This is a genomic window from Sporosarcina sp. SG10008 (genome assembly GCF_044569405.1).
Taxonomy (GTDB): Bacteria; Bacillota; Bacilli; order Bacillales_A; family Planococcaceae; genus Sporosarcina; species Sporosarcina psychrophila.
This window is the reverse complement of sequence record NZ_CP172607.1, coordinates 4,488,700-4,545,572: the sequence shown is the minus strand read 5'-3', so window position 1 is coordinate 4,545,572 and position 56,873 is coordinate 4,488,700. Positions and strand designations below refer to the sequence as shown.

The following is a 56,873-nucleotide window of genomic DNA, read 5'->3' as shown; positions in this document are numbered from 1 at the left end:
ATGAATTCACGGATTTCTTTTAACGATTTACCTTCTTGCTTCATCATTACAGATTGCACGGCGATATCCAGACAAACTTGGCAACGTGTGCCATGGTCATCCCAGACAACAGAACCGTCTTCACGAACTTCGTCGATGAAACAATTCAAGTTACTGTCATGACCTGCGCTTTCACCACACCCACAATAACAAGGCATCCACTCAATAATATCCGTTGCAGTTCCCGCCATTTGATAGACAAGACGCATATCCTCCGACTTGTCATCTAGGAAAGACGGTAAAATATCGGCAGAAGCTGTTACTTCTTGCAAGTCACCGTTTGGTACATGCAGCTGTTCCCCATGTGCCATATCATGTTCTTTCTCGCTTGGCTGTGCTTTTTCTCCGCATGCTGAAAGGACAAGAATTGCCGCAAGCAAGATGAATATCCATTTCTTTTTCATATACTGCCCACCCCTTATTCGCGTAGTTGTCCTTTCATCATAACCCAAAACAACACGTTTATAAGTTACAGTTTGATGGACAATAAAGTTAATCTTCAATCAGAGGTGTCTTACTGCCCGTTAATGAGGGATCAAACACGACGGTGATTAGCCTCTTGCTTAATCCAATGCCTGATACCCTTCCCGGCATACGGCTCATCCGCAAATCTCGGAATCACATGTAAATGCGCGTGCGAAATCGATTGCCCGCCTGTTTTTCCCGTATTCCAACCAACCGAATAACCATCGTGCCCGTACCGCTCTTCCAAATAAGCTTTCGCTTTCATTAGCAGTTCCTGTGTATCAATCCATTCCTGCGCGGTTAATGAAAATACATCGACTGCATGCCGTTTCGGAACGATGAGCCCGCTCCCTTCCAACACAGTTTGCTCGGAAGGCTTTTGAATATAAGCGCATGTCGCATTTTCAAAGATAATTTGTTGCTCAGGATCCGCTAGCAAATTGCAATATGGACACTCTTTTTCGTACATACTGAAGTCGACTCCTTATTTCCCAATCATTTTTGAAGGAACGACATACTCGTCAAATTGTTCTTCTGTCAGCAAGCCAGATTTAAGTGCCGCCTCTTTTAGCGTTGTTCCTTCCGCATGTGCTGTTTTCGCGATTTTCGCTGCATTTTCGTAACCGATATAAGGATTAAGTGCCGTCACAAGCATAAGTGAGTTTTGAACTTTACGATCAATTTCTTCACGATTCGGTTCAATTCCAACTGCACAGTTGTCGTTGAAACTGATCATCGCATCGCTCAACAACGTCACAGATTGAAGGAAGTTGAATATGATAACCGGTTTGAAGACGTTCAGTTCGAAGTTCCCCTGGCTCGCTGCGAAACCGATTGTTGCGTCATTCCCCATCACTTGTGCGACAACCATCGTCAATGCTTCACTTTGAGTCGGGTTCACTTTTCCAGGCATGATGGAACTGCCTGGTTCGTTCTCAGGAATTGTAATTTCACCAATACCTGAACGTGGTCCACTAGCCAACCAGCGCACATCATTGGCGATTTTCATTAGGTCTGCTGCAAGTGCTTTGATAGCGCCATGAACGTAAACAATTTCATCATAGCTCGTAAGTGAATGGAATTTATTTACCGCAGACGTAAATTCGATTCCTACTGCTGTGCTGATTTCAGTAGCAACACGGTCCCCGAATCCTGCAGGTGCGTTAAGTCCTGTACCAACAGCAGTTCCACCGATTGCAAGTTCTTTCATCGACTCGACGCTGTCCGTAATCATTTTTTCTGTTTTCTCGAGCATCCGGTGCCAACCGCTAATTTCCTGACCAAGCGTTAAAGGTGTCGCGTCTTGTAAATGCGTACGACCGATTTTAATGATATCCATGAACTCTTCGGATTTCTTGTTAAGTGTTTCTTTCAATACACCAATTGCCGGTACGAGTTGTTGTTGTACTGCCACGACGCCTGCAACATGCAACGCTGTAGGGAATGTGTCGTTTGAACTTTGTGATTTATTGACATCATCGTTCGGATGAAGGCGTTCTTCCTCGCCCCACTCTTCAAGAAGTTGATTTCCACGGTGTGCAAGCACTTCGTTCATATTCATGTTTGACTGCGTACCGCTTCCTGTTTGCCAAACGACAAGTGGGAAATGATCATCCAGTTTGCCAGAGACTACTTCATCCGCCGCTGCAGAGATAGCCTTCATTTTTGCTTCTGAGATAGCACCGTGTGCATGGCTCGCGATTGCTGCAGATTTTTTCAAATGGGCAAATGCACGAATAACACCAATTGGCATTTTTTCTCCGCCAATTTTAAAATTTTGTTTACTGCGTTGCGTTTGCGCTCCCCATAGCTTGTCCGCAGGTACTTTAATTTCACCAAATGTGTCGTGTTCAATACGATAATCCATCATTCATCCCTCTTTCAATTGTAAGTATTTCCATTATCGCTGATTGGCACCTTTTTTTCATCCGCCCAGTCTCGGATAAATGCTTTTTGCCTAGGGTTTAGGTTCGTCGGCAATTCATCTTTTCCGAAAAAACGATGTGCTTTGCTTTCTGTACCGCCCTGTTTTAGTTCACCCAAATAGTTTTCTGTTTGAAAAATAACTTGCACGCTATATACTTGATCACCATTCGGATACGTCACAAAACAGGCCTCTCCGGAATAAAGACCAAATAGCTTAAGCCCCTCCACATGCAGTCCCGTTTCTTCATATGTCTCCCTTTTCGCCGTTTCTTCAAACGTTTCCCCAAGCTCCATCACACCACCAGGAATACACCAATTGTCCTCATCTGTGCGGTGTTGAAGCAAGATTTTATCTTCATTTGTAATGATGACGCCGCAACCCACCGTTAGTAGTGATTCCTTACCAATCATTTTCCTCATCGTTTGAATGTAATCCATAGCATTCCCCCCTTTTTTTATATAGAAAAGACCCGGTTTCCCGAGTCTTTTTCCATTCTTCATTTCCAATTGAATTGGTTTTTCTTTAATATCTCTATAAATGCATCGACTACTTTAGGGTTAAATTGTGTCCCTCTTCCGCCCTCTAGTTCTTTCACAGCTTCTTGTATAGAAAGGGCCTTCTTATACACTCGATCGGTTGTCATTGCATCAAATGCATCAACGACCGATACGATGGCGGATTCTAGCGCAATTTCATCACCTTTGAGACCATACGGATAGCCTTTTCCGTCGTGTCTTTCATGATGTTGTTCGACAATGAATGCAGTATCTGCTAGCCATTCGACAGCATGCTCACGCATAATCTTTGCACCTTCTGTCGTATGAGTCTTCATAATTTCCCACTCTTCAGCTGTCAGTTTCCCAGGCTTATTAAGAATTTCTAGCGGGACAACGCGCTTGCCGACATCATGAAAATAGGCGCCCCATCTCAAAGTGCTAAGGCTTTCTGTTGGGAGTTCCAACTGTTTCCACACTTCGATTGAATAATCCTTAATTCGGTTGCAGTGCATATAAGTATAGCCATCGACCGATGCAATCGCATCCGCCTCTTCTTGGAGGATTTGTGTTTCGAAAAATCTGTACTCAAAACTTTCAGCTTCCATTTTAATTAAAATATCTGCTTCCGTTTTCCCATAAAACGAAATAATATGTTCATAATTCGATGCTTCAATTGTCTCACCGATTTCCAATAGACGGCGCTTTCCTTCGTATTCCATTTCTACGACCCCGTTAAGAAGCTTATAGGACTCTATGAAGGCGTCTTCGGCATCGTATTGGACCCAAAATGAGCCATTCTTGTGCAATGAATAAAGCGCATTTGACAATCCGTTCCATCTTCCGAGCAATACGACATCCGCATAACCGAGATGAAGTACCGGATATCCTTCGCTAGTTTGATTGCTATACGACTGGTTTAAAATAGTGTACATAAGCGTACTCCTAGGGTTAAGGCATATGATCATCAAGGCATGTCTGAATATTACCATTATAACAAGGCACGCAAACGTTTCATACACCTTTACTCGATTGATGCAAAAATATGTCGATTAGAGTTCCTGCCTCAACGCATTGATGACATCAATTTTCGTCGCTTTACGCGCTGGTCGCCACCCTGAAATCATTGCGACGCCTATGCTGATCGTAGAAGCGATAACCACAAGTTGCCATGGAATAACGGAGAACGTAACAGTCATATCTCCAAAATCTTCTTCACCGAGCGCCGCCGTAACAATTATTGGCAGCACATAATTCGACACAATGCTCACCCCATAGGAAATAACAACTGCAAGAACCGTCCCAACTATACCAATCCACGCACTTTCCATCAGGAATAGTCGTTGGATTAATTTCGGATCTGCCCCGATTGCTTTCATAACTCCGATTTCACGCGTCCGCTCTGTCACAGCCATTGTCATCGTGTTAAATATTCCGATAGATGCAATTAAGATCGCAATTGTCCCAACGAATACAAGTCCAGCTTTCAACGCTAGGAAAAAGACATCTAATTGATCAAGTTCTTCGGATATGGAATACACACTATATCCATCGTCTTTTAATGCAGTAGAGATTGCTTTCACATTTTCTAATTTATCCGCATAGACGTTTACATTGCCATAAAATAATTGCTGTGCGTCTGTATTATCATCCACTGGCTTGTCTACATGTGCATAATAGATTTTTTCTAAATCTGGAATAATAGATGCGTCAGCGTATATTTTTTGATCCTGCTCCCAATCTTTCGCAGGTTTCTTTCCGATTCCCACTATCGTGAGCATCATTTTATCCTCAATCATTTCACCTTCATCGTCACCGATTTGATAGTTGAACTGTTCTCCAATCAATTTTCCGTCATATGTAGTAAATTCACCATCTTCATTTTCATCTTGTTGATTCATTAAGGAATCTACAAAATTGCTTCCCACGACGACTTCGTTCACTTTTTCAGGTAAACGTCCTTCCTGAAGCTCGAAATTCGCTTTCTTTTCTTCTGTAAAATCCGTCACAACAAGCTGACTATTCCCAATGAAGTCACCAATTGAAGACTGCTGTTCTGCCCCTAGATTTTGGCGGAATACAACTGCTTTTACATGATCCCGTTTCTTCAGCTCTACAACTTTCTCTTCATCCATCTCACTTGAGAACACTTCAATTTGTGTCACAAGTCGGTTCGATAAGACCTCTCCCCGAATCGTTTCGTGAAGGCCGAATCCAACGGACGCGAGCACAATTAAAAAAGCTGTTCCCATCGTGGCCGCAAGCACGGTCATAAAAACACGCATTTTATTTTTCTTGATATGTTGCCCTACGAAACTAATCTGGTCCTTAAATTGCATGCTGTGCACCGCCTTCCGTTAATACGCCGTCATGCATTCTGTATACACGATTCGCTGTTTGTGCCACTTCATCGTCGTGTGTAATGATGACGAATGTGATGCCCCGTGTTTTATTGAGCGACTGGATAAGCAAAAGAACGTCCTGTTCTGTTTCCGAGTCGAGACTACCCGTCGGTTCATCGGCAAAAATAATTGGCGGATCCGTTATAAGCGCACGCGCAATACTGACACGCTGTTGCTGACCTCCCGATAATTCATTTGGATAATGGTCTTGCACATCCGTGAGTCCAACGCTTTGCATCAGGTCTTTTACTTTCTTCTGTCGCTCGCTTTTGTTGATGCCCTTTAATGTCAGTGGCAGTTCAACATTTTCAAATGCTGTCAATCCAGGCATGAGTTGAAAGTTTTGAAAGACGAAACCGAAATGATCTAATCGAAACTTCGCACTTTCCACCTCGTTGAATGCAGAGGTCTGAATGCCTTGCACACTGATTTCTCCACTTTCAGGCGTTAGGAATCCTGCCATAATATGAAGAAGCGTTGATTTACCCGAACCACTTTTGCCAACAATCGATACAATTTCACCCTCCGCAACATCAAACGTTAACCCCTTCAACACCGGAACCCGCTTTTCTTTACCTTTCTTGCCGATTTTGAATGAATGATTTAAATTTTGCACACTAATCATCTGTTCCCCTCCAACTTTCTTTATTTCCTTCATTATATAGGGAGAATCTTAAGGGTTTGTAAGGATAGATATGAAGAATTTCTTAAGATGTTGGAGGTGGATGCTGGGTATATGATTGGTCTGGCAGGGGTTATGATCGGTTGGAGGCTTTTATGATCGGTCGTGCGAGGGTTATGATCGGTTAAGGAGTTTTATGATTGGTCGTGCGAGGGTTATGATCGGTTAGGGAGTTTTATGATCGGTCGTGCGAGGCTTATGATCGGTTGGAGGCTTTTATGATCGGTCGTGCGAGGCTTATGATCGGTTGGCGGCTTTTATGATTGGTCGTGCGAGGCTTATGATCGGTTGGCGGCTTTTATGATTGGTCGTGCGAGGCTTATGATCGGTTAGGGAGTTTTATGATTGGTCTGGCAGGGGTTATGATTGGTTGGAGGCTTTTATGATCGGGCGTGCGAGGATTATGATCGGTTGGCAGCTTTTATGATTGGTCGTGCGAGGGTTATGATCGGTTGGCAGCTTTTATGATTGGTCGTGCGAGGGTTATGATCGGTTGGCAGCTTTTATGATTGGTCGTGCGAGCTTTATGATTGTTTCCTTACTCTACGCTCGCTGAGGGGGCCAACAACATAAAAAAAGCCCCGACGCACTACTGCGTCGGGACTCTCCTCTAGTTAGATATTATTCAGCTTCGTCAGCTGCAACTTCTTTTCTTGCAATCACTTGTTGAGTGGGTTGCTTCGTATTTGTTGCTTTTATCTCATTTGTCAGCTGGTCAATACTTGGGCGGATATTGCCTTTGCCCGTGTAGTTTTCAAGCATTTCCTTAACGTCGATGCCTGATGATGCTTTCAAGGATTCTTGCAATGTTGCCATTAAGTTAGTCGCATACGACGTTACTTTATTGGCTCCGCCGCCTTCACCACTACCTGTATCGACAACAGTAATTTTATCGATATTCGCAAGAGGGCTTGCAATTTGTTTCGCATATTCAGGAATCATTTTAACAATCATATCAAGCATGGCAGCTTGGCCGTACTGTTCGAATGCTTCCGCAATTTTACGTTTCGCTTCTGCTTCTGCAAGACCTTTTAGACGAATAATGTCAGCTTCAGATTCCCCTTGCGCGCGCATGGAATCGGCTTTCGCCTGCCCGTCGAGACGAACTTTTTCTGCATCCGCAAACGCACGTGCTTCAATGCGGTACTTTTCAGCATCGGCTTCCGTAATTTGTTTCGATTTTTGAGCTTCTGCATTTTGTTCGATTGCATAGCGATCCGCGTCAGCTTTTTTCTTAACTTCAGAATCATATTGCTTCTCACGACGCAGAATCTCTTTCTCTTCAAGTTCAATCTGTTTTTGACGTTCAATGATTTGAATTTGCATTTCCTGTTCCATAACTTCCTGTTTCGAGACGGCCGTTTGAAGTTCGTAAGCTTGGTCGGCACGTGCTTTTGCAACATCCTGATCACGACGGTAATCCGCAACCTTCAATTGATTCTCTTTTTCAGCTTCCGCAATTTCAGTCGCACGTTCAATTTCTGCTTTTTGTGCTTCTTTAGATGCTTCCGCATTTTTAATACGCGTTTCTTTTTCTGCTTCAACTGTTGCGATATCCGCATCACGCTTCACTTGTGCGATACGTGGTTTCCCGAGTGAATCGAGATAGCCATTTTTATCGCGCACATCTTTAATTGTAAATGAAACGATGATGAGTCCCATTTTGGAAAGATCCTGTGAAGCAACACGTTGCACTTCCTGAGAAAACATATCGCGATTTTTGTAAATTTCTTCCACTGTCATTGAACCAAGAATCGAGCGCAAATGACCTTCCAATACTTCTTTTGCTTCATTTTCACGATCAGCTTTTGATTTCCCCAAAAATTGTTCAGCAGCTGTTGCAATCTCTATGATTGAGCCACCAATTTTAATAATTGCTGTTCCATCTGCCATAACAGGAACGCCTTGCTCCGTGTACACTTCCGGCGTTGTAACCTCAAGCTTACTTGACAAAAGGCTAAGCGGTGCCGCTTGTTGGAACACTGGCAACAGGAACGTCCCGCCGCCGCGGATGATTTTAATACGATTTCCCGAATCATCCTTATGTACATTTTTAGAACCAAGATAACTTCCTGTCACGATTAGTGCTTCATCTGGCCCGACTGTGCGGTACTTTGTGATGAAGACGAGAACCAGCGCCAGTAAAACAAACGCGACGACTCCAATTGCAATCCAAATTTCCATCTGTTTTTCCCCCTTTTTTATTTGAAGCGGAATGGTTCATACTCTTTAACGATGAATGTTCCATCTCTCACTTCAATAATCAATACTTCTTTTCCGTACTCAATTGCGGTGTTTTCGTACCCTACCGCCCTCTTAGAAATCATGCCATTCACCGATTCGATAACAATTTCACCGAATCCATCAACAGGGACAGGTACAATCACTTTTCCAACCCTGCCCATCAGCGACTCATCCGTATACGCGAGGGACACTTCAGCCGATTTCAGTGGAAGAAGGACAAATAAGTACAATAGAAGATCGAGTACAAAAGCAGTAACAAGTGCAATTACCAAAATGATTCCGCTGCCCCATGTTGTAACAAGTTCTAATATATAACCGCCAGCCGCTACAAATGTTATGAATGCAAGTATCACCGCCGGATCCAAGAAAGGACTAGCATCGCCGATCCCTTCCGCCATATCACTAAATAAGATATAAAGTAACGTTGCAAGGCCTGCAACAATTAGCCCAACCATATAGACTTGCACAATTGGCATCCCAAACAGTTCCATTTCAACACCCCACTTTCACCTTTTTTGTCTCACCTATATATACGTCCCATCATCCCGAAAGTTTCAATTTACTGAAAATTTTTCACAAATTTATTCCATATCAATTAAACCGTTTTTCCTGGCAACGTGAATTGCCTCTGTCCGACTTTTTACTTGCAACTTTTGAAAGATGTCCGAGAAGTAGTTTCTTACTGTTCCCTCCGACAAAAATAACTGCTTGCTGATTTCTTTATTCGCCAAACCTTTTGATGCCAGCATAAGAAGCTCTTGCTCCCGCTCGGATAACTGATCTTTTTCTGTAAATAGTGAAAAGGCCAGTTCTGGATCGACAACTCGCTGACCCGCGGCTACTATGCGAATTGCTTCGGCAAGTGCACTACTCGGTCCGTCTTTCAATAAGAAACCTTTTACGCCTGCATTCACTGAACGCTGTAGATAACCAGTTCGGCCAAACGTTGTCAACATGATGATCGCCACACCGGGGTATTTCTCCACTAATCTTTCTGAAGCTTCCAAGCCGTTCATAATCGGCATTTCAATATCTAAAATACAGACATCAGGCAGTAATCGCTCGACTGCCTCAATCGCTTCCAAGCCATTTGCTGCCTCACCGATGATTTCTAAGTCCTCTTCTATAGAAAGAAGTGCTATTAAAGCCCCCCTCACCATCGCCTGATCTTCTGCAATTACGACGCGTATCACGAGACGACACCCACCTTTTCAATACTTTTCGGTAGCGGAATGAATAACTGAACGACTGTCCCTTCTTTACCGCTTTTCCATCCAATCGTTCCATTAATAAGCCCAATCCGGTTTTGCAGGCCTGTCATACCATGATTTGGAACCGCTTCATCGATACCTTTTCCGTTATCAGCGACTTCAATTAATACACCTTCCACTGAACGTGCAATGTTAATTTGACACCATGATGCAGCGCTATGTTTAACGACATTGGTCACAAGTTCCCGAATTGCCATCACAGCAATCTTTTCATACCCACGATTAATGGAATGGATTTCTCCGTTTACTTCAGAATTGATTCCTGCACTGTGTAAATGTTGCCGACTGGCAGTCAATTCATCGACAAGCGTGCCTGTATCAAGGTCTTCCACAAGCTCCCGCATCTGTGTTAATGTTTCGCGCGAGATTGTAATCACTTCCCGTAACTCCCCCGCGGCTCTTTCTGTGTCTGAAACGAGTAGCTTCTCGGCAAGCTCAGTTTTCAATGTAATCATCGACAGCTTTTGTCCAAGCGTATCATGCAAATCACGCCCGATTCGCTGGCGTTCTTGCTGCTTCACCAATTCATCAATCCGACTATGTGCTTTCTCCAATTCTCGCTGGGATTCATTCCATTTTCGTCTTGATGAAATCATATAAGCATTAAAGATGGCGAGCAGAATAGGTACAAGCGACATGGATGTTTGCACTATATTTAAGTCCTTAGCCACGCCATAGACAATCCCAACCACTATATAGACGCCAACAGCCGCGATGCGCTTGCGTCCGGACAATAACGAAATCATATTTGAAGAGAAGGCACTCAGCCAGAAAAAAACCGGTCCGAACATATACACCCAAAAACCAATAATAATCGCTTGCACAATGACGAACACTAGATAGCTGTTACGCCAATAGGACTGGCGATAGACGAATAAAAAGGGAGCAAGTAGAAGGATTGAAAACATACGCTCCATGCCCTCTAAAAAGAACGCCCCTATGAGCGGAAACAACATATAGATTAAAATAGTATACGGTTCCCTACCTAAACCTTCGGGAAATACTGCAAATCTCCTGCTCATTAATTCGCCGCCCTTCTATTTATATATCCTCCAACCCAGTAAACCCCTATAAATAGCATCGAATAAAAGATAAGTCCACCCATTTGACCAATCAAGGGATAACCTCCACCCAGTAAACGGAAGGCACCCGCTATCGCGATTGCTCCTGGAGACCCGCTTGCAATAGGTTGCACCCAGCCCGGAAACTGTTCAATCGGAACCCACGTCCCTGCAGAAAACATCACAAATATCCACGTAAAGTTTGCAATACCAGAAACAGTACCCTGTTTCCCAAATGAACTGATGGCCACACCCAACGTCATGAACACCGCGGACACACCGATAAACCATACCGCAATCATACACCATTGCCCTACACTGCCTGGGAGCCCGTGAATCGTCTGAACAAAAACGATTAAGATCACAACCGTGATACTATTCAATAAGAGCTGTGACATCAGTTTCGCACCTGAAACGACTAATTCGGAAACCGGCAATGCCTTCATAGATGTACGCCAAGGTCTGCTGTTGTCGTATGCAAGTCCAATAGCAAATGTCGTGACAGCTCCCGACAACAAACTGAAGACAAGCATTGCGATAAGTAGATATGCATAGTGCTCTGGTTCATTCGAAAGCGAAAAGATTAGGTAGTAGACGATGGGAAGAACGATGGCATAAATGACAAAATAGCGGTTTCTTAGCATGCGCAACACTTCAATTTTTGTCAACAATAAAAAGGGCTTAGTCATTGCACAACCCCTTCCTTCAACAACACAATTCGATGTGCAAGAACTTCTCTTTCTTCCCTGGAATGTGTAATCAGTAAAACGGCAAGCCCTTCATCAACAGCAAGCTTTAGTTGTTGATAGAAATGTTTTTTCATTTCCTCGTCCATTCCCGCAGTTGGTTCATCCGCAATCAGCACGAGTGGTCTACCTGCCATCGACAATGCAAATGACAGCCGCTTACGCTCACCGCCTGATAATTCATGTGTCTTTTTAAGGAGCATATCTTGCAATAATCCTAGACGGACAAGCTCGTCGAATGAGTAAGGACTTCTATAGAAGGATTGAAATAAACAAAGCATCTCCTTGACCTTCACATTATCCATGAATTCGGCGTGTTGGAACATGAAGCCTATTTCCGATTTCATTTTCCTTCCTAGTGGTTTCCCTGCCAGTAGAATTCTCCCGCTTAAAGGATGGACGATTCCTGCTATAACGGATACAATTGTTGATTTCCCCGCTCCATTTGCTCCACATAGCGCAACTACTTCCCCAGATGCAATTTCCAAGTTAATATCTCTTAACACGTTTTTCCGTTTAAACTCCACACAAAGATTAATAATTCCCAACATACTCTCACCTCTTACGTTAACTTTACTGATAAAGAGGGTATTCTGTGGAGTACATTGAGTCATTTTTCCTTCATGACAATTGTCACTTTTTCTATACAGATTTGATTTTTGTGAATCCTTTGTAGGGTCTTTGTAAAGATTGTGTAAAGTTTGTGCAGATATCGTCGAAATTTGTAGGTATCTCAAATTGTTTTTGATATGATGGGATTGTTAAAAAATTATTTCCCATACTGGGACGGAGGTACAACAATGTTCAGCTCACGTAAACCTGACCCTTTTTTCATAGCATTATTAACCATTGCTGAAAATGTGCAAGAAGCGGTTCATTATGCCAACGACTTTAAAGTGGTGACAGTTGCCGACTTGAAAGAAGTAAGCATTAAACTTAAAAATTACGAGACGGAAGGTGACACACTCATCCACGATCTCATTACTAAGCTTAACAAGTCGTTCATGACACCAATTGAGCGGGAAGATATCATGAATTTGGCCATTAAGATGGATGATGTTCTTGATGGTATTGAACATTTTGCAGCACATCTTGAAATGTTCTCTCTTACTGAAATTGATGAGTATGTACAGAAATTCATGGAAAACATTGTGAAAAGTACCGACGAAATCGTTAAAGCGATGAAATTGCTTGCGAGGAAAAAACTTGAAGCGATGCACGATCATGCAGTACTTATTAAAGATTACGAACGAGTTTGTGATGAAGTTTTCCGTACATCGGTCAAACAACTCTTCATTAATGAAAAGGATCCAATTCGCATTATCCAATTCAAAGACATATATGAACAGCTTGAAGATGTCGCCGATTATTGCCAAGATGTTGCCAACACAATCGAATCAATTATTATGCGTAACGCATAAGGGGGAGCCAAATGGATACAATACTTCTCCTTACCATACTAGTCGTTGTTTTCGCACTCGCTTTTGATTTCATCAACGGATTTCATGACACGGCGAATGCCATCGCAACATCCGTTTCGACTCGTGCACTGAAACCGAGAACTGCTATTATGATGGCAGCTGTCATGAACTTCGTCGGCGCTCTCGCATTTACAGGAGTCGCAAAAACGATTTCAAAAGACATTGTCGATCCATTCGTTCTCGAGAACGGTTCGCTTGTCATCTTAGCGGCACTTATATCAGCAATTGCGTGGAATCTGATTACCTGGTATTTCGGAATCCCATCCAGTTCATCCCATGCTTTAATCGGTTCAATCGCTGGCGCGGCTATTTCAGCAGCAGGTTTCGGCATTTTAAATTACAGCGGTTTCCTAAAAATATTACAAGCGCTTCTTATTTCTCCGTTCATTGCACTTGCAGGCGGCTTCCTTGTAATGTCGATATTCAAAGTGACCTTGAAGAACAAGAATTTATTTAAGGCAAATAAACGAATTCGTTATATGCAAATCGGAACAGCAGCGCTTCAATCGTTTACACACGGTACAAATGATGCGCAAAAAGCCATGGGTATAATTACAATGGCATTGATTGCAGCAGAATTGCAGACGTCGGACGATATTCAGCTTTGGGTCCGGATTGCTGCCGCGACAGCGATGGGGATCGGAACATCAATCGGTGGCTATAAAATCATTAAGACTGTCGGCGGCAAGATTATGAAAATCCGTCCAGTGAACGGCATAGCAGCTGATTTGTCATCTGCTATGATTATTTTTGGAGCGACACTTATCCATTTACCGGTTAGTACAACACACGTCATTTCTTCCGCAATCATGGGTGTAGGTTCAGCTCAACGTGTAAAAGGTGTCAATTGGGGAGTCGCTAGAACGATTGTCACGACATGGATTATTACTTTACCAATTTCAGCAACAATCGCTGCGATTGTCTATCAGATCCTTAACTTGTTTTTTTAATTCAAACATTTCTCTTGCAATGTGCTAATATCCCTGTTATGATAAAGAAGAATTATTTTTGTTCGGCATGATGGTCTCGAATAAATCTTGACCGCTTCAAGACTTGAGCAAGGATAGTAATACAATGTATGCACAAAGCATACGAGGAGGAAACACACATGGAACAAGGTAAAGTGAAATGGTTTAACGCAGAAAAAGGATTTGGCTTCATCGAACGCGAAGACGGAGACGATGTATTCGTACACTTCTCAGCTATTCAAGGAGAAGGCTTCAAGTCTCTTGAAGAAGGCCAAGATGTAACGTTTGAAATCGAGCAAGGCCAACGCGGTCTTCAAGCTACAAACGTAAACAAAAACTAATTTGAATTAACCATTCAAAAGCCATTTCCTTCGGGGAATGGCTTTTTTCTTTGTCCAAAATTAATTGTGGTGACTACTAAGTACTTATAATAAACTGAGCATTGGAGCCTTACTAGGGGTATCAGAAACCTAAGACTGGAGGGTAGCATCCCCTAGCGAATTCAATGTAATTCTTATTTCAACCTATATACGATGAACTTCCCTCCAGGATGCAACCTATTATTACCTACATAGACTCGTTTAGTAACCGCTTGCGGATTTTCACTCATGCTAGATTCCCTAACCTGTGCCGCCTCCTTCGATAAAAGACATTCCCATCATTTTCCGTTATTATAGAAGAATAGAGTCAATCTATACACAGGAAGGAATGATTGTATGCGTACACTTGCGCGTTTTGTAACAAGCGCACATAAATATATTATCTTTGCATGGATTGCAATCTTCGTCATATTGACGCTATTCGCGATTAAGTTGCCCGGACTTTTAGAAGGTGACGGCTTCCAAACAGATGGCGAACATGCCGCAGTCATGGATATTGTATCTGATGAATTCGATATGCCGGCAGAAACCATGTTCCTCGTTTTCGATAATGTGTCAGATGAAAAAATAGTATCTACACTCACTAACGTAGATAAACTTAAGGTCACTTCAGAAATCGTGTCACCGTTTGACAACGATACACAGTATAAAAACACTGCTTCCTACGCACTTCTTCATTTTGATAACGCGGAGAAAGATATGTCTGTTATCGTCACGGATATCCGAGAGGCTGTCGGTAATGAAAAAGGAATCACACTTACAGGTGCTTCCGCTATTTCAAAGGACATTAACACTGCTAGCCAACGTGACTTAATGACAGCAGAGGCAATCGGGTTACCGATTGCAATTATTATACTTCTTTTCGCTTTCGGAACTGTCGTCGCTTCATTCGTACCATTAATTATTGGTATTGTAACTGTCGTATCCTCTTTCGGTGTATTGGCCATTCTTGGCGGAAAAATGGACCTGTCCATTTTTGTCTTGAATATCATCCCAATGCTGGGACTTGCGCTTAGTATAGACTTTGCTTTGTTGTTCATCAGCCGTTATCGTGAAGAACGCAAAAAGAGCGACATGCATGAAGCTATCTCCACTACGATTCGAACAGCAGGAAGATCCGTCATCTTTTCCGCTTTCTGTGTGTTCATCGGACTTGGCGCAATGATGCTTATACAGGTCGACATTTTCCAAAACATTGCAATCGGCGGTATGATTGTCGTAGCAATGGCTGTCCTTGCATCTATAACCTTGCTACCGTCCGTACTTATTGCGCTTGGCGACCGGATTGACAAATGGCAGCTATTGAAAGAAAAATCGGCTGAAGCGAACGGTTGGCGCAAATTTGCCAACGCAGTTATTAAGCGTCCCGTTATGATAACAATTGTTGCGTTTATCCTACTCGGTATCGCAATAATTCCAGTGAAAAATATGGATTTAACAATTCCAGCAATTGATTCATTGCCAAAGTCGTATGATACGCGCCAAGCTTTTGAATTGATTGATAAAGAGTTTGGTCTGGCTGATCAAGCCGCTGTCTATGTCATTGCAGAACGTGCGGACGGCTGGGTGGATGAAAAAGGTCTCCAGTCCATGAAAGAACTCGAAAAAGAACTTTCAAACGATCCGCTTGTGGATAAAGTAACGACAATTTTTACTGCAAGTGACATCGATTCCGTCGAACAATGGGAGCAAGCGATGTTGGCGCCTGAAATCGCCGCCGGACTCTCCCCTCTTATTGAAACATTTGTGAAAGACGACAAGCTGATGATTCCTGTGACACTTAGAGCTAATGGCAGTTCAGATGCCGCACAAGATTGGGCGCGCGACTGGTCCGACAAGCAAACGGAGTGGAACTTATCCATCGGCGGACAACCAAAGTTCAATCAGGAAATCTTCGATGAAATACTGGATAAGATTTTGTACGTTCTGTTGGTTATCCTCGTCTCGACGTTTTTCATCCTAATGATTGCTTTTAAATCTATTTTAATACCGATTAAAGCAATTTTGATGAACATCGTCGGATTGGCTGCCACATTCGGTATTCTCGTCTATATTTTCCAGTATGGTCATTTCGGATTGGAAGCAGGCACAATTGCGCTTATCATCCCTGTCATCGTCTTTAGTCTTGTCTTTGGACTAAGTATGGACTACGAAGTGTTCCTCATCTCAAGGATGCAGGAAGAGTATGCGAAAACATTGGATAATGACCACTCAACTGTTGAAGGTCTTGCAACAACAAGTAAGATCATCACGTCTGCGGCACTGATCATGATTGTTCTGACAGGGGCATTCGCCTTTACGGACGTTATGCCAGTGAAGCAGATCGGTGTCGGCATCGCGATAGCAGTCGCCATTGACGCAACGATTATTCGCCTATTGCTCGTTCCAAGCCTAATGAAACTGTTTGGCAAATGGAACTGGTGGTTACCGTTTAGAAAAGGGCCCTATAAGCCAGGAAATTGGCATTAAGAAAAGCGGAAGGCGCCTAAAAGGAACGCAGCTTAAGTACGCCACTTCCTGTGGCAACAGCTGCATGACCTACATCCTGTAGGCCCGCGACAGGCATAAGACGGATCGGCGAAGCGGTGCACTTTACCGCATAGCCGGTTCGACTTATGACCCGAGCATCTGACCGCTAGAGCTAGACATTAAAGAAAAGCGGAAGGCGCCTAAAAGGAACGCAGCTTAAGTACGCCACTTCCTGTGGCAACAGCTGCATGACCTACATCCTGTAGGCCCGCGACAGGCATAAGACGGATTGGCGAAGCGGTGCACTTTACCGCATAGCCGATTCGACTTATGACCCGAGCATCTGACCGCTGGAGCTAGACATCGACCACGGTGGAAAAAACGTATATATTTTAGCTTTAGAAAAAGCACACCAGGGATTAATCCCTGGTGTGCTTTTTCAATTAGCGATAATCAACTTCTTCTATCAATTCAACAACCGTCACAATCGATGCCATCCCATTTTCCATATTATTGACTGTTGCCTTCATCGTGAAATAAACAGCAATAATACTTAATAACGTAATTAGCACAAGGCCGATGACAAGGTTTTTACCTTTCACTGCGCATCATCCTCGTCTTCAACTCTGACGAATTCCTCTTCAATCAAATAGACGTCCGCTTCGTTATAATCACCGAAACTTTCTTCAAGATTCAAGCCGTGATACAAATTCCAGAAGCCTTGCTCTTCCATAAGGATTAGCTCTTCACCTTCATTGTTCACAAACTTTTGTACAATAGCCTGCGGTTCAGGTGCTCCTTCAGATAAAGCCTTGATAGAATCTGCAATAATTTTCCGTAGTTCCTCTTCTGAAGCTTCACGGATATTGACGAGACCACGTTCATCCGTATCATAACCAGGAATTCCCGCTACATAGATAAAACCGTTACCGTTCGGGTGAAGATGCTGAACGACGACTGTTTTTTCATATAAGCTTTCTTCATAATGATAGTTGACCCGTTTCATTGACACATCTTTACGTGTAAGTTCGGGAATTGTTTCGATAATCTGTTGTTTCTCTTCAAATGTCAACATATATGTTCACTCTTTTCCACTCTGATTTCGTTTAAGTATACCATTATTCTTCTTTCACGGATAATCCAAGCACACGTGCGAAGCCAATTGCCTGATCTTTTGACACAATACAGCCTGCAATTTTCGGGAGCGTGACTTCAATCCGGTCATATGTACTATCAGACAAGTCAACACCATTCAAGTCCGTTTCAGTGAAGTTAATATTATCCAGCTTACACAACTTAAATTGCACGTTATTAAATGAGCTTTCATAAATATCGCCATCTGTTAAATTACACTCAGCGAATTCAACTTCCTTCATGCTAGAGAAGCTGAAGTTAATATAGCGCCCATCACATTCCTTGATTAACGTATGCCCCACTTTCGCATTCGCAAAGTCCGCACCCGTCAGTTTCGAATTAACGATTTCACACCTGTGGAACATGGCACTTTGAAAATTAACATTGGATAAATCGCACGTATCAAACACTACATCAACAAATTCTGCTCCCGCTAAATCACTTCCCGCAAACGATACATCTTTAAAGATCACGTCATCGAAAGTCAGTCGTTCACCTTCTGCACCTGTCATATGACCTCCGTCAATGCGGACTTTTTCAATGTATCCTTCATTATCGAGAATCGCTTCCACTTGCATAGCCTTATGAGTAACAGACAACTTCGGTTTCTGTCGCTTACTAACCTTTTTTTTAGTCATAAATGAATCCCCCTTTAGCGCGTCTTCCATTCCATAATAATAATAAATAGTATAACTACCGCAATCGCGAGAATATAAAACCAGCTTGGAACACTGCTAATTCCACCAAACATCTTCCTCGCCCCTTTCTTTACTCAACCCTCTTCACACCTGAAATGACGGTGAAGTCGATTGTAATGTTCTGTATATCCATTCCTAGCGCTTCTTCAATCTTTTCCTCACTCGCGCCCCACGTGAGCGGAGTCATGCGGATAAGCGGTGCAAGAAGCCCCGACGATAACGGGAATACATACGTAATCCGTTCCGTTGTGACAGCGTCATAGTGTTGCGCAAAGCGCGCAACGGGATCCGTATCGCCTGTGCGCTCTTCATCATCATAAAAAACAGCTCGTAACTCCTTTAGATAACCGCTTTCCGGTACTGCTTTCACAAACAATCCATCTGGTTTTAGAAGACGCGTAAACTCTGCGTAATTTGCCGGCGATAAAATATTTAAAATAACATCGAATTGGCTTTCTTGGAACGGGCAGTTCGCCAGGTCCGCGACACTCCAAATTGAACCTGGATACTCTTTCGCCGCCGCAGTAATCCCCTCTTTTGCAAGATCAATGCCTATTCCAGTTGTTTTACCAGGCAGCTGTGAAAGAATTGCCGACAAGTGCGTGCCTTCCCCGCAACCCGCGTCCAGAATGAAGGCCTGTTCCCGCCCTTCTATATGCTCATGAACTTTATGTGTAATAAATTCCAGAACCTGATTGAAAAACCCACTGCTCATTACCGTTTTTCTTGCTTCAAATAGCGATTTATCATACTTCGTCACATGTGCCTGCGGTGCTAAATTGACATAGCCATTTTTTGACAAATCGAATGAGTGATTGTCTACACAAACGAGCCGCGACTTGTCCTCCATGACCATTCCAGATGCGCAGATTGGACATCTAAATAAATGCGAGTTGCTTTCCATCACTTGTGCATTGAATATTTTTTTTGATATAGTCATACGTTGAAAACCCCGTTCATCAGTTATTCTATTAGTATACAGCTTTTCGACGAGTACTGGAAATGGAGCGAACCCAGTTTATTACCGTCACCATAAATACCTTCATACTGTATTCAACTAGTCCCATGGGGTTACAATAGCAGGTAGGAGGCGATTCCATGAAACGATTATTCCTTTTCATCCTTTTCATTGCTGCACTTTATTTCACAAAACCGTACTGGGAAGAACCAGTCTCACAATATGTCGACATCTCTTTTCTAGAACCTGTCGATGAAAAAATCGATACTCTTTTGACAAAGGAATCCCTCGACACAACAATCCGTTCCATCAGCAACACCATAGATAAAGCACTATCTTACCTAACTTCAAAGACAACTGAAACCGAAGAATCTATCCCTGTTGCAGAAAAACCAGTGTTGGATAAACCCTTGAAAACACAGGTCTCAATCCACAATATCGAACTTGGTAGCCCACAAGAAAAAGTGACAGCTGAACTTGGGGAACCAAAAAATCAATCCATGAACGAATACGGTACCGAATGGTTCACTTATCATGATGGCTATCAAAACTTCGTCATGGTTTCGTTCGATGATAAACAGATAGTGAACGCCATTTATACAAATGACGACCTCATTTCATCAACTGCTGGCATCAAATACGGTTCTTTAAAATCAACGGTGCGCGAAACATTCGGCGAACCGATTAAAGAAATTCGAAAAGGTTTGAACATTTACATGCTACAGGAAAGTGAAGGTTTTGACGTCTTCAAATCAGGCGATACCTACACTTATGTTTTTTATGATTTACATCAAAATGACAAAGTTACAGCCATCCAGCTAATTAACGATTCATTGGAAAAGAAAAAAACCGGCATCTATGCCGGCGGTGATGCAAACTTACGAAACGGGTTCGAACAACAACTTTTCGACTTAACGAATGCAGCGCGCGTCCGTCACGGGCTTTCCATCCTAAAATGGGAGTCAAACGTAGCTGTTACAGCGCGCAAACACAGTGCGGATATGGCAGATAATGATTATTTTAGCCACGAAAACAAGCAAGGGAAATCCCCATTCGATCGAATGAAAGATGACGGCGTCAGTTTCCGGGGTGCAGGTGAAAATCTTGCATATGGCCAATCAAGCAGTATTTTCGCGCATGAAGGCCTTATGAATTCCGAGGGACATCGTGAAAATATTTTGCTAGATACTTACAGCCACCTGGGTACGGGCGTTTCGTTCAATGATAAATTGCAGCCTTATTATACAGAGAACTTTTTGCTAAAATAAGCTCCATTTAGGATTAATGGGTCATATTCAAGGAATTGGATAGACTATTAAGCATAATGGAGGGGATTTATCAATGAAAGCTGTTACATTCCAAGGTGCAAAAGATATTAAAGTAAAAAAAGTGGATGACCCAAAAATTGAAAAGCATGATGACATTGTCGTCAAGGTAACTTCTACTGCCATTTGCGGATCAGATTTGCACATCTATTTGGGCGCTATACCGACGCATAAGGACTATGTCATCGGCCATGAACCGATGGGTATTGTCGAAGAAGTCGGGCCCAATGTGACGAAAGTAAAAAAAGGGGATCGCGTCGTAATCCCGTTCAATTTGGCATGCGGGCATTGTTTTTATTGTGACCATGAAATGGAAAGTCAATGCGACAATTCGAATCCGAATCCCCATGTGGACACGGGCGGTTATCTTGGATTCACCGAACGCTACGGCAATTACCCAGGCGGACAAGCCGAGTATTTACGTGTTCCTTATGGCAACTTTACACCGTTTGTCATCCCTGAAACATGTGAGCTCCCTGATGAAGCCCTTCTTTTCATGTCGGACGTCCTGCCGACAGCTTATTGGAGCGTAGAAAATGCGGGTGTTAAAAAAGGTGATACGGTCGCTGTCCTCGGATGCGGGCCAGTCGGTCTTATGGTTCAGAAGTTTGCTTGGATGAAAGGCGCTAAACGTGTGTTGGCAATCGATCACGTTCCATACCGCCTAAACCATGCTGTTAAAATGAATAAAGTGGAAGCACTGAACTTCGAAAAATTCGACGATATAGGCAGCCACATTAAAGAGATGACCAGCGGCGGGGTCGACATAGTCATTGATTGTGTCGGAATGGACGGTAAAAAGAACATGCTTGAGAAAGCTGGACAGAAATTGAAGCTGCAAGGCGGAACATTAAGCGCTATTGATATTGCTTATAAATCCGTTCGAAAGTTTGGGACCATCCAGCTAACAGGCGTTTATGGTTCCCTTTACAATATGTTCCCTCTCGGCAATCTTTTCGAACGCAATATTACGCTAAAAATGGGACAAGCGCCTGTCATTCATTACATGCCGATGCTTTTCGATAAAATCACGAAAGGCGAATTCGACCCGACAGAAATCATTTCCCACGTGGTCCCACTTGAAGAAGCTGCTACCGCTTATCAGCGTTTTCACGATCATGAAGATGAGTGTATTAAAGTCATATTGAAGCCTTGAATGAAAAACCGGTGGATGCACATCTTAGTGATGTATCCGCCGGTTTTTTCGTGGTCTAAAGTATACTTTTTATGACTATCCCTTACTTCTTTTTAATAACCGCACAGGCAATTCGACCACCTGAGTTACCCGATGGATCCGTTTTGTAGTCATCTACTTTTTCATGAATAACAAGCGAACTGCCGTCAGCGTCAAGAAGTGAGTTCTTAACGTCTGGCTTTAGCGTAACTAATGCAGTCGTCACTTCAGCAGTGACCTTACCATCTGCATCGACTTCGAGGTTCGGTAGATCACCTAAATGAAACCCTTTTGGATTATCAAACCCGTGTTCTTTATGTCCCGGATTGAAATGGTCTCCTGCAGATTTAAAATCAGGTGGTGTACACACAGCCATTTCGTGAATATGAACGCCATGTTTGCCTGGCGACAATCCTTCAGCCTGGATATTGATTGTCACACCGTCGATTCCTTCAACAAAGCTGGCTTCACCAATTTTATCCCCTTTCGTGTTCAAAATCGGCGACATCACCGACTGGACGCTTTCTCCAGTGACTGGTAATTTCACTCCATTCTTTCCACACCCACCAGCAATCAATAGCGCAGACAACATAATGGATAGTACAATTTTTTGTTTCAATATAATTCCTCCTCACTATCTCTTTACTAAGGAGGATGGCTTTAATTCATTTTAATATGTATGGAAAGTTGAATTATTTTCCTATCTAAGTTGAAATAATGATTCATTTCAATTACGCTTCAGCGCTTAGGGAGTGCCTTCACTCCCTTTTTACACGTATTCATATGTTCAATTATCTATATCTTATATTTTCTTCTGCGATTGCTTAAACACAGATCGGGTTAACACACCAGGAAACTAATTCCATATCACTTCGTCTTACCTTTGACAGAAAGGGTGGAAATCGCATGTCTTTCTTGACAATTACAATGTCTTTAGCTGATTTGCAAAGTTATTTGAATAAAATTGATGAATTGTTAATCATCGGATTGCTATCAAGTATTGTCTTTATTTGGAGAAGTAAAAAGCTTGGAATAGCTCAGTATTTACTTTACATCATCTCAGTTATGTCGATAGGTATTGCTGGCTATACTGGAATTCTTGGTGGAATCCTAGCCGATGAATTAAATTTGGGTGGAACCATTGTTCGTGAACTAATCGTTATTTCACTAGGTATCTTCACTATATTTTATACACTTGAGAAATCGACAGATGATACAAACAAGTAAAAAAACCGCTACCAATTCCAGTTTACGTCGAATTGGCGGCGGTTTATCTCTTTTATTTAATTAACTTTAAAACAGTTCCTTCGCTAATAGACGATAAACATCCAAGCGTTTCTTTTGCGAATGAGGAATGCTGCAAATCATGGCTTCATCAAATCCGTAATGCTCCTGCTCTGTTTGTAACAGCGTCGCAATCTCTTTAGCTGTTCCCACTAAATGCAGTTTACGATTTTCTTTAATGGTCATACGATCCATTTCCGTCAACGGATAATCTTGGGCCTCTTCAGGTGTTAAGGATTGCCCGAGGTGACCTTTCATTAGCATTAAACGGGCAATGTCCTGAGGTACAGCTTCGAATTCAGCCTCTTCTTTTGTTTCAGCTACCGTTACCATATAGGACACATTGATTTCCGGTTTTTCCAAGAACGCCGAGGGTTGGAAATTCTTTTTATATGCATCTAAAATCTCTTTAGTCATACCGCCGTTGAAGAACTGCGCAAACGAATAGCCTACACCCATCCGACCTGCCTGGATTGCGCTGTTGCCGCTCGAACCAAGCAACCATGCTTCCGGTAAAACGATAGTAGAAGGGGTTGCGATTGTTTTGTTGTACAAATTGTCTTCCGGCACTTCATCGTTAATCAATTGGAGTGCCGTCTCAAATTTCTCATACATATCATTGACCATCGGTTTGCGGCCTTCTGATAATGCATAAATGGCTTGGTTATCCCCGCCCGGCGCGCGACCGACACCAAAGTCAATTCGACCAGGAGAAAACGCACTCAATGTTTTAAACACTTCAGCTAGTTTCAATGGCGAATAATGCATCATCATTACACCGCCTGTACCAATACGAATGTTTTTCGTTTTGGCAGCCAAGTGAGCTGCTGTTACTTCGGGTGCTGAACTTGCAAATGATTTTGTTCCATGATGTTCAGCCATCCACATCCGATGATAGCCTAATTCATCTGCCAAGATAGCCAGTTCTTCTGCTTTTTTCAAAGCACCTGGGGCAGTATTTCCACTAGTAACAGGTGCTTGATCTAGTATACTTAATCTCATATGTTTAACGTCCCTTCTCTTGGCGAAGCTTCTCAGGTGTGACATCTTCCCCGAGTGGGTCAATCACAGTTATACCTGAAACAGTGTTCAGAACTTGCCCACGAATTTCTCGTAAGTAGTCTTGCTGCAATACTGTTTGTTCAACCATTTCGGCATTTGTCAAACCTTCTTCACGTTGTTTTTTTGCTAGCTCATTAATGCGGTCTAAGTCTTTAATCATTTTTTCTCCCTCTTCCCCTATCATTTACTTTTCAATGGCTTCACTTCTCAATTGATGGAAAGTGAGGAAGTACATATTCCCCTATTTCCTGAATTACATCTTCCACGGGGCGGTTACCCGTTTTCAAACCCAATATGACATGATTAACACCAATATTTTGTAAAGCATACAAGTAATCGATTAGAAACTTATGACCTGACCTAAAGCCTACTTTTATAGGTACTGGGTTCGGTGCGGCCAACGGATTCTCTGATAAGTCGATAACCAATGGTTGTATAAATGGTTTAAACTCACCCGTTGCCTGTCGCCAAAGTTTGATCATTTCACGCTGGCGATTCGCTTCTTGCGCATAAAACATCCAGCCATCCATATGTTCTGCCAGCCATTCAGTCGTTTGACCAGAATAGCCTGTTGCTAAAACGGGGATATCGGCTAAGACAGGCTTGGGAATAATATCCCCTTCTGTCATGCCAACCCTTTCTGTATGAACCTGTGGGTATGATTCTTCCCACACTTTTTTCATGACCGTTAACGACTCCCGAAACAATTCTGCCCTATCATTACGCTCCACTTTAAATGCGGGAAATTCGATTGGGCGGTCACCAGTTGCAGCGCCAAACAAGAAACGTTGATTAGACATTTCATCCAAAGATGCAGCTGATTTGGCTAAGTGCAGGGGGTGACGTAATGTTGTGACAACACTTGCAGTACCAAGCGCGAGTTTATTCGTATGTGCTGTTACATAGGCGAGAAAAATAAAAGGATCATATATAACACCTGCATCTCCAAATTTAGGATCGAATAACGGAGAATCTCTAACAAACAAAGAAGCAAATCCTAGATCTTCTACTTTTTTCACAAGCTTCATTTGCTCTTTCAAATCCATCTTGGGGAGACTTCCAGCATCCGGCTCCAAAGGAAACATAAACCCAAGCGTTAATTTGTTTTCCTTAAACGTTCGTGCAAAACCATTATGTGATTGGAATTTCCCCATAATGTCATCCTCCTAGCTGCCACACTTTTCAATCACAGAACCATTTTTTCGCGAATCAATTCTTGTAGAAATTCCACTTTCTCTTGATAGCGCTCTGTCTGAATTCCATCTGATAGGGATGCGATTGTTTCACGCTTCAGTACGGATTTCCAAACCGATTCAGCTTCTCCCATTAAGTCCGTTAACAAACAACCTGTATCTTCTTTTTCCAAATCAAGCATGTCGTCGAGAATCCCACTCGCGGAATAAAGGGATTGCTGACCCTCTATTGCGAGATAAATATCGTATATCCGAATCTCTTCGGGCTTTTTCTTTAATTTGAACCCGCCTTTTACACCTGACACAGAAGTAATCAAGTCTGCACTGACCAGTTTTCTCAACAACTTTTGAAAATATGTTGGTGAGGTTCCCAATTGCTGGCTGATTGCATCTCCTGGCAGTACCGCTCTATCTGGTAGCATGTTTAGCATGAGAATCGCATAAACAGACTGCTCAACGCCTGTTTTCATTTGCATAAAATTCGCCTCTTTTATTAATCTAATGTAGATATTCATTATCCTCTTTATCGAATTTTATCTTACAGTACTCGTAAAGTACATTTATTTGATTGTAATAAAAACCGCTGCCAACTCCAGTTTCGTGGAATTAACAGCGGTTTGTCATTTATGCAAGTATCAATTTTTCAAGATCCATTGGTGCAATATATGTACCGTCTTTATAGACGCGCATATTACCACCAGAAATTTCGTCAATCAGCATGATTTTACCTGATTCAGCGTCGCGTCCAAACTCGAGTTTAATATCATACAAGTCAAGACCTTTTGCTGCAAGTTCAGCTCTAACTACGCCTGAAATCTCTTTCGTTAATGCTTCGAGCGTAACGTATTCATCAGTTGTCAATAGACCAAGTTGTGCTAGTCCATCCTTGTTTATCGGCGGGTCGTTACGGTCATCGTCTTTGAGCGTGACTTCTACGAAGGCATCCAAAGGTTGTCCTTCTTCACAGTACGCACCGTATCTACGCAAGAAGCTTCCAACAGCGCGGTATCTGCAAATCACTTCAAGGCCTTTGCCGAATACCTTCGCTGATCGTACTGTCATCGTTACTTCATCAATATTAGCATCTACATAATGAGTAGGAATATCTTTATCCGCCATTTTTTCAAAGAAATATTTCGTCATCCGAAGTCCGGATTGCCCCGCGCCTTCAATCGATAAGCCAACTGTGTTCGCGCCAGGATCGAAAACCCCGTCTTCTCCGGTTACATCATCTTTAAATTTCAGTAGTACATTGTTGCCGTCCAATTTGTATACATCTTTCGTCTTCCCTTTATATATGAGTTCCATGCGTCTGTTCCCTTCTATAGTAGGATGAACGTTCACCTTTAGTATAATTGAGAATCGTCATAAGAAAAAGAGTTTTTCTTAAATATCGGTTAATGTTCTTTCTATCACGCCAAAACTGTACGATAGTAGACAAATTCTCATAATTGAAAGACAGTATATATGTTGAACAAATGAATACGGCGTATGCGCTTTACAAGGGCTTTTGGGAGGCTACTGAAAAAAACCTTGTACTTGAAATGAATTAGGATTCCCCCTAATACCGCTTCGGCGCTTTGTGGATGCCTCCCGCGATAAGCCAGAAAGGAAACCACTTTCAGTCTTATCGCTCCGGCTACCACGAAGACGCGCCTGCGCTAGATAGTCTATGTGAGAAAGAGCTTTTCATTATCTGCGATGAAAACTGCAACCCGGAGTGTGTCTTTCTTGAATAGAATTAGTAGCAAAAAATAAGCACATTATAATCTCGGCGTATACATCTCAAAATCACATTTCTCTCGATAATGAACATCCTAGCGCAGGCGCGGCAAAGGCATTCCCAAAGCGCCAAGCATTCTACAATCCCCCCCGAATTAATACTCTCTCCTTATTGAGCGCCACAGTAAATTTAGTGGGATTCCTTAATTCAACTTAAATAGGTAAAAACTTTCTCCCTTACACAACCTAATAGCCCATTTTTAATAATTCCCACTCGTCTACTTGCATATAATTGTTGTATACTTATTGTAGTAAATCTATGCTTAATCGAAAGTGAGTGGAAATTCATGGGCCGTAAATGGAACAATATCAAAGAGAAAAAAGCTTCAAGAGATGCGGACACGAGTCGCATTTATGCTAAATTCGGACGTGAAATTTATGTAGTAGCGAAGCAAGGCGAGCCTGATCCTGAATTGAATCAAGCGCTAAAATTTGTCGTAGAACGCGCAAAAACATATAGTGTACCAAAAGCGATTATTGACCGGGCAATTGAAAAAGCAAAAGGTGGTTCAGAAGAAAACTTTGACGAGCTTCGCTATGAAGGATTCGGACCAAATGGCTCGATGGTTATTGTCGATACACTGACAAATAACGTCAATCGTACTGCATCAGAAGTACGCGCCGCATTCGGTAAAAATGGCGGTAATATGGGTGTCAGCGGATCCGTTTCCTATATGTTTGATGCGACTGCAGTTATCGGAATTGAAGGTATGTCCGCCGACGACGTTCTCGAACTTCTAATGGATGCGGACGTCGAAGTGCGTGATATTCTAGATGAAGAGGAATCGGTCATCATCTATGCTGAGCCAGACCAGTTCCATGCTGTACAGGCAGCTTTAAAAAGTGCTGGTATTACAGAATTTAACGTCGCTGAAATAACAATGCTTGCACAAAACGACTTGACTCTGTCACCAGAAGCTCAAGCACAATTCGAGAAAATGATTGATGTACTAGATGATTTGGAAGATGTTCAACAAGTGCATCATAACGTCCACTTAGACGACTAAGCGCAACTGTTCATCCTTTCATTCATTCCGTTGACGTGCTATGCTACTAATAGATTGACAACTTCATAACATATTCGACCATTAGGGGAATCCTTTTAAAGGACTGAGAAACGAGTTCCACTCCGCTACCCTTATCACCTGAACAGGTTTGTACCTGCGTAGGGAAGTGGCGTGTCTTCCTATCAGTGCATTCTAATGCCATCGACAGACCACTTTCCATACCTGGAAAGTGGTCTTTTTTTATCAAGAAAAGCAGAAGGCGCCGTCTAGCCCCGACAAGCGCTGGAGGAATTGATGGTAAAGGCGATCTTTGCCTTTCCCATCAATTCTGAAGCGACTCGAGGGGCTGGCGCCTGGAGCTAGACAATAGAGAAAAGCAGAAGGTGCCGTTTAGCCCCGACAAGCGCTGGAAGGCTTGACGATAAAGGCGCTCTTTGCCTTTTCGGCAAGACTGAAGCGACTCGAGGGGCTGGCGCCTGGAGTCTAGACAACAAGAAAAGCAGAAGGCGCCGCTACAAATGAACGCAGCTTAAGTGCGCCACTTCCTGTGGCAACAGCTGCATGACCTACATCCTGTAGGCCCCCGACAGGCATAAGACGGTTTACGAAGAGGGCGTCCTTCAGCCCTCGCAGTAAAACGACTTATGACCCGAGGGGTTGGCGCCTGAAACTAGACCCTATTCCCAGGTGAAAACATATACTATTTCTTTTCGATAAGGAGGAGTTCGATGAAGATAATTGCCGTAACAGATGACAAAATGGAACGTAGCCAATTGCTTGATACCCTGCTAGCAATCGAACCTTTTATCGACGCAGCCATCTTACGTGAGAAATCGAAAATGGATTCAGAAATAATAGCGTTGATTCGACAATTAATCGAAGCTGGCTTTGATTCAACTAAACTAATTGTCCATGGACGAACGAACGTCGCTTCAATTACGGGAATTAAAAAAGTTCAACTACCCGGATACGGCGAACCGCTAACGCTACTCAAAAAAAAATTCCCGGCTATCTCCTTCGGCAGATCTGTCCACTCTTATGGTGAAGCTGAAATTGCTTATAAAGAAGGTGCTGACTGGATTCTTTATGGTCATTTATTCGAGACAAGTTCAAAAGTCGGCCTCCCTCCCCGTGGAACCAATGAGCTTTTTCAAATCGTCGAATCCCTACCAATTCCTATCTACGCAATTGGTGGAATTCAGCCCCATCACCTTCCGCAATTAAATCAAGGCGGAGTTACAGGAATTGCAGTGATGTCGTCCATTTTTGGCAGTGACAATCCTGAAGTTGCCACAACAGCCTATAAGGATGCCAACCATGTCACAACCAGTTGATGTTGTCGTTATTGGGGGAGGGATTATTGGTTGCAGTACAGCTTATTATTTAGCAAAAGAGGGTTTGTCAGTTCACCTTGTTGAACGCGATAAAATCGCTCAAGGTACTACTCGGGCGGCTGGCGGCATGCTTGGTGCACACTCTGAATATTTGAATGACACCTTTTATTCATTCGCGCAAGAAAGTCAGGTACTGTATTCAGAATTCCAACGTGATGCAGGGGTTGACTTCGGTTATACAACTGGTGGTATTGTTCAGTTTGCTTGTTCCGAAGAAGAACGAATTGCCCTTTCCCGTTGGAATAACGCGGTTTATCTTTCAGCTGAGCAAGTTCGCGAACGAATTCCGCATGTTGCTCCACCTGCTTTTGGTGCGTATCTTTTTGAAGAAGACGTCCATGTTCATCCTGAAAAGGCTTGTCTGGCATTTTGCGCAGCGGCTAAAAATTTGGGTGCCACTATTTCAGAACAGGCCACAGTCGATGAAATCACACTGTTACATGGTGGCTATCATATACGCATTGCGTCGTCCATTATCAACGCAAAACATCTAGTCATCGCAAGCGGTGCAGCGAGCACCAAGCTTGTGTCAGGGCTGCAAATGACCGCAGTGAAAGGCCAATGTATGCAACTCAATGCGGTAGGCATGCAATTACCTTATACACTTTTCCATAAAGGCTGTTACGTAATTCCACGCTCGGGTGGAACGCTCGTCATCGGGGCCACGATGGAATACGGACATACAGACTTGCAGATAACTGATGCCGGTAATTTGGCATTAAGTGCTATTGCGGAACGTTTTATACCTGGTCTTTCCCGCCTTCCTGTTATGAACAGATGGGCAGGTCTACGTCCAAAAACCGTTGACGACTTACCGTATATCGGTCGGATTCCAGGGAATGAAAATATGTATATTGCAGCTGGTCATTTCAGAAATGGGATTTTATTGGCGCCCGCAACCGCCTGCTTGATTCGTGATTTGATCATCGGAAATGAAGTGAATACAGAACGGATTAAGGCATTTGATCCGAAAAGGGGGATATTTCATGAAGCGAACAATCGAACTGAACGGCAATCGGTATGACATGCCCGCAGAAGTTGAAACTGTGCAGGAACTGCTTGGGCATCTGGAACTTGCGGAACGCATCGTCATCGTGGAAATGAACCGAGATATTCTTGCGAAAGACGCATATGACAAACCGATCAACGACCGCGACCAAATAGAAATCATTCACTTTGTAGGAGGAGGATAATTATGCTAACAATCGGCAATAAAAAATTCAATTCAAGACTATTACTAGGTACAGGAAAATACCCGTCATTTGATGTGCAAAAAGAGGCAGTGCGTGTATCGGAGTCAGAAATTCTTACGTTCGCAGTAAGACGTATGAATATCTTCGAGCCATCACAACCAAATTTCTTGGAACAACTCGATCTTTCGAAATATACACTATTACCAAATACAGCGGGCGCAAAAACAGCGGAAGAAGCGGTACGCATCGCGAAACTGGCGAAAGCATCAGGACTTTGTGACATGATTAAAGTTGAAATCATCGGTTGTGACCGATCATTACTCCCGGATCCAGTAGAAACACTTCGGGCAACTGAAATGCTGTTAGATGAAGGATTCATGGTCCTGCCTTATACGTCAGATGATGTTGTGCTCGCACGTAGGTTATGCGAAATGGGCGTTCATGCAATCATGCCAGGCGCATCCCCTATCGGATCAGGGCGCGGTATTTTGAATCCACTTAACTTGTCGTTCATCATTGAACAATCCAATGTACCCGTTATTATCGATGCAGGAATTGGCTCGCCGAAAGATGCAGCTTATGCAATGGAGCTTGGCGCTGACGCAGTTTTATTGAACACAGCGGTATCAGAAGCTGGAGATCCGATTAAAATGGCCCTTGCCATGAAGCTCGCGATTGAAGCGGGACGACTCGGCTATGAAGCAGGCCGGATGCCGATGCGCGATTATGCGGTTGCAAGTAGCCCACTGGAAGGACTTGTAACGAATTGATTGAAAAATATTCACGTCAGGCATTATTCGCTCCAATTGGCGATGTCGGCCAAAAAAGGATTCGTAAAACTAGTATTTTCATATTAGGTGCCGGCGCGCTTGGCTCATCCGGTGCTGAAATGCTCGTCCGTGCAGGCGTTGGACGTGTAACGATTGTGGACCGGGATATTATCGAGTCGACCAATCTGCATCGCCAGCAATTGTATACGGAACAAGACGTCATTGAGCAATTGCCAAAAGCAGTTGCGGCGGAGAAACGATTGACGGCGATTAATAGCGATGTAGCTATAACAGGTATTGTAGTCGATGTAACGCCACAAAACGTCCTCGATCTAATGACCGACCATGATTTAGTATTGGATGCAACAGACAATATTGAAACACGGCTGCTAGCGAACGATGCAGCGCTGAAACTCGGCATCCCCTTTTTCATGGGGGCATGTGTCGGAAGTTATGGCCTAACGTTTCCGATTGGCATTCAAGACAACCAGCCGTGTCTACATTGCTTGCTAGAAACATTGCCATCACAGACATTAACATGTGATACAGTCGGCGTCATCAGCCCGGTTGTGGTTACTACAGCGGCTCGGCAAGTTACTGACGTGTTGAAATATATAACGGGAACACCTTTTGGACCGAAACTCGAATCTGCTGATTTATGGACAGGCGACCGCGCTTCAATTGGAGTTGCAAGCATGAAGAAAGCCGGTTGCCCAAGTTGTTCCGAAAATGCAGTATATCCGTTCCTTTCTGCTCGTGAGTCTATGAAAACAGCGGTGCTTTGTGGACGTGACACCGTTCAATTATCTTGGCCTAAAAGTAGAAAGTTTGAACTCCTCCCTTTTGCCGAATCAATTCGCGGAAGCGTCTCAAAATTAATTCACAACCCGCATCTAGTCGCCTGTGAATACAACGGTCACCGCATCGTGCTGTTCCGTGACGGTCGCATGCTTGTACATGGAACGAAAGATATTGTAACTGCGAAGAAAATTGCTGCCGGGTTGCTAGGATAATTGTTGAATGAAAAAAGAGCATAGCTTTTATGCTCTTTTTTCAGTTCCCCCTCGTATAGGTAAACCAAATGGTCCCCCCTAATTGCGAAAACTAAAAATGGTGAACAACTGAATACCTACATAAACTAAGCGAATGCGCCTTAACAGGAATAGCTGGAGCCACGAGATCGGCTAGTGGTTTTTCTACTGGCTTATCGTGGGGGGCATCCCCGAGCGCCACAGCGAATTCAATGGTATTCTTTACGTCAACTTATAAAATACAATTCCCGCCATATACATGCTTTAAGGACAGCTTTTTAATAATGCTAGCAGTACTTCCCCTCCCCACTCTCATCAAACACAACATAAATTCCCTCCAACAGGAATTTCATCAAACGTTTAAGGGTACCATTTCTATATATGGTTCGTTACAATGGAAGTTCTAACAAGTTATTTTATCTTTATTGAAAACAACAGGAGGTTGTCATGTTTTTCTTAGAAGCAAAACGCATTATTGTCGTTATCTTTGGTTCCTTGTTACTTGCAATCTCGCTTAACTTCTTTTTAATCAATGCAAATGTCTATGCCAGCGGATTTGCGGGTGCTGCGCAACTGACATCTAGTGTATTAAATGATTTCATCGGCGTTGAGATTAGTACAGGAATATTATTGTTACTATTCAATATTCCCGTCTTTATATTAGGATGGTACAAAGTAGGTAAAGGATTTACCATCTATAGCATCGTTTCCGTTATCTTTGTTACAATTTTCTTAGAACTCTTACCTGTCCTATCTCTATCAAACGATATTATTCTAAATGCCGTGTTTGGCGGTGTAATTGCAGGTGTAGGAGTTGGGATTTCGATGAAACTTGGGGCATCTACAGGCGGAATGGATATTATCGCTATGGTCCTATCACGCTTACAAGATAAGCCTATTGGAACCTATTTTTTACTGCTGAACGGTATCATAATCGTCTTGGCAGGTTTTCTGTATGAACCGGAAAACGCATTATATACGATGTTAGCATTGTATGTAACTACAGTTGTGATTGACGCACTCCATACACGTCACGAAAAAGTGACCGCAATGATTGTTACACAAAAGGCAGACGAATTACAGCATGCGATTCATCAGAAAATGGTACGTGGCATAACGATTCTTCCCGCAAAAGGTGCGTATTCAAAAGAGGATAAGCATATGCTTTATCTTGTGATCACTCGTTATGAATTATATGATTTGGAAAAAATAATTAATGAAATAGATCCAAATGCGTTTACGAATATTGTTCAAACTGCTGGTGTTTACGGATTCTTTAGACGTGAAGGCGATCAAGTTAAATAAACCTATAACACTGAATTCCATATAAGTTGAAATAAAGATTCCCTTCAACACCGCTACGGCGCTCGGGGATGCCTGCCCCCCCTTGTAAGGTGCCTTCACTCAGTTAACATAAGTGTTCATTTGTTCAACATATACAGTACTAAAAATGACCAGACATCAATTGATGTCTGGTCATTTTTAGTAGATACCGATTTTACTTCGAACCAGCTTGCCAACTCATTCCCCATCCATAAGCCTGGTCCATCTTGGCATGCCCTGGAAAATAGTCGACAAGTCTTTTGACGCTAAACGTCTCGTTTTGTACATTTTCAATCATTGCAATTGCGCACATAATTTGCCCGTTACGATGCTCATCAAGCTTGACGGCAATATCTTCTCCACCGCCGTATGTCAACTTGACGATCCCGCCCGCTTCTGACCAATTTGCAGCGCCCTCATAAATGAATGCATACACAAGCACGCGTTTAATATCTTTAATACGGGAACCGTTGATACGTAGATTTTCTCCGCCTGTCGAAGCCCCCGTACGATCGTCATGGTCAAGCTGAATATATGGACCATCTTTCAACGAACCAAAAGCATTACCTAGTGCCTGAACACAGCCCTTTTCTCCTGAATTCAATTCATACAGGCAACCAAGATCTAAATCAAAGTTTTTCTGTCCGCCACCAAACAGCGAGGATAGGAATCCGCCACTTTTAGCCGCTTTGGAGTTTTGATTCCAGTTCAAGTTAACTAGAATCTCACCTACATCATTTCCTTTTTTCGTTAAATTTATGGACTGCCCTTTTTTCTTCAGTTCGATCATATCGGTTCCTCCAGTCACTTACCGAAATTTTTCATACTGTCCTGTAGCTGTGCAATCCGTTTCATGCCATCTTCCCTTGTACGTTTGTTTTCATCTTCAATAGCTCTCGTTTCCTCGAGCCCTTTCACGATTGTGCTCCAACTTTCTTCAATCGTTTCAATTTTAATACTCGGACCTCCTGCAGTACGGGCAATTTCCACACTTTGTCTAGCGATATTCTGCGAGTTTTTTAGTAACATTTCATTTGTTCTTTTATCAAGTTCATCCATAGAATCTGCCACAAGTTTTTGACGTTTCGCAGCAACCGCTTGGATGATACCGTTTTTAAATATTGGAATCGTTGTAATGAATGCAGAATTGATTTTCCCAATAAGTTTCGTATTACCGCGTTGTAAGACCCGGAGCTGGGGTGCTGTCTGCAACGCGACCATTCTTGCCATTTCAAGGTCATAGACCCGCTCTTCAAGCGACTGTATCGCATTATTCATAGTATCTAATTCCATCTGCGCTAATTGATCGCCGCCTGCTGATCTTTGTTCAAGACCTGGAACGAGCGCCCGCAGCTCTTCAGCTTTAATCTGCCCAGCTACAACATACTTTTCAAGTGCCATGTAATAGTTATAGTTTTGGTCATACATTTCGTCCATATTGGTCGTTGAACGAATCATTTCGTCTTTATACTTTGAAATTTCGATGTGTATGCCTTCGATTTCCTTGCCGAGCGTTTGGTATTTGCCGAACACTTTTTCAATTAATTTATCTCCACGCTTGAAAAACTTGCCCAAAAAACCTTTTGGCTCGTCAAAGTCATTTTTATCGAATTTATCCATCGTTTTCCCAAGTTGTTTCAACATCTCGCCTGAATCAGTTACACTCGATGAACGCATGGAAGCCAATATGCGATCAGCAAAAGTGGAAATTTCAACGGCCGGTTCTTTCCCAAATTCTAATAATCCGGTCTGGTTTCTAGTATCGATTGACCGGACTAAATTTTGAACCTCTGGATCCTGTCGTAACTGTAAGCGTAGTGCTTCCGCTTTGTTTTCCGTCAATACTTCCACTTCATAATTCTTTGTTTCTTCCATGCCATTCAATCCCTTCCGTTAAAAAGTCGATTTAAAAAACCGCTTACAATTGATGCATCCTTTTTATTCTCCTGAAAGGATAGATCGAACACCATGTCTTCCAGCATATGATGATCAAAATATTCTTTCCCAATAAAGTGCTCCAGATCATTGTGACCGGGTGGATTATATAAGATAATATCAAGTCCAATTTCATTCAACAGTAACAGTAATGCTGCATCTGCCCTAGACAAAATACCATTAACTTCATTGTTATATAAAATCACTTTTGGAACCTCTTGCGCATAATCAAACGTTTGCAAAAGATTGATCAATTCTTCCGGTATGGAAGTTGCCTGTGTGAACAAATAGAGAGAGACTTGTTCCGGTGTTTCCCCCGGTTGTGCCTTCATTTTCGAATGGGCGCAAATCCTTGAAATGGCCGCCGCGAGTCCTAGTTGAGCACCGTCATGTAGTTGACCGTACTGCCACCAGTTGCTTTGCATCATTTTTTCCGGGACCAAACGACCATCTTTGCCAAGTGCATGCTGGTAATGATATTGGTTATTCGCTTTCGTTTCTTGTATGAATGGGAATTTTTTCACTACTACACAATTCGGTTGGCTAGTGAGCCGATGCATTTTATCCCAATATTCTTTTCGGCTGGTTGAAACGCCGGAAACTTTCGCGAACAATGCGGGTATCTTCACTTCATCCCCATTGGCAGAGAAATTTGGTCGTATAAATGCCTTTTCTTTCGCCAATAGAAAAATCTCGTCATATGTCGTTTTTAATGTAACTGCCACGGGGAGATGGTTGCGGAATTGCCATGGCTTATAATAAGCAGAACCTTCATGGTGAAGTACGTGATCGATTTCTTTCGAAGCACGGTATGCGACTGTCCCTTGTCGTTTCGGTTCTTCTTGCGGAAAAGGTTGGATTTTCATGGTGGTCGGATATTCCGTCAAGAAGGACCAGTTGTTGTCAGGATCAAGCTCTTTAAAATCGTCTTTTCCTTCCGGATGAAGAATGACAACATCCATTCCCAATAAGATTGTATAGAACAGAAAATACATCTGACTTTTGTTCATATCGCCGTACCAGATAATGTGTGGGATATCCTTATCGATCGGTGTTCCCTTGACCCATGGATCAATATGATTCCACGTCCATTTGATGATATCAAGAAAAACTCGTCGGAATTCCGGATGATGAAATGCACCCGCATGATTTTTCTTGAATAGTTCAAATACCTCAATGAGTGTTGACCGGATTAATCTATTGAAATCAGGGTCTTCGCCGTATTTTGGAAGCAACTGTGCCCCCTCCAAAAAAGCTACAAAGCGGTTAATCGATAGATTCGGTTTTTCCTGAATAAGATCATAAATTCGCTGGATGGCTTGAAATCGTTCTGGTGGCATGTTCTTATCAAGTGTTTCAGATAATACATACACACCAGGGGCCTGGCTCGCTGTGTATAATTCAATCATATATTCTGTTTCATCAAAACCTGATCCGACAATACGTGTAGCAATCTGACTGTATTGTATACGTTCTTCTCCCAATTGATAATCAGGGCGGGTAGCAATTGGCTTGCTGAGTTCGGTTGCCCAATTCGAGTATTCAACCTTCTTAAGTATCAGTTTCCTTATCATCTTCACTCCCCCCAATCACCTATTTTTTTGCGTCAATGGAAGGGGCGTAGTCCGATATCGTCAACGGATTCCAGGAGTTAATTGGAGACGCTTCGAAAGAATAGCTTCAATGATTTCCTCCGATGCCAAAATCCCTGTTTTTTGTGTCAGTCCTAGATGACCAAATTTAGCTGCCGCTTCCCCGTGCCGTGGTATCAGACCAAACTCCGCCTGTTCAATCAAGCAGACATCCAAATTGGAATCCCCTGCCGTATAAACCGTTTGCTTTCCTTCTTTTTTTGCAACATAGTCCACCGCATCCCATTTATTGATGAATGATGGAATGAAGTAAACTTTTCTGCCTTGAACTGAAAATGCCCAGTCATGCGCTGCCGCCCACTGTGAATAATAATTGATCCGCTCAGCTGATAGCGGTGGTTCAATAATCAAGTACACAAAAAATCGCTCTACCACACGAATGGATTTCAACCAAGACGCATCCGCAGTCTCTTCTATTTTCCGCTTCACATCATCCACTGAAGCGGTACTTCCATCTATTTTAGTACGGATATAATCCTGCCAGTGCGTATCTATATGTCCATCTTTCAGCACAACGCCGCCATTACAAGTAATCGCGTATGTAGGACGTATTTCTTCATGAAATAGTGAGACTCGATTATACTGTTCAATTGTTCTTGTCGTTACAGGAACAAACATCATCTCATCGGACAGTTCGCGTAATAGCGCAATCGCTTTTTCTGTCATGAATGAAATGTCTCTTCCATTATATACTTCAATATTACGAACAGATACATTCAAGGTTTCCTCGCCAAAGCGCCGTTTCGAATAAATAAGTGTTCCATCTAAATCGCTTGCGAACATCATACTTTTTTCTCCAACGGTTTAATAAGTCCACAACAAGTATAAGTCATCTGTTCATAAACCTCCACAGGTACAGCTCTTTCCTTTGCAAGTTGGAAAATATGTTTAAGCCGCACATCGTTTAAATCCTTAACTAATATCTTCCATGGTAGACGTCGTAAAAGAACACGTGTCGTCTCTCCAACACCAGGTTTGATGAGATTCACATTTTCAATGCCGTAGTGCTCCTGAATTGATGCAATTGTTTTCATTCCCTGCCATGTCGGGCTCATATCTGTTTTCTTTAAAGCTTCTTTCGCCGCTTCGATTAACATTGCTGCCGCTTCAAATTCTGCCGTAATGACATCAATATGATGATTCGATACATCTTTATCCTGAAGTTCCGAATAGAATTTCGCTCCGTGGAAATCCGTCGCTCCTATCCAGCGGCTGTTCAGAACCGTTCGGCTAACTAGGCCTGATACTGTTGAATTCAAACAGGCGCTTGGGATTAGAAAGTCCTCCCGCGTCCCATATAAGGAAGAGCAGTGACCCGGATCCGCCAATACAACGAGTTCGTCGTCCAGTAGGATACCATATTTTTCTTTAAACGACTCCACAGACTTTGTCAGCTCCATAGATATCGCACCTTTACCAGTCCAACCGTCGACAAAAACGACGCGCTTATCAGGATGTTGACTCGTAATATACAGCATCGCATTTTCATCGATGCCACGTCCTCGAATGATGGATATGCTATAATGCGGTAAATTCAACCCATATACCGCATTAATATAACGTTTCATCAAGATACCTATCGGCGTCCCAGCCCTCGCAAGGGAAACAAGAACAAGTTCCTTCCCTTTTTTCTCAATGAGGAGTTCCGAAACTGCGCCGACCGCTGTTGCTACTTTTCGCTTTGAAGTATTGAGTGACTCGTAAAAAAGAGTTAAATAGGCTTCGGTTGGCTCATATTCAATGGGAAGCATTTCCGAATAATGGGCGCCGCCTTGAATAGCCTCTTCCCGTTCATTCAGGCTTCTTTCAAGGCTCGCATCTGACAGATCTTTCAATAGAAAAACGACATCTTCAGATGAATAACTTCCAGTCACTGTTTTAGTCATTTGTTGCATTTTCTACTCACACCTTTCAAGTGAAGTCTACAATATAGATTGCAGGTAATCCTTTGAACTGGCGTAATATCGGTTCAAGCCTGTTGTCATCTATAGGACGTTCAAAAAATAAAAAGACTTCATCGTATTCCATGTCGGATACATTATATGCATAATTCATAGTTGCTGGATCTTCAGGACTTTCAAAAGCCATTCGACTTTTTATCGGATAACCTTCTCGGTCAATTGGGAATATCGGGCTTCTCGTTGTTGAATGATAAGATACACCTTCGCCCATGTAAACAGCCGTTTTCATGGGGATATGCATGAATTCCCCAGTACCTAAACATAATGTCCGTTTTCCTGTCCGATACTTCCTCAAATATTCTCCTGCACTCTGACAGTATGCTTCAACATCCTCTTTGTTGTCCGACGAGATACCGAATCTACCAGTCAGAGACAAATAATTTGAATCATTTTTAAATCCAAAAGAATCAATTGAAGAATAAGGATAGTGAGGAAGAGGGATAGGCAATGACTTCAGACTGATTCTCTCAAAATCGGGAACTTTAACAACCAATTCGTCAATGACACTGGCATCTTCAGCTAAACCAGGTGTGCCTTCTAATTGGATTGTTCCCGTCAATAAAGCATACGTCGTGATGCGTACATCATGCAATTTCTCAAATGCCTTCAATCGTTGCTGATCTTCTACACTTCGCCAGTCCAACAGGGATAGTATTGTGTATTCCTTACGTGGAAAACGCTTTTGAATAGAAGCGATGATATTCAATGCTGTCTTGCCTGTCGTAATTTCATCATCTACCAGACAAATCGAGTGGTCATTATTCAAATACTGTTCCGGTGCATAGCAACGCTGTTCTGTAGCGTGGGAATGCTCTTCTTCAAAGTAGAGCGTCACCTCTTCATCAGCAAGCATTTCTCTAGTCGAATGAATGTAGGTAGCATCCGAAAAACAGTCAAAAACGCCATGACCGAGGGCCGTTGCCGTTTCCGCAAAACCGATGAACACAACCGGCTCATCAAGTTGACAGTGTAGTTCCTGTACAATTGAATATGCTGTTTGCAAGTTTTTAGTGGAACCGTCCTTAACTGCTTCGATGAGCTGTTCTTTTCCAGGCATTTGTTTGCTTGTCTTACCTTCATAATAAGCAGAGGCCAGCAATGCTGATGCAATCAAGGGCAGTTGAGGCGGAATAGAAATATGTTTCCCGAGTACTTTACTGACGAATAAAAAAGAACGTTTTTTGTTAATTCTTGCGGCCATCTCATATAAACTTTCAACTGAAAGCTCATATGGATTTTGGTCAATTTGTACATGTACTTGCATAGTTTCGCAAACTTCATGCGTGTACCTACTCGGATAATAAATCGATGAATGTAATGTTTTCATTGTACACCCCGTATATATCAGACTTAATTAACACTTTTTGTGCCCAGTATAGATGGGGCTTAATCTCATTCATTTTGTTCATAAATTCACTTTTGAACACACCTTTTTCACCTGTGGCCTGCTGGAAGATACTAAGTGCGTCCACATATTCTTCCTTCGTGACGACATGCAATGCCTGCACAGGCAAAAGGTGAGACGGATGAATGATTGTTTTCCCAACTAAGCCGTTCGCTCTATCTAGCAACGTTTCCTGAATTAGCCCGTCAAAATCTTTCCGTATCAATTCTTTTCTGAGAAGAAGACCCACTGAACCTGAACTTTCTTGAAATGGCGTCTCACGCAGTTGTGGTTTTAAGATACGACCGTTTGATGAGAAATGTTCCCACACTGGGCCCGATACCACGAAACCGTCATGTTGCCTGGCAAATATATTGACAACATCCGTAATTAGCTCATTGACAATGGAAATCTCATAGACAGTCGTCTCACTATCCCTCCTCAACCCGTAAAGTCCACATAAATCCGTAGCACCAATCCGGATATTCAGAATGAAGTCAGCATACCGATCAACTATCTCCTTTAAACTAAGCAACTCTGCCAAGCGACGCTCCTTGTAAAGAACATTCGGCGATTCAAGAATTGGCATACCATATAAAACTGTATTCGCTTGCTCATTCAACTGTCGCAGACCCGATAAGTAGTCCTCCGCATTATCCGATGCAAACTTAGGAAACACAAAGCCTACGAGGTTCTTCAACGAATCACCGAGCCGCTCCCCTATGTCCAGCATCTGTTGTGCACTTCTTACCCGAACAAAAATAAGTGGAGTCGTTTCTTCCGTAAGTCGACCATCCTGAACTGCAGCACTAATTTGTTGCATATGCGTAATCAGTTTATTTTCCGCCCGTTCAACTTCATGATCACCTATTGCATCTTCAAGACAGATCGCTACTGTGACAAGCTCCTTAAATTTGTTGGTAATAATGAGATGGGCTATATCCTCACGGGTTGCTGGCATATACAATAAAGCCCCCAGACTGTATGATAGCCGTTGTTTATCGGTATGCTTCGTAACCGTCTCCGGTTTCCGATAAAATAAATCTTCTAAGCCAATAGCAGCTAAGTCATTAAAATACCTCAATCTGAGCACCAACCTTATTTATTATTCGATTTAGGGTAAAAGAAAAAAGAAGGGGCTAGCCTTCTTTTTTTCTTTGTATTAAGCCATTTTCTTTTTATTCATGTTGTGAACAACGAATGTGGCAATGAACGTAAGGATTAGAATGATAAAGAATACGTAGTGGTGGACGTCAATTCCAACAACGCTCAATCCCATTTTAATCGCTATTAACATAATCAGCACATATGCTGACGTTTCAAGTTCTGGTACCTTGTCGATTAACTTCAAAAATACGCCGGCAATTCCACGCATCATCAAGACACCGAGCATTCCTCCAAGAAGAAGTACCCAAATCTGTTCACTTACACCGAAAGCAGCAAGAACACTATCTACTGAAAAAGCGATGTCCATAATCTCTACAGCAGCGATTGTTCCCCAGAATGTACCGAAAAGACGGATTAGAATACCTTCTGTTTTCATCCCAGCAATTTCTTCGTCATTACCTGCCTCTTTAGACTTATCCATAAAGTATTTAATCGCCAACCATGCGAGATAAGCCGCACCTAATGCCTTGACCCACCACAATTTAATGAGGAAAACACCGACCCCGATTGCGATAAAGCGGAAGACATAAGCACCAAGAAGCCCGTAAAACAAAGCTTTTTTTCGTTGCTTTTCTGGTAAATGTTTAACCATGACCGCCAAAACGAGAGCATTATCAGCTGACAATAGCCCCTCAAGTATGATGAGAGTACCGATTAAGCCCCAACTGACTGGATCCGATAATACTTCCACCCACATACCCCAATCAAAAAAAGCGGCATATGTATCGATTATTCCATTAAGTATCTCCATTAGTTCCTCCTGATAATAAAACAATAAAAGACTCCGACCTTTTATCAGCCCGTAAATTTATACTTCTAAACCATAATTCCGGCAAAGTGCCCCTAGCCCTCCAGAGAATCCACTACCGATTGCATTAAATTTCCAATCGTTACCGTGCCTGTACAGTTCGCAAAAAACAACTGCCGTTTCAATCGAGAAATCCTCTCCTAAATCGAAACGTAGCACCTCTTCTCCGGTCGCTTCATCCGATAATCGAACAAAGGCATTTGATACCTGACCAAAGTTTTGACTTCTTCCTTCTGCATCGTGAATCGTAACCGTAATACCAATGCGGTCAACGTACGCAGGGATTTTAGGGAAATCAACGATTACTTGCTCGTCATCCCCATCTCCTTCGCCCGTCCGGTTATCGCCAGTATGTAGAAGAGCGCCACTCGGATGCTTAAGATTATTATAGAAAATGAAGTCATGATCATTCTGGCAACGATTGCTTGCATCGACAAGAAACGCCGATGCATCAAGGTCAAACTCCTGACCGCCAGAGTATTTATTCGTATCCCAACCTAGTCCGATAACACCTCTTACAAGGCCGGGATTTGTCTTCGTCAAATCGATTTTTTGACCTTTTGATAAAGTAATCGCCATCTGAATCACTCCTGTTTATCATGATTAGAATTCAAAACTTCCATAACTATATAGATTGAATAGATGATTCCATTCAACTCCGCTCCGGCGCTTAGGGGATGCCTCCCGCGCCATAAGCCAGAAAGCGCCTTCGCCACCAGTCTTACGGCTTCGGCTACCCCTGTAAGGCGCCTACACTGAAGTTCAAATACAAACCCGATGTCAGCAACTGGCACCGGAAACAACATATATAGTTATATCAATTAATTAAGCTTGTAGTCCGTAGTCCTTAACAAGTGAACCAAGTCCGCCCTGATAGCCGCTACCAATTGCATTGAACTTCCACTCACTACCATGTCTGTAAAGTTCCCCTACAACAACAGCCGTTTCAATAGAGAAGTCTTCGCCAAGGTCATAACGGATTAACTCTTCACCGTTTGCATCGTTGACGATTCGTACATAGCTATTTGAAACTTGCCCGAAATTTTGGCTACGTTGTTCTGCATCATGAATTGTAATTGCGAATGCAATTCTTTCAACAGTAGTTGGTACAGTTGAAAGGGAAACTTTGACTTGCTCATCGTCTCCATCACCTTCACCAGTCAAGTTATCACCAGTATGAACGACGGAACCATTTCCACCCTCAAGGTTATTGAAGAAAACGAAATCTTTTTCATTTGCACATACACCCGCTGCATTCAATAAGAAAATAGAAGAATCTAGATCAAAATCTTGTCCACCGTCATATTTATTCGTATCCCAGCCAACACCAACCGTAATATTCGTTAATCCCGGGTTACTTTTCGTCAAATCTACTTTTTGTCCTTTACTCAATGAAATAGCCATTTATGTCATCCTCTTTTCTGTTTTTTATAGTTTATGAGTACCTTTTAACCATTTCGCCAAGACCTGCATCAGATGATCCTGATCCAACAGCGCCGAATTTCCATTCACTGCCGTGACGATAAATTTCTCCAACAGTTAAACTAGTTGAACCTGCATAGTTTTCGGACAGGTTGAATTTAAGTAATTCCTCATTGTTCGCTGAATTCATGACTCGGATAAACGCATTTTCGACTTGGCCGAAGTCTTGCTTACGTTTTACACAATCATAAATATTAACAACAAATACAAGTTTGTTAACGTTTGCGGGTACCTTTTTCAAGTCAACAATCACTTGCTCGTCGTCTCCGTCGCCTTCTCCAGTGATATTATCACCAGTGTGCGTTACGCTACCACATTTACTTTTCAAGTTACCAAAGTAAACCAAGTTGTCATTGCTCGCAAATTTATCGTCTTGAAGCATGATAACAGAAGCGTCTATATCCATATTTGTAGCACCGCTACCGCCACCACCGAAAAGTCCGCCGAGTAATCCGCCAGCTTTTTTCTGACTTTGAATTGGGTCCCAACCGAGGCCTACTATAATCTTCTCAAGACCTGGATGACCTTTTGTTAAATCAATTTTTTGACCCTTTTGTAAAATAATCGCCAAACCAATCACTCCTTTACATTTTAATGAATTTTTTATCTTTTCGTAAAAACACCATCATTATATATTTTACTACATCTGATACCGAACTACCAAAATGATGATTACCTATAGCCTTTTCCACCCTGCAATGCCAAATTCAACTTTCATGAATATTCTAATCGTCATTGGATAATGAATAGTAAACCTCAAAGATGACCTGACGAACCATCCAAACATCTTGGATTCCACAATGCTTGTGTTGACAGCAATATCATATAGCACAGATATTATGCAATAATGACTACTTTCCAGTTCATCACAATCATCTCTTGTTACTAGTACGTACGAACATGCCAAATGGTTTCAAAAAAAAGAAATACACAGCACTTAAGTTCCTACATCTTCAATGCACTACTCATTTCAAACACATCAAAGACATTTTCCTTAAAAATGAGTGACATGATTTTCCCTTCTTTTTCGTAGAAGTGGATATTCCCTTTTTGTTCATCTTCAAGTTCCGTCCAGCCCCACTTTTTTATTTCCTCCAAGTAGTGCTCCGGCGGTTCTCCCTGCTCCCCGCCAATATCGTTCAACTTGTACTTTGCCGATTTCGAAATTTCCGTTGTACACGCTTCTGGCTTTAGTTCACTCGCATTTTTCGGAACCGGGAAACCATGATTGATAACCGCCATGCGATAGCCCTCTTCTGCGCTATACACATTCGAACAGCCTGCCATCATACCAACAATGAAAAGAAGTATGAGTATCCGTTTCATAGCGTCATCGCCCCTTACAGAAAATTCACAACATATCACTTCTATTTTACTAGATGGATAGAGACTTGTCACGGGACGTATTTGTGACAAAGTAGATGAAATGGTTCATAGCTGTAATCAAGCATAGATTACTTTATGATTATACAATTTCCATCGACAGTCTAATCATATCCCTGCACTGGATACCGTTTTCAATGATCTCTTCCTCGTAGTGATCAACGAAAAAGTCTTTTATAACACCATCGATACGAAACCCAGATTTCTGATAAAAAGCCAATTGACCAATGCTGGAGTTACCCGTCCCAACTTCCAGGAACTTGCAGCCCAACACCTTTGCGGTCTGGATTGCGTCACTCATTAACTTCTTCCCAATCCCGCGACCATGTATACGCTCATCTACAGCTATATTTATAATCTCCATCGTTGTTATACCTAACTTAACTAGCACATAGACACCTACGATTTCGCCTTCCTCTTCAGCAACACGGCACTCCCCATTAGCTATATACAGCTCTACCTGTTCTCGCGATGGGTCGGCAAGTAGCAAGAGTTCGAAAGGTGGGGCTTCATGTTGTAGTAATTTCCTGATTTTCATTTAGGCACCTTCCTTGCACCTCACACATAATTTTTTCATACGTTGCATGCCAACCTTTATAGTATTTGGAGACGTCTTCAAAGGGGATGAAAATTCTTCTGCTTGATTCATACTTCGCTTCAAAAGGATGTAATTCAGTTATGTCCATTTTGTAAAAAACCTGATAACCCACTTTCGGATAAGGACTGTGTTCATTCCACAACGGATTTTCATTATGGTCGATTTCTATTGAACCGAGGAGTACACAATCTCCCGTTACATAACCTTCTTCCATTGCCTCACGTCTAAAGCACACCTCCGCAGTTTCATCGACTTCAATATGACCGCCCGGAAAATCCCAACCCCGATCATCCAAATCGACCATCAACAGTTGCCCGTCCTTAAAACAGAAGCCATGGACACTCGTGATCAAATCCCTTTCCGGCAAAAAACCACTTTCCCATGTCAGCTTCAGCTTATGGCCCCCCCAATCTACATATGTACTTGTCATATACGGTCTCCTTTCCCCATTGAATACCCTTCAAATAGCCTGCCACCATATGGTTTCAACACTTCATCTGCAAGATCGATAATTGCATCTTTATTACCCGTTTTATAAAATGCATCGAATGCTTGTACAAACGTTCGCGCAAAGTTCTTATCAAATTGATTTAAAGCACGCATAATCCATTTTGACGCACCAATCCATTGAACATTTGTCCGCAAGAAGAATTCATGTATGGCATCGGCAAGTGTATTCGCTATGAAGATTTCTTCCGCACGATTGGTTGAACCAATCAGATCATCGAGCGCATCCGTTATCATATACCGTTTCATTTCTATCGTTTTTATCGACCATACTTCAGGACCTTTTTTCAATAGTTCATTAGCTTCTTCCTTTATTAAAGAAACAACTCCTGAATCGAATAAGATGATTCCTTCAGACACCATTCGCGGCAATGAAGGTCGAGCCCTTTCACAGTCTTCCTTAAAAAACACCTTGTAAGACGTAAAGTTATGAACGAACACTTCGATTGGCCATCCATACTCTATAAGCGACTCACGATACGCCGATTCTATCTTTTCATCAAAAACAACGATATCCAAGTCTGATGTTGCTGTTTCTTCGCCCCTGATAACACTCCCCGCAAGCAATGCAGCTTGGCAATCCGCGAAGTGTTCTGTTATAAACCTTTTTGCGGCTTCGACGGGCTGTAATCTATTCCTATTCATAATCTCACCTTTCTCCTAACAATTTAAAGTTCTATATAAGGAATACACTTTTTCTGCAATCTCAATCGGATGGACATCTAACGATAACAGGTTATCTAACTCAATCCACGTCGGCTCATAGGCCCCCCTATCCCTAACTTCCCCGCTAAACTCTTTGCCTTGCCCCGTACCGAATGTCCCCCCGATAACTTCAGCAATGAAAAAGTACTGCACGCCAGTATAATTAACAATTCCAAGGCTATCTTAATGCTAATATGAACGCCTAATTCTTCAAATGTTTCTCTAACTGCGGCTTGTTCGAGACTTTCCTCGTTTTCAATCTCACCGCCTGGATAAACATAATACTCTTGTCCTTCTCTAACTCGTTTAATCAATGCAACCACGTCTGTTGATTAACCATTTTCTTGCATAAATAACAAGTTAGGAAGAGGCTTGAAAACCTCCATTTTCACTGGATCATTTCCGGTTCGCTTTCGGCACACTATTCACGATATGATTAACGGGGGAGCGGGTGTGGCTAGAAATGACTTCGTCATTCCTAGCCACACCCTTTTCGGTCATCTTATTGTGAATAAGTACCTGTCGCAAACCTACACTGTTTAAGTGAAAAATGCAGTTGCTTTAGAAGTAAAGAAGAGCATCCTTTTTCACAGGTTATCAGTGCCCGAAGATGCAATTTCGGGCACTCTTGCACGTTATACGATGCGTTCTTTGCTTATCTTTAACAAAGAGTATGCTCCTTATTATGTGATGCCTACTAGAAAGCGACACTTCTTTATTAGTAAAAAAGAGAAAACCATATAGAAAGTTTGAGCCGCCAAAATTGCATCTTTGGCTGCTTTTCTCCAGTTAAGAAGCCAGCTATTCTTTCGTCCCAAAGAGCTTCAGCACTACGTGTACTTATGCATTTGGAGCGCGAAGGATGAAGGGCCACCATACGATTACCGAAATAAGTGTGTAGGTATGCGACTTTGTCGCATACCTACACATCCAGACATCTCGGTAATCGTAATAGAAGTCATTCGATCCAAAGCAATCCAAAAACGCAACTACACAAGTAATGCCAGGGGGGATCAATTTTTTGGTTATTTTTGGTTAATCAACACGAATGCAATGCAACTTTATTATTTTCGATAATTACGGCAGAACCCCGATTTCTCATACATCCACACCCACTTTAGAGAGATACTCAATTAACCAACAATCCCTGTATTCCCCTTCATGCAATTCATTTTTCGGGAGCAATTTCACTTTTTCAAACCCGCATTTTTCATAACAACGAATGGCTCGTTCATTCCACGTTTGTGGGTCCATCACAATCCGGTCCGCGCCTTTTTCTTGAATTAAATAAGCCACCATCGCACTGACAATCTGTGTCCCGACGCCTTTATTCCAATACGCTGATTCCCCGATGAACTGATCCATCCCATAGAGTGTTTCTATTGAGTCGCTGTAGCCATAGGTTTGTCTTTCATCCTCATCGACTTCATAAAACTGGACATAACCTATTGGGCCCTCATCGAATTCAATTATGCAGCGTGTAGCATCGGCTTCTGCTTCGAAAAACTTCTGTTCCACTTTCTTCACATCAAACGGATTATCCCGCCCTTCGTAATACTGCAAAATTTCTGGATCTGAAAGCCATTTGGAAAGGAGGTACTTATCCCTCCATTCCAATTCGCGGATGAGTAGATTTCCTTTTTGAAACAGCATTTCATTCACCTCTTTGCTTGGAATTCAAAATCATTTACTAACCACACCAAAATCAATTTAAATTTGTTGCGGCTCTTTTTCACCCTTTTAAAACCTTCTCTTATATCCAATATGAAAACAGTTTTAAATATCCACACTCTCATATATATCGCATGAATTTTTAGCGGACCGATGATGCCTTATTCTTCGAATTCAGTACCATCTTCTAACTCTGTTTCCGTCCTAAACAACCACGTGTTCCCAAATCCAAGCTCAACGAATTTCATCAATCTTTCCTTCTTGCAGAAGTACTATCCTATCTACAAAATCCTTTTTACCCTCTGCATAGGAACGCTCATTAGTAGGAAACGCTTCCGCCATTTCCTTCTTCAGTACTTCATATTGTTTTGCGACTTCGGGATGGTCATTTAAATAATCTCGGAAAAATATGTGGTTTTGCCACCAGTCCCCACCATATTCCACAACATGAAGGACATGTGTCTTCGTTAAGTTCTCCAAATTTGAGAACTTGGCAAACACTTCTTTCCCTTCGATTTGAACACGTCCTAAATGGTAAATGTTCGCCTCTTTCAACTTGTGCTTATCAAATTTCTTCGCGTCTCCTATCGACTTAACGCCCACGAGTATATCGAGAAGTGGCTTTGCAACAATTCCGTCAATCGCCGTGCTACCGATATGTTGGATATCTACTACATGCTCACCAACCAACGAGTTCAATAGACTTTTTTCCACCCTGAAAAGTTTTTTCCAGTTATTCGTGTATCCCACTAATTTCACTACGTCTTTATTTAAACCTAACATTCCAAACCCACTCCCAATTTAAGACTTCACTTGTGGGATCAACCGAATATCCCCGCTTCACTTCTCATATGTCAAAAATGGCTCATACATCGTGATCGCGTGGTTTTCTGTGATGAATTCGTCATCGATAAGTTCTCCGTTCAGGTTGTACGCTTTCCTATAGATCGTATTATGGCGCACATAGCCGCCCCACGATTCACGCGTGAAACTATGGTCTTTTTCGTATACTTTATACGTTCGATTCGCACCCATATGCGCACGCCATTCACCAACAAGCGATGTGTCCGTCAAATAGATGAGGAGCTGATAGGGCACATTCGTTTCATTCTTTATTTGTAAATCTAGATAGTTATAAGCACATGTGGCACCACTTCCGAATGGCTGTTTCCGTTTCGAATCTGGGAATACGTCATAACTATGACGGTATCGCTCAGTAATCGTGAGCGGCGTGTGAAGTGTCATCCAGTAAATCAGGTTCGACAACTGACACAAACCGCCTCCAACGCCTTTCGTTACTTGCCCGTAATGCAAAATCATTCCGTCAACGTAACCTTTTCGCTTCGTCGTACTGCCTATCAAGCGCCAATAGGAAAATGTCTCTCCAGGCTGGAGCATAATTCCGTTCAATCGTTTTGCTGCTATTTTCAAATTCGTAATTTTGTTTGTTTGCAATTCCATCTCTACATCTTTCAATTTGCGGAGCAACGGCGTTCGATGTTTGAAGATGACATGGTTTAATTTCTCCATTGACCGCCTTGTTGCATACTTTTTTCCGTCCATGTACCACTCCGAATACCGCCTCAATCGGTACACTTTCTTCCCGAAGAATATTCGCAACTTGCTGCGCTTTTTTGGTTGCAATGAATTCATCCGCGTCATCCCCTCTTCTACTTATTCTCTTCTCTACCAGCTTTGTCCTTTTAATTTATCGGAAAACCAAATGCATTTCATAGGACGTTTTCTACAAGTCACCTTCCTATTATTGCGGTTCACGGGAATACCGAAGACAGCAAGACCGAGACAACATACACTTTGGTTACAAAGAACTTTCAAACGGAGGGATAGCAATGAATATCATCAACGTTAGCAACTTGAAAAAAGCTTACGGAACAAACGTCGTTTTAAAAGGGTTGGATTTTCAAGCACAAGAAGGCGAAGTAATTGGGGTTATCGGGAAAAACGGGGCGGGCAAATCAACGTTCCTTGAAATTATTATGACCATTAAACAATACGACGCTGGAACAGTCTTCGTTTTCGATGAAGATATTAAAGCACTTTCAATAAACCGGATGGAACAAGTTCGAAAACAAATTTCCGTCGTCCTGCAGCCTACACAGTTCTATCAGACACTGAAAGTACAAGAGTTACTACGGTTATTTAAAGCCTATTACAAATCCCCAATTGACATCGAAACAATCATCGCTGATTTTAAATTACAACCGCATCGAAAAAAGTACTTCGATAAACTTTCTGGAGGATGGAAACAGATTGTAAGCTTGGCCATCGCCTTTTTATCACAACCGAAACTTCTAATTTTAGATGAACCGACAACTGGTCTGGATCCGCATATGCGCAATATTCTTTGGACGTATATTACCGATTACAACGAGAAAACAGGCGGTACAGTCATTCTGACAACACATAATATGGATGAAATCGAATTGTACTGCGACAAAGTAATGCTTATAGATAATGGTGTGAATGAAGTCTTCGATACGACAGAAGCTATTTTGGCATCAGGCTATAAATCCATCAATGAATTTTATCTCGAGAAAGTATCTATATAAGGAGGAGAAAATATGTTAGCGACTCAGTTAAAATACGACTTACTCATGTTTTCAAGAGAGTTATTTTACTTAGTTTTCACGATTGTGGTACCACCTGTTACGTACATTTTCATGGGGCAATTGTTCGGAGACCAAACCTACGCGGGTAACTTAAGTTATGCACAAACATATACACCCTCGTATATTTTACTTATCACGTTCACCACTGTATTTTTCGCTTTCGGGTTTGACCAGGTGACGCATCGTACGACGGGTGTCGAAAAACGAATTAGACTTTCTCCCGTTTCTAAAAATATGCTTCTGCTATCCAGTATTATCCGCTCCATTATCATTACAAGTTTTGGCTACCTGTTCGTTTATGCGATTGGTATGCTCTTGTATGATTTGCAGTTTCATGTACTGAATTTCATCTTGGCCTATGGATTTTTCATCGCACTCAATGCTGCTCTGCTCGTTATCGCATCTGCCATCTACTCTTTTTTCAACGAGATGAAAAGTGCATTAGTGTTCTCCATCGTTATTTTCCAAGTCGTTATCTTTACAGGTGGCTTTGCATTTCCAATTAATATGATGCCGAAATTTATACAAGTTATCGCCGAATTTAATCCGCTCTATCATATGAATAATTTGTTCATTGGTGTTTGGAATGAACAGCTTACTTTTGACAACAGTACGCTTATATCCGTCGTCTATATTTCTTGTTTAGTGATTGTCGCATTGTTCGTTCTCCATATTTCTACTAAAAGACGTATTTGACAGACTACCAGGCAATGGTAAATTTAATGTATATACTATTGCCGATAGGGGTGCATCGCAATGAAAGTATCATTAAACATTGATCGCGATTATGAAGAAACCAAGGTGACGATTGAATGCCCGACATTGGATGATTCCGTACAAGAAATTCTAGATTTTATCAAAGGGCAAGACACAGAATTCCTCGTCGGAAAAGACGGCGATATGCAACATATTTTAAAACCGGCAGAAATTCACTTTTTCCATACAGAAAAAGATAGCGTTATCGCCGTGACTTCTGCTGGCTCATTTAAACTAAAAGAAAAGTTATACGAACTTGAAAAAATTCTTCCGGCGAGTAAATTCATTAGGCTCTCTAAATCTGTCATTGCAAATCTACATGAATTAAGCCGCTTCGAAGCGTCGTTTAATGGAACACTTTGTGTGTATTTTAAATCAGGTACAAAAGAATACGTCTCTCGGACATACGTCAATGCCATTAAAGAATCCTTGAAAATGAATAGGAGGAAAGGCGAATGAAAACCTTTTTATATAGAAGCTTCATCGGTATTCTGTTCGGTGCATTTATTGCAGTCATATTGACGAATTCTGTTGTGCTATTCAGCGGTAAAGATATGCTAGACGGACAATTATTCTTAAAAAACTCACTCGGTTCCATCTTCTGTGGTTGGTTTTTCACAGTTACGCCACTCTTTTTTGAAAATACGTCTTTGCGTTTGTCCCAACAGACCGCATTACATTTCGTTACGGTAGTTATCCTTTACTTCATCCTCGCGTTCGGAATCGGTTGGGTTCCATTTACAGTAAAAAGCTTTTTACTCGTATTCGGAATGTTTGTTGTCTGCTATTCCATATTTTGGACTTCCTTCTATCTGTATTTCAGAGGGCAGGCGAAGAAGTTGAATGCGGAACTCCAGGAGCTTTGATTTATTACTATTCATTCCTATTCTTTGTGTTATGACCGGCATGGAAGTAGTTATGCTCGATACGATGCACGTTATGACCGCCATGGACGTGGTTATGCTCTCCATGAGGCTGATTATGACCGGCATAGGTTAAATTACAGAAAAACCGTGCCAGTTTGTTACTCGGCACGGCTCTTACATCATATTCTTGATAAGTCTGATTGCCATATACACAGCAACTCCCCAAACGACTAAAGCGGATACTTTATTCAGCAGCGCCATTAGTTTCCCACTCGAATCCAACTTTCCGAAATAGCGTCCGCCCGTTGCAAGCCCGATAAACCAAAGCCATGAAACGATGATTGTCGTCAGCGTAAATGCAATTCTTACGTCCCCCTCGTAATTGAGTGAGCTTGACCCGATAACTCCAATCGTATCGAGGATTGCATGAGGGTTCAATAAAGAAACCGATGCTGCAAAGATGATTTGCTTTTTTGTAGAAAATCTCTCTCCATCCACCTTCGTCGACATCGCATCACTTTTCCATAAGACAAAACCGATATAGAGTAAAAAGAGAATACCGATACTGAAGATAATGTTTTCCAACCAGGCAAACGTTAGGACAAGAAGTGATACGCCCGACACCGCCGCAACAATCAAGATTGTGTCACAAATACCCGCGGTCACGACTACAGGTAGGGCTCTCATGAATGTCGGTTGCAATGCCCCCTGATTAAAAACAAACACATTTTGGACACCTAATGGCACAATAAGTCCAAATGCAAGGATAATTCCATGTAAAATTGCCTCAGTCACATGCCCACCCCTATTCAATCTCAATCCTAATCAATTCTCGATTGAAAAGCTTAGTCCTCTTTTATGAATAAAAAAAAGCCGCACCAGAAGAATCCTAGCACGGCTTTTGTATTCCACATTTATTTCGTCTTCTGCACAATAACAACTTTTAAATAGTTGAATTCAGGGTAATCACGGTTTGTCCGGAAGTCTTTCGGCAATGTTGATTCCTCAAGAATTTTATACCTAGATCCTGCTTCTTCGAAGGCCTGCTCGATGAACGTTTTGAATTTCTTCATTCCGAAACTCGCATTATTTGTCGATGCAACAATGATGCCGTTTTTCTCAGTAATCGCAATCGCATCCATAAGAAGTGCCGGATAATCCTGCGCTGTACTGAACGTATACTTTTTAGTACGAGCGAAACTAGGCGGGTCAAGAATGATTAGATCGAATTTCAAATCATTCCGTTTTGCATAGCGGAAGTAGTCGAAGACATCCATCACTTTGATATCCTGCTGTTCGTAATCTATGGCATTCACACTGAACTGCTCGATTGTTTTCGCATTGCTACGCTTCGCCAAGTCAACGTTTGTCGTCTTAACTGCGCCGCCGAGTAGTGCTGCAACGGAAAATGCGCCCGTATACGAGAATGTGTTCAACACATTTCTTCCCTCGGAATACTTATCGCGAACCGCTTTACGCATATCACGCTGATCAAGGAAAATCCCAGTCATTGCGCCGTCATTTAAATTGACTGCGAAATTCATGCCATTCTCTTTGACGATAATTGGGAAATCACCTTGCTCCCCTTTAACGAAATCATCCTGTTCGATGTATCCGCCTTTTGTGTCAAAGCGTTTCTTCTCATAAATACCTTTGTAATCAATGATTTTATCAAAGACGCTGTAGACATGATGCTTCAGCGAATAAATTCCTTCGCTATACCAACTCACCATAAAATAGCCGTCGAAATAATCAATTGTCAGTCCGCCGATGCCATCGCCTTCACCATTGAACACGCGGAACGCTGTCGTGTAGGCATCCGCAAATAAAGCTTCACGTCTCGCAAATGCTGCGGCAATTCTTGATTCGAAGAAGTCAAAATCGATTACTTCTTCCTCTTTCCTCGTCAGTACCCAGCCAAGACCTTTATTTTGCAAGCCGTAATAGCCTTTCGCAACGAAGCGACGGTCTTTATCCACTAATCGTACAATCGTTCCTTCCGCTTCCGTTGCAAGCACGCCAGAATTAATAATCGCATCTTTTAAAATTAACGGATAGCCTTTTTTGAAATCTTTAATATTTCTTGCATTTACTTGTAAATCGATTGTTTTTGTCATTTCGTCATCCTTACTTGATCGTTTTCTTTATTATCGCACGTTTTATCATTAATTGCGAAATTAGTAAAGCCTTTTGCTCTTTACACCGAATTGAAACAACCTGCTCGGTGTCCTCAGTAAGAGTATATACTTAATTTAATCAGTCTTCGTCGCCCGAAAATCTGCGGCTCTTCAAACAAGTCGTGTATTGTGTCCAATACACCTGACACAAAGTAGTTTACAATTTCCCTCATTTATATGAAAAAGCAGCAGAACTAATCATTCCGCTGCTTTTTCATATTGCTTCTTTTTTTAGTCTTCCTTCAATAACGTCCGTGAATATACCAGGCCGACAACACCAACGATGGTGAACAATATTGCCCGAACAAGAATGGAAATGCTTGATAAGTCGACGAGGAAGAGCTTCAGCACACAAATGATAATGAGCACAGCTCCGATTATTTTGACATACTTCCAATTCATTTTCCCACCGATACTGATGGACACAAACGCAAAAGCAAACAGTAAGAACGTATGCGCAAACAACACATATTCCAAATCCCATTCATAAGCTGTCGTGAAGGCTAAGTACCATTTATTTAGGACGATGAAATAGATAATTTGCAGTACAATCGCCAGTTGCGGTGTCTCCCACTTCAGCTCTTTGCCCGAAAGATAGAAACGGTCTTTTACAATCGCCCACACTACAGCCGTAAAAGCGGCCACAAAAGCAAATTGCACAAAGAAATTAAATAAAAACTCGCCGTGTTTATAATATGAACCCAAGCCCGTCAGCAGCACTATCATACCTGCTATCAGAAACAGAATAACTGCCCCATGCGTCAAGTACAGTCCTTTACTCCACTTGTGGAAGAAATACATAGCACTAAGTACCACCAATAATACAAACGCATGAACATGATTAGCTGTGTCAAACGATACATAAGTATTCGCAAGCCCTAGCTTTGTTAATTTAAAAATATAGACAAGAACAAGTAGTTGACCAACAATCAAACTTTTGTCAATTGACTTCGTTTTCCCCAATAAACGAGAAGGCGTAAATCGGTAAAGCGTGTAAAATATCCAACTGAATGAACCAATAAAGACAAGCCACACCGCATTCTCCATGGACCAAAATACATTTATTTGCAATGTAGTCAGGACTGCTGGAACCGTAAATAAGTAAATTACTGAACCGGTCACAATTGTCCTAAGTGTGTTGAAACGCAAACCTACCCAAATTCCAATTGCCCCATTCACTAGAAGCAATATTAGAACAACCCGAGTATCATCCATGTCGAAGGATAGGATGAAT

General features: G+C 42.2%; 63 protein-coding genes, 1 pseudogene and 1 riboswitch (2 of these 65 only partly in view). Of the genes and pseudogenes, 18 read left to right on the top strand and 46 right to left on the bottom strand.

All coding sequences use genetic code 11. The features are described from left to right. The 13 genes from ACGLYD_RS21480 to ACGLYD_RS21420 all read right to left on the bottom strand — a co-directional run. Positions 1–443: the 5' portion of a PCYCGC domain-containing protein gene (locus ACGLYD_RS21480; protein WP_187046519.1), read on the bottom strand. It extends 58 nt beyond the left edge of the window; the window shows 443 of its 501 coding nt (coding positions 1–443); it begins with the start codon at positions 441–443; the stop codon falls past the left edge of the window. A gap of 131 nt (positions 444–574) precedes the next feature. Further along, positions 575–973, bottom strand: a complete 399-nt coding sequence (locus ACGLYD_RS21475) for an HIT family protein (RefSeq protein ID WP_187046518.1) — start codon at positions 971–973, stop codon at positions 575–577. A 15-nt stretch (positions 974–988) separates the two neighbouring features. After that, on the bottom strand, positions 989–2,371 hold the full coding sequence (gene fumC, locus ACGLYD_RS21470; protein WP_067205095.1) for a class II fumarate hydratase: 1,383 nt from the start codon (positions 2,369–2,371) through the stop codon (positions 989–991). A gap of 14 nt (positions 2,372–2,385) precedes the next feature. Continuing rightward, entirely contained in the window at positions 2,386–2,868 is a 483-nt protein-coding gene (locus ACGLYD_RS21465) for an NUDIX hydrolase (RefSeq protein WP_067205094.1), read from the bottom strand. Between the two features lie 59 nt (positions 2,869–2,927). After that, positions 2,928–3,860, bottom strand: coding sequence for an HD-GYP domain-containing protein (locus tag ACGLYD_RS21460; RefSeq protein ID WP_338653813.1), 933 nt, complete (start codon positions 3,858–3,860; stop codon positions 2,928–2,930). Positions 3,861–3,977: 117 nt separating this feature from the next. After that, complete coding sequence (locus tag ACGLYD_RS21455; protein ID WP_399630473.1) at positions 3,978–5,264, bottom strand: ABC transporter permease; 1,287 nt, start codon at positions 5,262–5,264, stop codon at positions 3,978–3,980. Then, positions 5,254–5,952: an ABC transporter ATP-binding protein gene (locus ACGLYD_RS21450; protein ID WP_399630471.1), complete on the bottom strand. Its 699-nt coding sequence runs from the start codon at positions 5,950–5,952 to the stop codon at positions 5,254–5,256. The genes ACGLYD_RS21455 and ACGLYD_RS21450 overlap by 11 nt, the downstream gene beginning before the upstream one ends. A gap of 678 nt (positions 5,953–6,630) precedes the next feature. Then, entirely contained in the window at positions 6,631–8,193 is a 1,563-nt protein-coding gene (locus tag ACGLYD_RS21445) for a flotillin family protein (protein WP_067205083.1), read from the bottom strand. 17 nt (positions 8,194–8,210) lie between these two features. Next, positions 8,211–8,744 carry a hypothetical protein gene (locus ACGLYD_RS21440; RefSeq protein ID WP_067205081.1) on the bottom strand — a complete coding sequence of 178 codons (534 nt, stop codon included), beginning with the start codon at positions 8,742–8,744 and terminating at the stop codon, positions 8,211–8,213. Between the two features lie 90 nt (positions 8,745–8,834). Further along, positions 8,835–9,446 carry a response regulator transcription factor gene (locus tag ACGLYD_RS21435; RefSeq protein ID WP_067205079.1) on the bottom strand — a complete coding sequence of 204 codons (612 nt, stop codon included), beginning with the start codon at positions 9,444–9,446 and terminating at the stop codon, positions 8,835–8,837. Further along, complete coding sequence (locus ACGLYD_RS21430) at positions 9,443–10,546, bottom strand: sensor histidine kinase (protein ID WP_067205077.1); 1,104 nt, start codon at positions 10,544–10,546, stop codon at positions 9,443–9,445. Before ACGLYD_RS21430 ends, ACGLYD_RS21435 begins: the two co-directional genes overlap by 4 nt. Then, a complete protein-coding gene (locus ACGLYD_RS21425; protein ID WP_399630466.1) occupies positions 10,546–11,274 on the bottom strand; it encodes an ABC transporter permease in 729 nt (242 codons plus the stop codon). The genes ACGLYD_RS21430 and ACGLYD_RS21425 overlap by 1 nt, the downstream gene beginning before the upstream one ends. Continuing rightward, positions 11,271–11,882, bottom strand: a complete 612-nt coding sequence (locus ACGLYD_RS21420) for an ATP-binding cassette domain-containing protein (RefSeq protein ID WP_399630463.1) — start codon at positions 11,880–11,882, stop codon at positions 11,271–11,273. Before ACGLYD_RS21420 ends, ACGLYD_RS21425 begins: the two co-directional genes overlap by 4 nt. A gap of 249 nt (positions 11,883–12,131) precedes the next feature. On the opposite strand from ACGLYD_RS21420, the gene ACGLYD_RS21415 reads away from it, so the two are divergent. The 4 genes from ACGLYD_RS21415 (at position 12,132) to ACGLYD_RS21400 (ending at position 16,629) form a co-directional block, all read left to right on the top strand. Beyond that, entirely contained in the window at positions 12,132–12,752 is a 621-nt protein-coding gene (locus tag ACGLYD_RS21415; protein ID WP_067205068.1) for a DUF47 domain-containing protein, read from the top strand. 11 nt (positions 12,753–12,763) lie between these two features. Next, positions 12,764–13,762, top strand: a complete 999-nt coding sequence (locus ACGLYD_RS21410) for an inorganic phosphate transporter (RefSeq protein WP_067205066.1) — start codon at positions 12,764–12,766, stop codon at positions 13,760–13,762. A gap of 158 nt (positions 13,763–13,920) precedes the next feature. Beyond that, a complete protein-coding gene (locus ACGLYD_RS21405; protein ID WP_067205063.1) occupies positions 13,921–14,121 on the top strand; it encodes a cold-shock protein in 201 nt (66 codons plus the stop codon). A gap of 375 nt (positions 14,122–14,496) precedes the next feature. Further along, positions 14,497–16,629, top strand: coding sequence for an MMPL family transporter (locus ACGLYD_RS21400; protein WP_399630459.1), 2,133 nt, complete (start codon positions 14,497–14,499; stop codon positions 16,627–16,629). A gap of 443 nt (positions 16,630–17,072) precedes the next feature. Here ACGLYD_RS21400 and ACGLYD_RS21395 read toward each other — a convergent pair whose 3' ends face one another. The 4 genes from ACGLYD_RS21395 to ACGLYD_RS21380 all read right to left on the bottom strand — a co-directional run bounded on the left by ACGLYD_RS21395 (position 17,073) and on the right by ACGLYD_RS21380 (position 19,401). Further along, positions 17,073–17,231, bottom strand: coding sequence for a hypothetical protein (locus ACGLYD_RS21395; protein ID WP_156475938.1), 159 nt, complete (start codon positions 17,229–17,231; stop codon positions 17,073–17,075). Next, the gene (locus ACGLYD_RS21390; RefSeq protein WP_067205058.1) at positions 17,228–17,704 is read right to left on the bottom strand and encodes a hypothetical protein; all 477 of its coding nucleotides are present in this window, start codon (positions 17,702–17,704) and stop codon (positions 17,228–17,230) included. Before ACGLYD_RS21390 ends, ACGLYD_RS21395 begins: the two co-directional genes overlap by 4 nt. Before the next feature lie 43 nt (positions 17,705–17,747). Further along, positions 17,748–18,401 (bottom strand): pentapeptide repeat-containing protein, encoded by a 654-nt coding sequence (locus tag ACGLYD_RS21385; protein WP_067205055.1) that lies wholly within the window; start codon positions 18,399–18,401, stop codon positions 17,748–17,750. A 130-nt stretch (positions 18,402–18,531) separates the two neighbouring features. Beyond that, positions 18,532–19,401, bottom strand: coding sequence for a putative RNA methyltransferase (locus tag ACGLYD_RS21380; protein ID WP_342539555.1), 870 nt, complete (start codon positions 19,399–19,401; stop codon positions 18,532–18,534). A gap of 158 nt (positions 19,402–19,559) precedes the next feature. Between ACGLYD_RS21380 and ACGLYD_RS21375 the strand changes: the two genes are divergently transcribed. Together ACGLYD_RS21375 and ACGLYD_RS21370 are read left to right on the top strand one after the other, a co-directional pair. Continuing rightward, the gene (locus ACGLYD_RS21375; RefSeq protein WP_354313240.1) at positions 19,560–20,687 is read left to right on the top strand and encodes a CAP-associated domain-containing protein; all 1,128 of its coding nucleotides are present in this window, start codon (positions 19,560–19,562) and stop codon (positions 20,685–20,687) included. A gap of 73 nt (positions 20,688–20,760) precedes the next feature. After that, the gene (locus ACGLYD_RS21370) at positions 20,761–21,900 is read left to right on the top strand and encodes a zinc-dependent alcohol dehydrogenase (protein ID WP_187046509.1); all 1,140 of its coding nucleotides are present in this window, start codon (positions 20,761–20,763) and stop codon (positions 21,898–21,900) included. An 82-nt stretch (positions 21,901–21,982) separates the two neighbouring features. On the opposite strand, the gene ACGLYD_RS21365 is transcribed toward ACGLYD_RS21370, so the two are convergent. Next, entirely contained in the window at positions 21,983–22,510 is a 528-nt protein-coding gene (locus ACGLYD_RS21365; protein WP_399633330.1) for a superoxide dismutase family protein, read from the bottom strand. Positions 22,511–22,824: 314 nt separating this feature from the next. Between ACGLYD_RS21365 and ACGLYD_RS21360 the strand changes: the two genes are divergently transcribed. Then, positions 22,825–23,145 (top strand): hypothetical protein, encoded by a 321-nt coding sequence (locus ACGLYD_RS21360; protein WP_399630452.1) that lies wholly within the window; start codon positions 22,825–22,827, stop codon positions 23,143–23,145. 66 nt (positions 23,146–23,211) lie between these two features. On the opposite strand, the gene ACGLYD_RS21355 is transcribed toward ACGLYD_RS21360, so the two are convergent. From ACGLYD_RS21355 to ACGLYD_RS21335, 5 genes are all read right to left on the bottom strand, one after another. Continuing rightward, the gene (locus ACGLYD_RS21355; protein WP_067205042.1) at positions 23,212–24,204 is read right to left on the bottom strand and encodes an LLM class flavin-dependent oxidoreductase; all 993 of its coding nucleotides are present in this window, start codon (positions 24,202–24,204) and stop codon (positions 23,212–23,214) included. A gap of 4 nt (positions 24,205–24,208) precedes the next feature. Continuing rightward, positions 24,209–24,424 (bottom strand): DUF896 domain-containing protein, encoded by a 216-nt coding sequence (locus tag ACGLYD_RS21350; RefSeq protein WP_067205039.1) that lies wholly within the window; start codon positions 24,422–24,424, stop codon positions 24,209–24,211. A gap of 40 nt (positions 24,425–24,464) precedes the next feature. Next, positions 24,465–25,418 carry an LLM class oxidoreductase gene (locus ACGLYD_RS21345; protein ID WP_187046507.1) on the bottom strand — a complete coding sequence of 318 codons (954 nt, stop codon included), beginning with the start codon at positions 25,416–25,418 and terminating at the stop codon, positions 24,465–24,467. Positions 25,419–25,450: 32 nt separating this feature from the next. After that, positions 25,451–25,933 (bottom strand): Rrf2 family transcriptional regulator, encoded by a 483-nt coding sequence (locus ACGLYD_RS21340; protein WP_187046506.1) that lies wholly within the window; start codon positions 25,931–25,933, stop codon positions 25,451–25,453. Between the two features lie 148 nt (positions 25,934–26,081). Next, on the bottom strand, positions 26,082–26,765 hold the full coding sequence (locus ACGLYD_RS21335; protein WP_067205032.1) for a phosphoribosylaminoimidazolesuccinocarboxamide synthase: 684 nt from the start codon (positions 26,763–26,765) through the stop codon (positions 26,082–26,084). 761 nt (positions 26,766–27,526) lie between these two features. On the opposite strand from ACGLYD_RS21335, the gene ACGLYD_RS21330 reads away from it, so the two are divergent. The 7 genes from ACGLYD_RS21330 to ACGLYD_RS21300 all read left to right on the top strand — a co-directional run bounded on the left by ACGLYD_RS21330 (position 27,527) and on the right by ACGLYD_RS21300 (position 33,939). Beyond that, positions 27,527–28,246, top strand: a complete 720-nt coding sequence (locus ACGLYD_RS21330; RefSeq protein ID WP_067205029.1) for a YebC/PmpR family DNA-binding transcriptional regulator — start codon at positions 27,527–27,529, stop codon at positions 28,244–28,246. Between the two features lie 73 nt (positions 28,247–28,319). Beyond that, positions 28,320–28,428, top strand: a riboswitch (TPP riboswitch). 546 nt (positions 28,429–28,974) lie between these two features. Further along, positions 28,975–29,580 carry a thiamine phosphate synthase gene (locus ACGLYD_RS21325; protein WP_399630446.1) on the top strand — a complete coding sequence of 202 codons (606 nt, stop codon included), beginning with the start codon at positions 28,975–28,977 and terminating at the stop codon, positions 29,578–29,580. Further along, positions 29,564–30,664, top strand: coding sequence for a glycine oxidase ThiO (thiO, locus tag ACGLYD_RS21320; protein WP_399630443.1), 1,101 nt, complete (start codon positions 29,564–29,566; stop codon positions 30,662–30,664). The genes ACGLYD_RS21325 and thiO overlap by 17 nt, the downstream gene beginning before the upstream one ends. Then, positions 30,627–30,833: a sulfur carrier protein ThiS gene (gene thiS, locus ACGLYD_RS21315; RefSeq protein ID WP_399630441.1), complete on the top strand. Its 207-nt coding sequence runs from the start codon at positions 30,627–30,629 to the stop codon at positions 30,831–30,833. Before thiO ends, thiS begins: the two co-directional genes overlap by 38 nt. Next, entirely contained in the window at positions 30,830–31,603 is a 774-nt protein-coding gene (locus ACGLYD_RS21310; protein ID WP_399633328.1) for a thiazole synthase, read from the top strand. Before thiS ends, ACGLYD_RS21310 begins: the two co-directional genes overlap by 4 nt. Next, positions 31,600–32,616 carry a ThiF family adenylyltransferase gene (locus tag ACGLYD_RS21305; protein ID WP_067205017.1) on the top strand — a complete coding sequence of 339 codons (1,017 nt, stop codon included), beginning with the start codon at positions 31,600–31,602 and terminating at the stop codon, positions 32,614–32,616. The genes ACGLYD_RS21310 and ACGLYD_RS21305 overlap by 4 nt, the downstream gene beginning before the upstream one ends. A gap of 465 nt (positions 32,617–33,081) precedes the next feature. Then, positions 33,082–33,939 (top strand): YitT family protein, encoded by an 858-nt coding sequence (locus ACGLYD_RS21300; RefSeq protein ID WP_067205014.1) that lies wholly within the window; start codon positions 33,082–33,084, stop codon positions 33,937–33,939. A gap of 193 nt (positions 33,940–34,132) precedes the next feature. On the opposite strand, the gene ACGLYD_RS21295 is transcribed toward ACGLYD_RS21300, so the two are convergent. From ACGLYD_RS21295 to ACGLYD_RS21200, 20 genes and pseudogenes are all read right to left on the bottom strand, one after another. Continuing rightward, entirely contained in the window at positions 34,133–34,747 is a 615-nt protein-coding gene (locus ACGLYD_RS21295) for a TerD family protein (protein WP_187046502.1), read from the bottom strand. Positions 34,748–34,761: 14 nt separating this feature from the next. Further along, complete coding sequence (locus ACGLYD_RS21290) at positions 34,762–35,832, bottom strand: toxic anion resistance protein (RefSeq protein ID WP_067205006.1); 1,071 nt, start codon at positions 35,830–35,832, stop codon at positions 34,762–34,764. A 5-nt stretch (positions 35,833–35,837) separates the two neighbouring features. Continuing rightward, complete coding sequence (locus tag ACGLYD_RS21285; RefSeq protein WP_067205004.1) at positions 35,838–37,466, bottom strand: YceG family protein; 1,629 nt, start codon at positions 37,464–37,466, stop codon at positions 35,838–35,840. Between the two features lie 60 nt (positions 37,467–37,526). After that, a complete protein-coding gene (locus tag ACGLYD_RS21280; protein ID WP_187046501.1) occupies positions 37,527–38,330 on the bottom strand; it encodes a hypothetical protein in 804 nt (267 codons plus the stop codon). Next, positions 38,327–39,439 carry a cysteine protease StiP family protein gene (locus tag ACGLYD_RS21275; RefSeq protein WP_399630434.1) on the bottom strand — a complete coding sequence of 371 codons (1,113 nt, stop codon included), beginning with the start codon at positions 39,437–39,439 and terminating at the stop codon, positions 38,327–38,329. Before ACGLYD_RS21275 ends, ACGLYD_RS21280 begins: the two co-directional genes overlap by 4 nt. A gap of 16 nt (positions 39,440–39,455) precedes the next feature. Next, the gene (locus ACGLYD_RS21270) at positions 39,456–40,832 is read right to left on the bottom strand and encodes a phosphoribosyltransferase family protein (protein WP_399630431.1); all 1,377 of its coding nucleotides are present in this window, start codon (positions 40,830–40,832) and stop codon (positions 39,456–39,458) included. Continuing rightward, positions 40,795–41,973, bottom strand: a complete 1,179-nt coding sequence (locus ACGLYD_RS21265) for an HpcH/HpaI aldolase/citrate lyase family protein (RefSeq protein WP_187046499.1) — start codon at positions 41,971–41,973, stop codon at positions 40,795–40,797. Before ACGLYD_RS21265 ends, ACGLYD_RS21270 begins: the two co-directional genes overlap by 38 nt. Before the next feature lie 78 nt (positions 41,974–42,051). Beyond that, the gene (locus tag ACGLYD_RS21260; RefSeq protein WP_067204993.1) at positions 42,052–42,807 is read right to left on the bottom strand and encodes a TerC family protein; all 756 of its coding nucleotides are present in this window, start codon (positions 42,805–42,807) and stop codon (positions 42,052–42,054) included. 57 nt (positions 42,808–42,864) lie between these two features. Then, a complete protein-coding gene (locus ACGLYD_RS21255; RefSeq protein WP_067204991.1) occupies positions 42,865–43,443 on the bottom strand; it encodes a TerD family protein in 579 nt (192 codons plus the stop codon). Positions 43,444–43,689: 246 nt separating this feature from the next. Next, positions 43,690–44,268 (bottom strand): TerD family protein, encoded by a 579-nt coding sequence (locus ACGLYD_RS21250; RefSeq protein ID WP_067204989.1) that lies wholly within the window; start codon positions 44,266–44,268, stop codon positions 43,690–43,692. A 31-nt stretch (positions 44,269–44,299) separates the two neighbouring features. Continuing rightward, entirely contained in the window at positions 44,300–44,917 is a 618-nt protein-coding gene (locus tag ACGLYD_RS21245; protein ID WP_067204987.1) for a TerD family protein, read from the bottom strand. A gap of 374 nt (positions 44,918–45,291) precedes the next feature. Then, on the bottom strand, positions 45,292–45,672 hold the full coding sequence (locus tag ACGLYD_RS21240) for a hypothetical protein (RefSeq protein ID WP_067204984.1): 381 nt from the start codon (positions 45,670–45,672) through the stop codon (positions 45,292–45,294). Between the two features lie 139 nt (positions 45,673–45,811). After that, the gene (locus tag ACGLYD_RS21235) at positions 45,812–46,267 is read right to left on the bottom strand and encodes a GNAT family N-acetyltransferase (RefSeq protein WP_187046498.1); all 456 of its coding nucleotides are present in this window, start codon (positions 46,265–46,267) and stop codon (positions 45,812–45,814) included. Further along, positions 46,239–46,757, bottom strand: coding sequence for an NUDIX hydrolase (locus ACGLYD_RS21230; protein ID WP_067204979.1), 519 nt, complete (start codon positions 46,755–46,757; stop codon positions 46,239–46,241). Before ACGLYD_RS21230 ends, ACGLYD_RS21235 begins: the two co-directional genes overlap by 29 nt. Beyond that, positions 46,754–47,479, bottom strand: coding sequence for a nucleotidyltransferase domain-containing protein (locus ACGLYD_RS21225; RefSeq protein ID WP_399630421.1), 726 nt, complete (start codon positions 47,477–47,479; stop codon positions 46,754–46,756). Before ACGLYD_RS21225 ends, ACGLYD_RS21230 begins: the two co-directional genes overlap by 4 nt. A 95-nt stretch (positions 47,480–47,574) precedes the next feature. Beyond that, positions 47,575–47,853, bottom strand: a complete 279-nt coding sequence (locus ACGLYD_RS21220) for an NUDIX domain-containing protein (RefSeq protein WP_399630419.1) — start codon at positions 47,851–47,853, stop codon at positions 47,575–47,577. A gap of 784 nt (positions 47,854–48,637) precedes the next feature. Next, positions 48,638–49,192, bottom strand: a complete 555-nt coding sequence (locus ACGLYD_RS21215; protein WP_399630416.1) for a GNAT family N-acetyltransferase — start codon at positions 49,190–49,192, stop codon at positions 48,638–48,640. A 5-nt stretch (positions 49,193–49,197) separates the two neighbouring features. Further along, positions 49,198–49,458 (bottom strand): annotated as a pseudogene (locus tag ACGLYD_RS21210) (DUF3977 family protein). Further along, positions 49,445–49,993, bottom strand: a complete 549-nt coding sequence (locus ACGLYD_RS21205; RefSeq protein ID WP_399630414.1) for a GrpB family protein — start codon at positions 49,991–49,993, stop codon at positions 49,445–49,447. The pseudogene ACGLYD_RS21210 and the gene ACGLYD_RS21205 overlap by 14 nt, the downstream one beginning before the upstream one ends. A gap of 57 nt (positions 49,994–50,050) precedes the next feature. Beyond that, entirely contained in the window at positions 50,051–50,863 is an 813-nt protein-coding gene (locus ACGLYD_RS21200; RefSeq protein ID WP_399630412.1) for a VanW family protein, read from the bottom strand. Positions 50,864–51,060: 197 nt separating this feature from the next. Between ACGLYD_RS21200 and ACGLYD_RS21195 the strand changes: the two genes are divergently transcribed. The 4 genes from ACGLYD_RS21195 to ACGLYD_RS21180 are packed head-to-tail and all read left to right on the top strand — an operon-like array spanning position 51,061 to position 53,462. Continuing rightward, complete coding sequence (locus ACGLYD_RS21195; RefSeq protein ID WP_342539525.1) at positions 51,061–51,780, top strand: ABC transporter ATP-binding protein; 720 nt, start codon at positions 51,061–51,063, stop codon at positions 51,778–51,780. 12 nt (positions 51,781–51,792) lie between these two features. Next, positions 51,793–52,536 (top strand): ABC transporter permease, encoded by a 744-nt coding sequence (locus ACGLYD_RS21190; RefSeq protein ID WP_338653869.1) that lies wholly within the window; start codon positions 51,793–51,795, stop codon positions 52,534–52,536. 60 nt (positions 52,537–52,596) lie between these two features. After that, positions 52,597–53,055: a LytTR family DNA-binding domain-containing protein gene (locus ACGLYD_RS21185; protein ID WP_338653870.1), complete on the top strand. Its 459-nt coding sequence runs from the start codon at positions 52,597–52,599 to the stop codon at positions 53,053–53,055. Beyond that, positions 53,052–53,462 (top strand): DUF3021 domain-containing protein, encoded by a 411-nt coding sequence (locus ACGLYD_RS21180; protein WP_067204957.1) that lies wholly within the window; start codon positions 53,052–53,054, stop codon positions 53,460–53,462. Before ACGLYD_RS21185 ends, ACGLYD_RS21180 begins: the two co-directional genes overlap by 4 nt. 174 nt (positions 53,463–53,636) lie before the next feature. On the opposite strand, the gene ACGLYD_RS21175 is transcribed toward ACGLYD_RS21180, so the two are convergent. The 3 genes from ACGLYD_RS21175 to ACGLYD_RS21165 form a co-directional block, all read right to left on the bottom strand. Continuing rightward, positions 53,637–54,257 (bottom strand): LysE/ArgO family amino acid transporter, encoded by a 621-nt coding sequence (locus ACGLYD_RS21175; RefSeq protein ID WP_067204954.1) that lies wholly within the window; start codon positions 54,255–54,257, stop codon positions 53,637–53,639. 119 nt (positions 54,258–54,376) lie between these two features. Beyond that, positions 54,377–55,579 carry a class I SAM-dependent rRNA methyltransferase gene (locus ACGLYD_RS21170; RefSeq protein WP_067204951.1) on the bottom strand — a complete coding sequence of 401 codons (1,203 nt, stop codon included), beginning with the start codon at positions 55,577–55,579 and terminating at the stop codon, positions 54,377–54,379. A gap of 291 nt (positions 55,580–55,870) precedes the next feature. Continuing rightward, positions 55,871–56,873: the 3' portion of a DUF2339 domain-containing protein gene (locus tag ACGLYD_RS21165; RefSeq protein ID WP_399630405.1), read on the bottom strand. The gene runs 1,073 nt beyond the window's last position; the window shows 1,003 of its 2,076 coding nt (coding positions 1,074–2,076); its start codon lies off the right edge, out of view — the gene reads right to left on this strand; it ends in the stop codon at positions 55,871–55,873.

What these genes read in the sequence shown, in the direction of transcription:
- ACGLYD_RS21300 (WP_067205014.1), top strand. Translation starts at nt 33,082, where the DNA reads ATGTTTTTCTTAGAAGCAAAACGCATTATTGTCGTTATCTTTGGTTCC.
- ACGLYD_RS21180 (WP_067204957.1), top strand. Translation starts at nt 53,052, where the DNA reads ATGAAAACCTTTTTATATAGAAGCTTCATCGGTATTCTGTTCGGTGCA.
- ACGLYD_RS21190 (WP_338653869.1), top strand. Translation starts at nt 51,793, where the DNA reads ATGTTAGCGACTCAGTTAAAATACGACTTACTCATGTTTTCAAGAGAG.
- ACGLYD_RS21345 (WP_187046507.1), bottom strand. Translation starts at nt 25,418, where the DNA reads ATGGGGAAATTCCAATCACATAATGGTTTTGCACGAACGTTTAAGGAA.
- ACGLYD_RS21425 (WP_399630466.1), bottom strand. Translation starts at nt 11,274, where the DNA reads ATGACTAAGCCCTTTTTATTGTTGACAAAAATTGAAGTGTTGCGCATG.
- ACGLYD_RS21260 (WP_067204993.1), bottom strand. Translation starts at nt 42,807, where the DNA reads ATGGAGATACTTAATGGAATAATCGATACATATGCCGCTTTTTTTGAT.
- ACGLYD_RS21195 (WP_342539525.1), top strand. Translation starts at nt 51,061, where the DNA reads ATGAATATCATCAACGTTAGCAACTTGAAAAAAGCTTACGGAACAAAC.
- ACGLYD_RS21430 (WP_067205077.1), bottom strand. Translation starts at nt 10,546, where the DNA reads ATGAGCAGGAGATTTGCAGTATTTCCCGAAGGTTTAGGTAGGGAACCG.
- ACGLYD_RS21290 (WP_067205006.1), bottom strand. Translation starts at nt 35,832, where the DNA reads ATGGAAGAAACAAAGAATTATGAAGTGGAAGTATTGACGGAAAACAAA.
- ACGLYD_RS21235 (WP_187046498.1), bottom strand. Translation starts at nt 46,267, where the DNA reads ATGAAAATCAGGAAATTACTACAACATGAAGCCCCACCTTTCGAACTC.
- ACGLYD_RS21400 (WP_399630459.1), top strand. Translation starts at nt 14,497, where the DNA reads ATGCGTACACTTGCGCGTTTTGTAACAAGCGCACATAAATATATTATC.
- ACGLYD_RS21455 (WP_399630473.1), bottom strand. Translation starts at nt 5,264, where the DNA reads ATGCAATTTAAGGACCAGATTAGTTTCGTAGGGCAACATATCAAGAAA.
- ACGLYD_RS21275 (WP_399630434.1), bottom strand. Translation starts at nt 39,439, where the DNA reads ATGCAACAAATGACTAAAACAGTGACTGGAAGTTATTCATCTGAAGAT.
- ACGLYD_RS21440 (WP_067205081.1), bottom strand. Translation starts at nt 8,744, where the DNA reads ATGGAACTGTTTGGGATGCCAATTGTGCAAGTCTATATGGTTGGGCTA.
- ACGLYD_RS21415 (WP_067205068.1), top strand. Translation starts at nt 12,132, where the DNA reads ATGTTCAGCTCACGTAAACCTGACCCTTTTTTCATAGCATTATTAACC.
- ACGLYD_RS21390 (WP_067205058.1), bottom strand. Translation starts at nt 17,704, where the DNA reads ATGTTGACATTTGAAGAGAAACAACAGATTATCGAAACAATTCCCGAA.
- ACGLYD_RS21420 (WP_399630463.1), bottom strand. Translation starts at nt 11,882, where the DNA reads ATGTTGGGAATTATTAATCTTTGTGTGGAGTTTAAACGGAAAAACGTG.
- ACGLYD_RS21230 (WP_067204979.1), bottom strand. Translation starts at nt 46,757, where the DNA reads ATGACAAGTACATATGTAGATTGGGGGGGCCATAAGCTGAAGCTGACA.
- ACGLYD_RS21360 (WP_399630452.1), top strand. Translation starts at nt 22,825, where the DNA reads ATGTCTTTCTTGACAATTACAATGTCTTTAGCTGATTTGCAAAGTTAT.
- ACGLYD_RS21385 (WP_067205055.1), bottom strand. Translation starts at nt 18,401, where the DNA reads ATGACTAAAAAAAAGGTTAGTAAGCGACAGAAACCGAAGTTGTCTGTT.
- ACGLYD_RS21330 (WP_067205029.1), top strand. Translation starts at nt 27,527, where the DNA reads ATGGGCCGTAAATGGAACAATATCAAAGAGAAAAAAGCTTCAAGAGAT.
- ACGLYD_RS21475 (WP_187046518.1), bottom strand. Translation starts at nt 973, where the DNA reads ATGTACGAAAAAGAGTGTCCATATTGCAATTTGCTAGCGGATCCTGAG.
- ACGLYD_RS21280 (WP_187046501.1), bottom strand. Translation starts at nt 38,330, where the DNA reads ATGATGTTCGCAAGCGATTTAGATGGAACACTTATTTATTCGAAACGG.
- ACGLYD_RS21225 (WP_399630421.1), bottom strand. Translation starts at nt 47,479, where the DNA reads ATGAATAGGAATAGATTACAGCCCGTCGAAGCCGCAAAAAGGTTTATA.
- ACGLYD_RS21250 (WP_067204989.1), bottom strand. Translation starts at nt 44,268, where the DNA reads ATGGCTATTTCATTGAGTAAAGGACAAAAAGTAGATTTGACGAAAAGT.
- ACGLYD_RS21285 (WP_067205004.1), bottom strand. Translation starts at nt 37,466, where the DNA reads ATGATAAGGAAACTGATACTTAAGAAGGTTGAATACTCGAATTGGGCA.
- ACGLYD_RS21200 (WP_399630412.1), bottom strand. Translation starts at nt 50,863, where the DNA reads ATGAATTCATTGCAACCAAAAAAGCGCAGCAAGTTGCGAATATTCTTC.
- ACGLYD_RS21355 (WP_067205042.1), bottom strand. Translation starts at nt 24,204, where the DNA reads ATGAGATTAAGTATACTAGATCAAGCACCTGTTACTAGTGGAAATACT.
- ACGLYD_RS21350 (WP_067205039.1), bottom strand. Translation starts at nt 24,424, where the DNA reads ATGATTAAAGACTTAGACCGCATTAATGAGCTAGCAAAAAAACAACGT.
- ACGLYD_RS21270 (WP_399630431.1), bottom strand. Translation starts at nt 40,832, where the DNA reads ATGAAAACATTACATTCATCGATTTATTATCCGAGTAGGTACACGCAT.
- ACGLYD_RS21460 (WP_338653813.1), bottom strand. Translation starts at nt 3,860, where the DNA reads ATGTACACTATTTTAAACCAGTCGTATAGCAATCAAACTAGCGAAGGA.
- ACGLYD_RS21375 (WP_354313240.1), top strand. Translation starts at nt 19,560, where the DNA reads ATGAAACGATTATTCCTTTTCATCCTTTTCATTGCTGCACTTTATTTC.
- ACGLYD_RS21295 (WP_187046502.1), bottom strand. Translation starts at nt 34,747, where the DNA reads ATGATCGAACTGAAGAAAAAAGGGCAGTCCATAAATTTAACGAAAAAA.
- ACGLYD_RS21450 (WP_399630471.1), bottom strand. Translation starts at nt 5,952, where the DNA reads ATGATTAGTGTGCAAAATTTAAATCATTCATTCAAAATCGGCAAGAAA.
- ACGLYD_RS21240 (WP_067204984.1), bottom strand. Translation starts at nt 45,672, where the DNA reads ATGAAACGGATACTCATACTTCTTTTCATTGTTGGTATGATGGCAGGC.
- ACGLYD_RS21380 (WP_342539555.1), bottom strand. Translation starts at nt 19,401, where the DNA reads ATGACTATATCAAAAAAAATATTCAATGCACAAGTGATGGAAAGCAAC.
- ACGLYD_RS21215 (WP_399630416.1), bottom strand. Translation starts at nt 49,192, where the DNA reads ATGCTGTTTCAAAAAGGAAATCTACTCATCCGCGAATTGGAATGGAGG.
- ACGLYD_RS21365 (WP_399633330.1), bottom strand. Translation starts at nt 22,510, where the DNA reads ATGTTGTCTGCGCTATTGATTGCTGGTGGGTGTGGAAAGAATGGAGTG.
- ACGLYD_RS21410 (WP_067205066.1), top strand. Translation starts at nt 12,764, where the DNA reads ATGGATACAATACTTCTCCTTACCATACTAGTCGTTGTTTTCGCACTC.
- ACGLYD_RS21465 (WP_067205094.1), bottom strand. Translation starts at nt 2,868, where the DNA reads ATGGATTACATTCAAACGATGAGGAAAATGATTGGTAAGGAATCACTA.
- ACGLYD_RS21255 (WP_067204991.1), bottom strand. Translation starts at nt 43,443, where the DNA reads ATGGCGATTACTTTATCAAAAGGTCAAAAAATCGATTTGACGAAGACA.
- ACGLYD_RS21340 (WP_187046506.1), bottom strand. Translation starts at nt 25,933, where the DNA reads ATGCAAATGAAAACAGGCGTTGAGCAGTCTGTTTATGCGATTCTCATG.
- ACGLYD_RS21335 (WP_067205032.1), bottom strand. Translation starts at nt 26,765, where the DNA reads ATGGAACTCATATATAAAGGGAAGACGAAAGATGTATACAAATTGGAC.
- thiO (WP_399630443.1), top strand. Translation starts at nt 29,564, where the DNA reads ATGTCACAACCAGTTGATGTTGTCGTTATTGGGGGAGGGATTATTGGT.
- fumC (WP_067205095.1), bottom strand. Translation starts at nt 2,371, where the DNA reads ATGGATTATCGTATTGAACACGACACATTTGGTGAAATTAAAGTACCT.
- ACGLYD_RS21170 (WP_067204951.1), bottom strand. Translation starts at nt 55,579, where the DNA reads ATGACAAAAACAATCGATTTACAAGTAAATGCAAGAAATATTAAAGAT.
- ACGLYD_RS21185 (WP_338653870.1), top strand. Translation starts at nt 52,597, where the DNA reads ATGAAAGTATCATTAAACATTGATCGCGATTATGAAGAAACCAAGGTG.
- thiS (WP_399630441.1), top strand. Translation starts at nt 30,627, where the DNA reads ATGAAGCGAACAATCGAACTGAACGGCAATCGGTATGACATGCCCGCA.
- ACGLYD_RS21405 (WP_067205063.1), top strand. Translation starts at nt 13,921, where the DNA reads ATGGAACAAGGTAAAGTGAAATGGTTTAACGCAGAAAAAGGATTTGGC.
- ACGLYD_RS21445 (WP_067205083.1), bottom strand. Translation starts at nt 8,193, where the DNA reads ATGGAAATTTGGATTGCAATTGGAGTCGTCGCGTTTGTTTTACTGGCG.
- ACGLYD_RS21370 (WP_187046509.1), top strand. Translation starts at nt 20,761, where the DNA reads ATGAAAGCTGTTACATTCCAAGGTGCAAAAGATATTAAAGTAAAAAAA.
- ACGLYD_RS21325 (WP_399630446.1), top strand. Translation starts at nt 28,975, where the DNA reads ATGAAGATAATTGCCGTAACAGATGACAAAATGGAACGTAGCCAATTG.
- ACGLYD_RS21205 (WP_399630414.1), bottom strand. Translation starts at nt 49,993, where the DNA reads ATGTTAGGTTTAAATAAAGACGTAGTGAAATTAGTGGGATACACGAAT.